Annotated in this window: 50 protein-coding genes (2 of these 50 running past the window's edge); 23 read left to right on the top strand and 27 right to left on the bottom strand. The window is 72.4% G+C overall.

Annotated features, from left to right (window positions below; translation table 11 throughout):
- A protein-coding gene (locus ACFWY5_RS09835) for a BTAD domain-containing putative transcriptional regulator (RefSeq protein WP_379611663.1) crosses the window boundary here: on the bottom strand, positions 1-1,952 show its 5' portion. It extends 1,117 nt beyond the left edge of the window; only the first 1,952 of its 3,069 coding nucleotides appear in the window; the start codon lies at positions 1,950-1,952; its stop codon lies beyond the left edge, outside the window.
- 146 nt (positions 1,953-2,098) lie between these two features.
- Complete coding sequence (locus ACFWY5_RS09830; protein ID WP_379631114.1) at positions 2,099-3,019, bottom strand: helix-turn-helix domain-containing protein; 921 nt, start codon at positions 3,017-3,019, stop codon at positions 2,099-2,101.
- Between the two features lie 71 nt (positions 3,020-3,090).
- On the opposite strand from ACFWY5_RS09830, the gene ACFWY5_RS09825 reads away from it, so the two are divergent.
- Positions 3,091-3,402: a hypothetical protein gene (locus ACFWY5_RS09825; protein ID WP_379611665.1), complete on the top strand. Its 312-nt coding sequence runs from the start codon at positions 3,091-3,093 to the stop codon at positions 3,400-3,402.
- Between the two features lie 141 nt (positions 3,403-3,543).
- On the opposite strand, the gene ACFWY5_RS09820 is transcribed toward ACFWY5_RS09825, so the two are convergent.
- The 6 genes from ACFWY5_RS09820 to ACFWY5_RS09795 form a co-directional block, all read right to left on the bottom strand.
- Positions 3,544-4,023, bottom strand: coding sequence for a GbsR/MarR family transcriptional regulator (locus ACFWY5_RS09820; RefSeq protein ID WP_379611666.1), 480 nt, complete (start codon positions 4,021-4,023; stop codon positions 3,544-3,546).
- Between the two features lie 44 nt (positions 4,024-4,067).
- Positions 4,068-4,760 carry an NAD(P)-dependent oxidoreductase gene (locus ACFWY5_RS09815; RefSeq protein WP_379611667.1) on the bottom strand — a complete coding sequence of 231 codons (693 nt, stop codon included), beginning with the start codon at positions 4,758-4,760 and terminating at the stop codon, positions 4,068-4,070.
- A 69-nt stretch (positions 4,761-4,829) separates the two neighbouring features.
- A complete protein-coding gene (locus ACFWY5_RS09810; RefSeq protein ID WP_379631112.1) occupies positions 4,830-5,756 on the bottom strand; it encodes a D-alanyl-D-alanine carboxypeptidase family protein in 927 nt (308 codons plus the stop codon).
- A 127-nt stretch (positions 5,757-5,883) separates the two neighbouring features.
- Positions 5,884-6,981 (bottom strand): hypothetical protein, encoded by a 1,098-nt coding sequence (locus tag ACFWY5_RS09805; RefSeq protein WP_379631110.1) that lies wholly within the window; start codon positions 6,979-6,981, stop codon positions 5,884-5,886.
- 16 nt (positions 6,982-6,997) lie between these two features.
- On the bottom strand, positions 6,998-9,187 hold the full coding sequence (locus ACFWY5_RS09800) for a hypothetical protein (RefSeq protein ID WP_379631108.1): 2,190 nt from the start codon (positions 9,185-9,187) through the stop codon (positions 6,998-7,000).
- Entirely contained in the window at positions 9,184-10,146 is a 963-nt protein-coding gene (locus tag ACFWY5_RS09795) for a BTAD domain-containing putative transcriptional regulator (protein WP_379631106.1), read from the bottom strand. The genes ACFWY5_RS09800 and ACFWY5_RS09795 overlap by 4 nt, the downstream gene beginning before the upstream one ends.
- A gap of 165 nt (positions 10,147-10,311) precedes the next feature.
- Between ACFWY5_RS09795 and ACFWY5_RS09790 the strand changes: the two genes are divergently transcribed.
- Complete coding sequence (locus ACFWY5_RS09790; protein WP_379631104.1) at positions 10,312-10,530, top strand: DUF397 domain-containing protein; 219 nt, start codon at positions 10,312-10,314, stop codon at positions 10,528-10,530.
- A gap of 450 nt (positions 10,531-10,980) precedes the next feature.
- Here the strand turns inward: ACFWY5_RS09790 and ACFWY5_RS09785 are convergent, their stop codons facing one another.
- Entirely contained in the window at positions 10,981-11,865 is an 885-nt protein-coding gene (locus ACFWY5_RS09785) for a helix-turn-helix domain-containing protein (protein ID WP_379631102.1), read from the bottom strand.
- Between the two features lie 804 nt (positions 11,866-12,669).
- Between ACFWY5_RS09785 and ACFWY5_RS09780 the strand changes: the two genes are divergently transcribed.
- Positions 12,670-14,220 (top strand): DUF4082 domain-containing protein, encoded by a 1,551-nt coding sequence (locus tag ACFWY5_RS09780; RefSeq protein WP_379631100.1) that lies wholly within the window; start codon positions 12,670-12,672, stop codon positions 14,218-14,220.
- 240 nt (positions 14,221-14,460) lie between these two features.
- Here ACFWY5_RS09780 and ACFWY5_RS09775 read toward each other — a convergent pair whose 3' ends face one another.
- The 4 genes from ACFWY5_RS09775 to ACFWY5_RS09760 form a co-directional block, all read right to left on the bottom strand.
- Complete coding sequence (locus ACFWY5_RS09775; RefSeq protein ID WP_379631098.1) at positions 14,461-15,057, bottom strand: TIGR03086 family metal-binding protein; 597 nt, start codon at positions 15,055-15,057, stop codon at positions 14,461-14,463.
- A gap of 64 nt (positions 15,058-15,121) precedes the next feature.
- The gene (locus tag ACFWY5_RS09770) at positions 15,122-16,468 is read right to left on the bottom strand and encodes an SLC13 family permease (protein ID WP_379611678.1); all 1,347 of its coding nucleotides are present in this window, start codon (positions 16,466-16,468) and stop codon (positions 15,122-15,124) included.
- A 24-nt stretch (positions 16,469-16,492) separates the two neighbouring features.
- Positions 16,493-19,243: an FAD-binding and (Fe-S)-binding domain-containing protein gene (locus ACFWY5_RS09765; protein ID WP_379631096.1), complete on the bottom strand. Its 2,751-nt coding sequence runs from the start codon at positions 19,241-19,243 to the stop codon at positions 16,493-16,495.
- Positions 19,240-20,373 (bottom strand): pyridoxal-phosphate-dependent aminotransferase family protein, encoded by a 1,134-nt coding sequence (locus tag ACFWY5_RS09760; protein WP_379631094.1) that lies wholly within the window; start codon positions 20,371-20,373, stop codon positions 19,240-19,242. Before ACFWY5_RS09760 ends, ACFWY5_RS09765 begins: the two co-directional genes overlap by 4 nt.
- An 83-nt stretch (positions 20,374-20,456) precedes the next feature.
- On the opposite strand from ACFWY5_RS09760, the gene ACFWY5_RS09755 reads away from it, so the two are divergent.
- Positions 20,457-21,164, top strand: coding sequence for an IclR family transcriptional regulator (locus ACFWY5_RS09755; protein WP_379631092.1), 708 nt, complete (start codon positions 20,457-20,459; stop codon positions 21,162-21,164).
- Positions 21,165-21,173: 9 nt separating this feature from the next.
- Here the strand turns inward: ACFWY5_RS09755 and ACFWY5_RS09750 are convergent, their stop codons facing one another.
- Positions 21,174-21,764 carry a TetR/AcrR family transcriptional regulator gene (locus tag ACFWY5_RS09750; protein ID WP_379611684.1) on the bottom strand — a complete coding sequence of 197 codons (591 nt, stop codon included), beginning with the start codon at positions 21,762-21,764 and terminating at the stop codon, positions 21,174-21,176.
- 94 nt (positions 21,765-21,858) lie between these two features.
- Between ACFWY5_RS09750 and ACFWY5_RS09745 the strand changes: the two genes are divergently transcribed.
- Positions 21,859-24,051: an MMPL family transporter gene (locus ACFWY5_RS09745; protein ID WP_379631090.1), complete on the top strand. Its 2,193-nt coding sequence runs from the start codon at positions 21,859-21,861 to the stop codon at positions 24,049-24,051.
- On the opposite strand, the gene ACFWY5_RS09740 is transcribed toward ACFWY5_RS09745, so the two are convergent.
- The gene (locus ACFWY5_RS09740; protein WP_379631088.1) at positions 24,048-24,968 is read right to left on the bottom strand and encodes a GNAT family N-acetyltransferase; all 921 of its coding nucleotides are present in this window, start codon (positions 24,966-24,968) and stop codon (positions 24,048-24,050) included. The genes ACFWY5_RS09745 and ACFWY5_RS09740 overlap by 4 nt on opposite strands.
- Positions 24,969-24,999: 31 nt before the next feature.
- On the opposite strand from ACFWY5_RS09740, the gene ACFWY5_RS09735 reads away from it, so the two are divergent.
- Complete coding sequence (locus ACFWY5_RS09735) at positions 25,000-25,911, top strand: lactonase family protein (RefSeq protein WP_379631086.1); 912 nt, start codon at positions 25,000-25,002, stop codon at positions 25,909-25,911.
- A 47-nt stretch (positions 25,912-25,958) separates the two neighbouring features.
- Positions 25,959-27,314: a N,N-dimethylformamidase beta subunit family domain-containing protein gene (locus ACFWY5_RS09730; RefSeq protein WP_379631084.1), complete on the top strand. Its 1,356-nt coding sequence runs from the start codon at positions 25,959-25,961 to the stop codon at positions 27,312-27,314.
- On the opposite strand, the gene ACFWY5_RS09725 is transcribed toward ACFWY5_RS09730, so the two are convergent.
- Positions 27,309-28,034, bottom strand: coding sequence for a Clp protease N-terminal domain-containing protein (locus ACFWY5_RS09725; protein ID WP_379631082.1), 726 nt, complete (start codon positions 28,032-28,034; stop codon positions 27,309-27,311). The genes ACFWY5_RS09730 and ACFWY5_RS09725 overlap by 6 nt on opposite strands.
- A 52-nt stretch (positions 28,035-28,086) precedes the next feature.
- Complete coding sequence (locus tag ACFWY5_RS09720; protein WP_379631080.1) at positions 28,087-29,538, bottom strand: FGGY family carbohydrate kinase; 1,452 nt, start codon at positions 29,536-29,538, stop codon at positions 28,087-28,089.
- Positions 29,539-29,650: 112 nt separating this feature from the next.
- Here ACFWY5_RS09720 and ACFWY5_RS09715 point away from each other — a divergent pair, with 112 nt between their 5' ends.
- The gene (locus ACFWY5_RS09715; RefSeq protein ID WP_379611692.1) at positions 29,651-30,676 is read left to right on the top strand and encodes a 6-phosphofructokinase; all 1,026 of its coding nucleotides are present in this window, start codon (positions 29,651-29,653) and stop codon (positions 30,674-30,676) included.
- A 164-nt stretch (positions 30,677-30,840) separates the two neighbouring features.
- On the opposite strand, the gene ACFWY5_RS09710 is transcribed toward ACFWY5_RS09715, so the two are convergent.
- Both ACFWY5_RS09710 and ACFWY5_RS09705 read right to left on the bottom strand, forming a co-directional pair.
- Positions 30,841-31,659 carry an MHYT domain-containing protein gene (locus ACFWY5_RS09710; protein WP_379631077.1) on the bottom strand — a complete coding sequence of 273 codons (819 nt, stop codon included), beginning with the start codon at positions 31,657-31,659 and terminating at the stop codon, positions 30,841-30,843.
- Positions 31,660-31,722: 63 nt separating this feature from the next.
- The gene (locus tag ACFWY5_RS09705) at positions 31,723-32,571 is read right to left on the bottom strand and encodes an MHYT domain-containing protein (RefSeq protein WP_379611694.1); all 849 of its coding nucleotides are present in this window, start codon (positions 32,569-32,571) and stop codon (positions 31,723-31,725) included.
- A 115-nt stretch (positions 32,572-32,686) separates the two neighbouring features.
- Here ACFWY5_RS09705 and macS point away from each other — a divergent pair, with 115 nt between their 5' ends.
- The 3 genes from macS to thiI all read left to right on the top strand — a co-directional run bounded on the left by macS (position 32,687) and on the right by thiI (position 36,274).
- A complete protein-coding gene (macS, locus tag ACFWY5_RS09700; protein ID WP_379611695.1) occupies positions 32,687-33,784 on the top strand; it encodes a MacS family sensor histidine kinase in 1,098 nt (365 codons plus the stop codon).
- 586 nt (positions 33,785-34,370) lie between these two features.
- The gene (locus ACFWY5_RS09695) at positions 34,371-35,015 is read left to right on the top strand and encodes a response regulator transcription factor (RefSeq protein ID WP_184975872.1); all 645 of its coding nucleotides are present in this window, start codon (positions 34,371-34,373) and stop codon (positions 35,013-35,015) included.
- 41 nt (positions 35,016-35,056) lie between these two features.
- On the top strand, positions 35,057-36,274 hold the full coding sequence (gene thiI, locus ACFWY5_RS09690) for a tRNA uracil 4-sulfurtransferase ThiI (RefSeq protein WP_379611696.1): 1,218 nt from the start codon (positions 35,057-35,059) through the stop codon (positions 36,272-36,274).
- Between the two features lie 390 nt (positions 36,275-36,664).
- Here thiI and aroF read toward each other — a convergent pair whose 3' ends face one another.
- Positions 36,665-37,693, bottom strand: a complete 1,029-nt coding sequence (aroF, locus tag ACFWY5_RS09685) for a 3-deoxy-7-phosphoheptulonate synthase (protein ID WP_379611697.1) — start codon at positions 37,691-37,693, stop codon at positions 36,665-36,667.
- Between the two features lie 211 nt (positions 37,694-37,904).
- Here aroF and ACFWY5_RS09680 point away from each other — a divergent pair, with 211 nt between their 5' ends.
- From ACFWY5_RS09680 to ACFWY5_RS09660, 5 genes are all read left to right on the top strand, one after another.
- Positions 37,905-38,507, top strand: coding sequence for a sulfite oxidase-like oxidoreductase (locus ACFWY5_RS09680; RefSeq protein WP_379631075.1), 603 nt, complete (start codon positions 37,905-37,907; stop codon positions 38,505-38,507).
- A 44-nt stretch (positions 38,508-38,551) separates the two neighbouring features.
- Positions 38,552-39,691 carry a sensor histidine kinase gene (locus ACFWY5_RS09675; protein WP_379631073.1) on the top strand — a complete coding sequence of 380 codons (1,140 nt, stop codon included), beginning with the start codon at positions 38,552-38,554 and terminating at the stop codon, positions 39,689-39,691.
- A 66-nt stretch (positions 39,692-39,757) separates the two neighbouring features.
- Positions 39,758-40,495, top strand: coding sequence for a LytR/AlgR family response regulator transcription factor (locus ACFWY5_RS09670; RefSeq protein ID WP_379611701.1), 738 nt, complete (start codon positions 39,758-39,760; stop codon positions 40,493-40,495).
- Positions 40,492-40,818: a hypothetical protein gene (locus tag ACFWY5_RS09665; RefSeq protein ID WP_379631071.1), complete on the top strand. Its 327-nt coding sequence runs from the start codon at positions 40,492-40,494 to the stop codon at positions 40,816-40,818. Before ACFWY5_RS09670 ends, ACFWY5_RS09665 begins: the two co-directional genes overlap by 4 nt.
- Positions 40,815-42,278, top strand: coding sequence for a cation acetate symporter (locus tag ACFWY5_RS09660; protein WP_379611703.1), 1,464 nt, complete (start codon positions 40,815-40,817; stop codon positions 42,276-42,278). The genes ACFWY5_RS09665 and ACFWY5_RS09660 overlap by 4 nt, the downstream gene beginning before the upstream one ends.
- A 316-nt stretch (positions 42,279-42,594) precedes the next feature.
- Here the strand turns inward: ACFWY5_RS09660 and ACFWY5_RS09655 are convergent, their stop codons facing one another.
- Positions 42,595-43,446: an NAD(P)-dependent oxidoreductase gene (locus ACFWY5_RS09655; RefSeq protein ID WP_379631069.1), complete on the bottom strand. Its 852-nt coding sequence runs from the start codon at positions 43,444-43,446 to the stop codon at positions 42,595-42,597.
- An 87-nt stretch (positions 43,447-43,533) separates the two neighbouring features.
- Between ACFWY5_RS09655 and ACFWY5_RS09650 the strand changes: the two genes are divergently transcribed.
- The 4 genes from ACFWY5_RS09650 (at position 43,534) to ACFWY5_RS09635 (ending at position 47,548) form a co-directional block, all read left to right on the top strand.
- Positions 43,534-44,097 carry a TetR/AcrR family transcriptional regulator gene (locus ACFWY5_RS09650; RefSeq protein WP_379611705.1) on the top strand — a complete coding sequence of 188 codons (564 nt, stop codon included), beginning with the start codon at positions 43,534-43,536 and terminating at the stop codon, positions 44,095-44,097.
- A 108-nt stretch (positions 44,098-44,205) separates the two neighbouring features.
- Positions 44,206-45,366: a sensor histidine kinase gene (locus ACFWY5_RS09645; protein ID WP_379631067.1), complete on the top strand. Its 1,161-nt coding sequence runs from the start codon at positions 44,206-44,208 to the stop codon at positions 45,364-45,366.
- Complete coding sequence (locus tag ACFWY5_RS09640; protein WP_379631065.1) at positions 45,363-46,055, top strand: response regulator; 693 nt, start codon at positions 45,363-45,365, stop codon at positions 46,053-46,055. The genes ACFWY5_RS09645 and ACFWY5_RS09640 overlap by 4 nt, the downstream gene beginning before the upstream one ends.
- A 35-nt stretch (positions 46,056-46,090) precedes the next feature.
- A complete protein-coding gene (locus ACFWY5_RS09635; protein ID WP_379611708.1) occupies positions 46,091-47,548 on the top strand; it encodes a serine hydrolase domain-containing protein in 1,458 nt (485 codons plus the stop codon).
- Positions 47,549-47,555: 7 nt separating this feature from the next.
- Here the strand turns inward: ACFWY5_RS09635 and ACFWY5_RS09630 are convergent, their stop codons facing one another.
- On the bottom strand, positions 47,556-48,446 hold the full coding sequence (locus tag ACFWY5_RS09630) for a phytanoyl-CoA dioxygenase family protein (RefSeq protein ID WP_379631063.1): 891 nt from the start codon (positions 48,444-48,446) through the stop codon (positions 47,556-47,558).
- Between the two features lie 84 nt (positions 48,447-48,530).
- Between ACFWY5_RS09630 and ACFWY5_RS09625 the strand changes: the two genes are divergently transcribed.
- Entirely contained in the window at positions 48,531-49,406 is an 876-nt protein-coding gene (locus ACFWY5_RS09625) for an AraC family transcriptional regulator (protein WP_379611710.1), read from the top strand.
- A 150-nt stretch (positions 49,407-49,556) separates the two neighbouring features.
- Here the strand turns inward: ACFWY5_RS09625 and ACFWY5_RS09620 are convergent, their stop codons facing one another.
- Entirely contained in the window at positions 49,557-50,222 is a 666-nt protein-coding gene (locus ACFWY5_RS09620) for a sensor domain-containing protein (RefSeq protein ID WP_379611711.1), read from the bottom strand.
- Between the two features lie 137 nt (positions 50,223-50,359).
- Between ACFWY5_RS09620 and ACFWY5_RS09615 the strand changes: the two genes are divergently transcribed.
- Positions 50,360-50,875: a hypothetical protein gene (locus ACFWY5_RS09615; RefSeq protein ID WP_379631061.1), complete on the top strand. Its 516-nt coding sequence runs from the start codon at positions 50,360-50,362 to the stop codon at positions 50,873-50,875.
- A gap of 39 nt (positions 50,876-50,914) precedes the next feature.
- Here ACFWY5_RS09615 and ACFWY5_RS09610 read toward each other — a convergent pair whose 3' ends face one another.
- Positions 50,915-51,541, bottom strand: a complete 627-nt coding sequence (locus ACFWY5_RS09610) for an FMN-binding negative transcriptional regulator (RefSeq protein WP_379611715.1) — start codon at positions 51,539-51,541, stop codon at positions 50,915-50,917.
- Positions 51,542-51,578: 37 nt separating this feature from the next.
- Between ACFWY5_RS09610 and ACFWY5_RS09605 the strand changes: the two genes are divergently transcribed.
- A complete protein-coding gene (locus ACFWY5_RS09605) occupies positions 51,579-52,910 on the top strand; it encodes an aminotransferase class I/II-fold pyridoxal phosphate-dependent enzyme (protein WP_379611716.1) in 1,332 nt (443 codons plus the stop codon).
- Between the two features lie 85 nt (positions 52,911-52,995).
- Here the strand turns inward: ACFWY5_RS09605 and ACFWY5_RS09600 are convergent, their stop codons facing one another.
- The 3 genes in view from ACFWY5_RS09600 to ACFWY5_RS09590 are tightly spaced (at most 11 nt apart) and all read right to left on the bottom strand, a layout consistent with a single transcriptional unit that may run on beyond the window.
- The gene (locus ACFWY5_RS09600) at positions 52,996-54,603 is read right to left on the bottom strand and encodes an amidohydrolase (protein WP_379631059.1); all 1,608 of its coding nucleotides are present in this window, start codon (positions 54,601-54,603) and stop codon (positions 52,996-52,998) included.
- Complete coding sequence (locus ACFWY5_RS09595; protein WP_379611718.1) at positions 54,603-55,880, bottom strand: MFS transporter; 1,278 nt, start codon at positions 55,878-55,880, stop codon at positions 54,603-54,605. Before ACFWY5_RS09595 ends, ACFWY5_RS09600 begins: the two co-directional genes overlap by 1 nt.
- A gap of 11 nt (positions 55,881-55,891) precedes the next feature.
- Positions 55,892-56,240: the 3' end of an urease subunit alpha gene (locus ACFWY5_RS09590; protein ID WP_379631057.1), read on the bottom strand. Its footprint extends 1,382 nt past the window's final position; only the last 349 of its 1,731 coding nucleotides appear in the window; its start codon lies off the right edge, out of view — the gene reads right to left on this strand; the stop codon is at positions 55,892-55,894.

The following is a 56,240-nucleotide window of genomic DNA, read 5'->3' as shown; positions in this document are numbered from 1 at the left end:
TAGCGGACGTTCCAGTACCAGAACAGCGAAACGGTCAGCCGGGCCGCGGCACTGGCGTCCCCGGCCGCGACCGCCGAGCGCAGCGCCACCACCACGTTGTCGTACTCGGCGTCGAAGACCGCGAACGCGTCGAGCTGGTCGCGCGTGTGCAGGAGCGGCTCCTTCGCCTCCGCCAGCCGGGTGAAGTGGCCGATCAGCCGGTCGCGGACCGCCTCCTGCTCGCCGCTGCGCGCCAGCTCGCCGGCGGCGAAGGCCCTGACCGTCTCCAGCATCCGGTACCGGCCGCCGGCCGCCTCCACGATCGACTTCTCGACCAGCGCGTCCAGGACGTAAGGGCCGTCCTGCTCGGCGCAGACCGCCGAGACCGCCCCCTCGTCCACGCCGCCCTGGAACACCGAGAAGCGCCTGGCCAGCGCCCGCTCCGGCTCGCTCAGCAGGTCCCAGCTCCACTGGACCACCGCGTGCAGCGTCCGCTGGTGCGGCAGCGCGACCCGGTCACCCGAGGTGAGCAGCCGGAACCGGTCGTCCAGCCGGCGCGCGACCTGCTCGACGCTCATCGAGCGCAGCCGGGCCGCCGCCAGCTCCAGCGCGAGCGGCAGCCCGTCCAGCCGCCGGCAGATGTCCGCGACCGCCTCCGGGTCGGGCGCGAGCCCCGGCCGCACGCTGAGCGCCCGGTCGGTGAACAGCCGCGCCGCCGCCTCCCGCCCCAGCGGGCCGAGCGGGCACAGCGCCTCGCCCGTGATCGCCAGCGGCTCCCTGCTCACGGCCAGCACGATGAGGTACGGCAGCCGCCCCAGCAACGCGTAGACCAGCTCGGCGACGCCGTCCACCAGCCGCTCGCAGTTGTCGAGCACCAGCACCGCCTCCCCGCCCGCGAGCAGCTCGGCCACCTGCCCGGCCGGATCGGCCGGCAGCGGACGCCCCTCAGGCGGCCGGAGGTCGGCCGACCTGAGCGCGCCGAGCACCGCGTCGGCCAGCCGGTCGGCCGTCTCCACCCCCGCCAGCGGCACGAACCACAGCCGGCCGTCGCGGTAGGCCCGGTGCCGGACCACCGCCTCCACCGCCAGCCGGGTCTTGCCCGCGCCGCCGGGGCCCACGACGGTGACCAGCCGGGAGCCCTCCATGAGCGTGAGCACCGTGCGCAGTTCCTCGTCGCGGCCGACGAAGCTGGTCAGGCGGGCCGGCAGCCGGGGTTCCGCGCGGGCGGCCGGCCGGTCGTAGGAGCCGCGCAGCACGGCCAGGTGGGCCTCGCGCAGCTCCTGGCCGGGATCGACGCCCAGCTGGTCGGCCAGCGCCGCCCTGACGTTCTCGTACACGGCCAGCGCCTCGGCCTGCCGTCCCGCCGAGGTCAGCGCCCGCATCCGCAGGACGGCCAGCCGCTCGCGCAGCGGATGGCGGGCGCCGGCCGCCTCCAGGTCGGCCAGGACCTCGGCGTGCCTGCCCAGCCGCAGCTCCGCCTCGAACCGCTCCTCGGCCGCCGCCGCCCGCAGCTCCTCCAGCCGGGCCGCGGACGCCCCGGCGAACGCGGCGCCGTCCAGATCCTCGAGCGCCGGTCCGCGCCACAACCCGAGCGCCTCGGTGAGCAGGGTGGACGCGGCCTGCGGCCGGTCGGCGGCCAGTTCCTTCCTGCCGCGGGCGAGCAGGTCCTCGAAGCGGTGCGCGTCCACGTCCTCGGCCCGCGCCGCGAGCCGGTAGCCGCCGGCGACCGACTCGACCGTCTCGGGGCCGCCCAGCGCCTTGCGCAGCCGGGACACCAGCGCCTGCAGGGCGTTGGCGGCGTCCGCCGGCAGGCCGGCGGCCCAGAGGTCGTCGACCAGCGCGTCCGCCGGGACGACCCGGCCCGGGTCGAGGGCGAGCCTGGCCAGCAGGACGCGCAGCCTGGCGCCGCGTATCTCCAGCGGCGACCCGTCGTCGCCGACCGCCCGCACCCGTCCCAGTAGCTCGATCCGCACCCCACCACCTTCTCAGAACGTGTGAGCGCGACGAGTCCGGTGCCCCGGCGGCGTCTCAGAACGTGTGAGCGCGACGAGTCCGGTGCCCCGGCGGCGTCTCGGAAGGTGTGAGCGCGACGAGTCCGGTGCCCCGACGGCCTGAGCGGTCAGAGGCCGCGGAACGTGCGGCGGTAGGCGGTCGGGGTCGTGGCGGCGTCACGGGACAGATGGAGACGGAGGTTGGCGGCGGTGCCGAGGCCGCAGCGCCGCGCGACCTCGTCCACGGGCAGGTCCGTGCGCTCCAGGAGCCGGCGGGCCAGCTGGACGCGCTGGGCGGCCAGCCAGCGGTGCGGGCTGACGCCGGTCTGGGCGGTGAAGTGGCGGGCGAAGGTACGCGGCGCGAGATTGGCCCGCGCGGCCAGGTCGGCGACGGTGAGCGGGTCGGCCAGCCGTTCCAGGGCCCACGCGCACACCTCCGCCATCCCGTCGCCGGCGGCGGGGATCGGCTGCTCCAGATACTGGGCCTGCCCGCCTTCGCGGTGCGGCGCCACCACCAGCCGCCGCGCCACCCGCACCGCCGCCTCCGCCCCGTGGTCGGTACGCACGAGGTGCAGGCACATGTCGATGCCGGCGGCGAACCCGGCGCTGGTCAGCACGTTGCCGGCGCCCGCGTACAGCTTGCCGGGGTCCACTTCGACGTCCGGGTGGCGTGCGGCGAGCGCGGGCGCGTCCATCCAGTGGGTGGTGGCGGGGAGGCCGTCGAGGAGCCCGGCGGCGGCGAGGGCGAACGCGCCGGTGCACACCGAGACCATGCGCGCGCCGCGGGAGGCCGCCGCGCGCAGCGCCTCCAGGACCGGTTCCGCGGGCTCGTCCAGCGGCGCGTAACCGGGGACCACGACCGTGTCGGCATCCCGCAGCGCGCCGAGGCCGTGCGCGACGGCGATCTCGAACCCCGTCGTGGCCGGCACCGGGCCGGGCGCCTGCGCGCAGACGGCGAAGGAGTACTCCTCGCCGCCGAAGACCTCCGCCGGGATGGCCAGGTCGAAGGCCACCACCGACGGCAGCGCCAGCGCCACTACACGATGCATGGCAGGATTCTTACGGATATCGGCATTCCTGTCACTCGTCAGCCGGCGCCGGACCGCGACAGGATCGGACCATGCGATTCATCGACGCCCCGTCGTTCACCGCGAACCGCCCCTGGGGCGCGCTGGACATCACCGAGATCGACCGGGCCACCGTGCGGCTGCACTGGACGGACACGCCGTACGTCTGGCACGTCAACGACGGTCCCGAGGTCTTCGTCGTCCTGGACGGCGCCGTGGACATGCGCTACCGGCGTGACGGCGAGGAGCGCGTCGAGCGGCTCACCCCGGGCCGCGTCTGCTACGCCGAGCCCGGCGACGAGCACGTGGCGCACCCGGTTCCCGAGGCCCGCATCCTGGTCGTCGAACGGAAGGGCAGCCGCTGAGGGTGGTCAGGGGTGCGGCGGGCTCGTGCGGGAGCCCGCCGCGCGGGGGTTGGTCAGCGCCTGTTCGCGCGCGGGGAGACGATCGTGCCGGGCGGAAGAGTGGCGACGGAGGTCTGGCCGGCGGCGACCCACGGGCCGGCGCTATCGCTTCCGGTCCGGGTCCCCGGCGGCGGTGGCCTGGCTGAGGACGGCGGTCAGCGCGGCGATGGAGGCGCGGGCCGAGCGGATGCGCGCGCTGCCCGCCTCGTCCTTCCAGTCGAGCTTCAGCCCCTCCTCGGCCAGGTCGCCGAAGGCGGCGAACGCGGCCAGCTTCTGCTGGAGGACCTTGGACCAGGCGTCGTCCTCGATCTGGTAGTAGACGGTCCGCTCGCCCGGCTTGCGGAAGCGGCGTACCAGCCGGATGGAGGTGAGCAGTTGCATGTTCGTGGTGAGCGAGGCCCGGCTGGCGCCGATGGCCTCGGCGATCTCGCCGGCGGTCTGCTCGGGCGGCTCGCAGGCCATGAGCCAGCCCAGGACGCGACCGGTGATCGGCGCCAGCCCCCATTCCTCCGAGACGAACGTGGCCACGCGCTCGACCCACTCGAGTACCCGCTCGCGGTCGGGGCCGTGCGGAGAGGTCATGAGGGCAGCCTAGCGTGTTTCAGTTGTTTCAGGCGCATCTAAAATTAGCCGATGCGCAGCGCCTCCTTGAGGAAGACGCGGTAGACGCTCGGGGTCCCCTCGGTGGTGATGACCTCCACGACGGAGCGGACGTTGCGATCCTCCACCGCCTCCCTGACCAGCGCGTCGGCCAGGTCCCGGCGTGCGGTGAACCGGCCGATCATCTGGGGCGCGCCGACGGTGTAGCGGGTGACCGCCGCGCCGTCGAACAGCCCGGACGGTCGCACGATGGTCCAGTCGAGGTCCGTGCCGGAGACGATCCGCTCCATCAGCGCGGCGTCCTCGTAGAGCGGGCGGCCCATCCGCAGCAGCATGGGCACGACCACCTTCCGGTACACGAAGGTCTCGCCGGGCGGGGGCTTCATCGGCACGCCGGTCGAGGTCGTGCAGACCAGGCGGCGTACGCCGTGCTCGGCCATGGCCGCGGTGATGTGCCGGGCCGACCGCGAGCCCGTGGTGACGGCCGGCGACTTGTACGGCACGCCGAGCGAGGAGATCACCGCGTCGTGCCCCTTCACCACGCGGCTCACGGCCGCGGGGTCGAGCGCGTCGGCCCGGACGACGTCGAGGCCCGGATGGGTGATCGGGAACTCCTCCGGATGGCGGGTCACCGCGGTGACGACGTGTCCGTCGCCGAGCGCCTGGGCCGTGGTGAGCCGGCCCGTGGGGCCGTTGGCGCCGAAGATCACGAGCTTCATGTGCTTGCCTCTCCAAGTGAGTGACCTGCACTATATTCATTATAGATAGTGTTAAGTCAAATGGAGAGATCATGGCGCGGGGCTGGACGCCGGAGCGCGTCGAGGCGTGGTGGCGGCGGGCTCCGGCACGAGAGCTGCTGGCCTGAGCAGCCACCGCTCGACCGCGCCGGTCATCTTCGCCCCCGCCTGGAGCGCCGCCGCCTTGGCCGCGGCCGGGGTGGTGCCGGGCTTCTGGGCGAGGATCACGCCGAGCACCAGGCGGCCCCGCACCCGGGAGGCCCACATCAGGTTGCCGCCCGCGGCCGTGCCCGAGCCGGTCTTGATGCCGATGACGCCGTGCTCGTTCAGCAGGGTGTTGGTGTTGGGCAGGCTCTGTCCGCCGCCGGGCACGGGCGTCCTGGTCAGCGCCACCACCTCGCGGAGGACCGGGTCGGCCATGGCCGCCCTGGCCAGCTTCAGCTGGTCGGCGGCGGTGCTGACCGTGCTGTCCTCGTTGCCGCTGGCCCCGGTGTACGTGGTGTCGCGCATGCCGAGGCGGCGGGCGGCGGCGTTCATCTTCGCGGTGAAACGCTCCTGCGAGCCGGCGTCCCAGCGGGCCAGGAGGCGGGCCACGTTGTTGCCTGAGGGGACCATCATCAGCTCCAGCAGGTGGCGCAGCCGTACCTGCTGGCCCGCTCTGACCGGGGCGGTCGACTCCTCGCGCGAGTGCGACTCGTCGGCGGCCGTCCGGTCCACCTCGATCAGCGGGCCCCGCTCGCCGGGGCGCAGGCGGTGGCCGCGCAGGATCACGTAGGCGGTCATCACCTTCGCCACGCTGGCGATCGGGACGGGCTCGCCGTCACCGCTGGTGCCCAGGCTGCCCATGCCCTCGACCTCGACCGCTGCCTGCCCCTCGTCCGGCCAGGGCAGCGGCACGCCGGACTTGGGGGTCGCCGATACGGCGGCGCAGCCGGACACCGCGCCTACCAGCAGGAGGAACAGCAGGAAAAGTCGCATACCGCCCACGATGGGTGGTGCACACATCCGGCCCGCCGTACGCGTGTGTTGGGCGGCGCTCAGCTTTGTATCGGCCCGGCATCAGCCAGGAAGGCCGCCGGTGATCACCCCCGGGTGGCCGGCGCGCTCAGGCGTCCTCATCGGCCTTGCGCGGCTGCGGAATCTGGGCGTTGGACTGCCCGTCGGGCTCGGCGGCGGGCTCCTCGGGCTCCTCGTCGTCCGGGTCGGGCACGGCCACCGGCTCCTCCTGGAGCCGCTCTCCGTGCCACGTCCGCCAGGCGGGCCCCGTGTCCTCGCCCGGGGAGGTGCCGAACATCTCGGGCTCGGGACCCTCCGCCTCCTGGCCCATGCCGAACACGTGGAGCATCGGGTCGTTCTCGTTGTAGGGCAGCAGCTCGTTCCGCAGCATCTCGCCCACCAGGTCGTACCTCGGCAGGTCGTAGGCCTTGACCATCTTGCGCAGCAGGTCCTCCACGCTCACCGCGAAGTCGTAGTGCCCCGCGCCGCGCAACTGCTTGATGACGTCCTGGTAGAAGCCCGCGGCGAACGTGACGTCGCGCCTGCGCCGCCAGTGCATGCTGGCCACCGTCTCGGTCACCTGCCGTCCGTGCTCTGCCAGCCGGATCGCGAACGGCAGCCGCCAATCGTGCGTGAGCTTGCCCGGATCGGCGCCCAGGAACACCAGCCACTCGTCGCGCAGCTTGGTCAGGGTGCCGATGGCCTGCGTGGAGTCGTGGGCGTGCGCCGCCCAGGACAGGCTCGCCCGCCACTCCTTCTCCTGGTAGGCGCGCACCGGCTCGGCCACGTCGATCTCGGCCCAGGCGGTGCAGGTCGCGCTCATGTCCCCGCGCGTGGTGGTGCCGAGCAGCACGAGCCCGTCGTCGGTGAGCGTCTTGTTGGCCGCGTCCTCGGCGTCCTTGGCCGCGTAGGGCGGGAACTCCCGCACCGCGGCGCGTACCATCCGGCGGATGGCCTGCTCGTCCAGGCGCCGCCGCTCGCCGACGAAGGACTCCATCTTGCCGCGGTCGGGTCCGCCGCGGGCGCGCCAGCAGCACCGCACGGTCACGGTGAAGGAGAAGGCGTCGTCGCGAGCGGGGGAGGTGAAGGTGAAGCTGTCGATCACGTTCACCGGCGGGACCTCGGGGGTGAGCCGCCGGAACCAGCTCAGCAGGCGCCGGCCCAGACCCGGCCGCCAGGGCCGGGGTGTTGTCGTGGTTGCCGTCATATGACGTCCTCAAGTGTCAGATATAGGGGAATGCCGAGAACGCGGCGCCCCCACGGCGCCGCTTCCACTGCTCGATCTGGTGGTAGAACCGCTTGCGCTCCAGGCGGCCGCGGGTGGCGAGCGGGACCACGAGCGCGCGTACCGGCTCGACCAGAGCCTCGTCGCCGTCGGCCGCCTCGACCCAGCGGCGCAGAACCTCCCACGCGCTCTCACCCATGTCCCGGTCGGCCAGGCTGAGCTGCCACAGCGGGCGCAGCCTGGCCGCGGAGACCTCGCCGCCGGCCAGCATGCGCAGCAGCGCCGGCGCACGGGGTACGGCCGTGCCGGGCGCGGGCAGCCTGGCCACGCGGACCATCGCGCGCACCGCCACCTTGCGCCGGACGAACGCCACCACCGGCTCCCCGACGTGCCGCGGCCCGCCCGACCATCCGCGCAACTGGTTCAGGACCTGGTGGGCCGCGCCGCCCGCGAAGATCTCCGTGACGACGCGGGCGATCCTGGACAGCCCGACCTCGGCCGCCACCCGGGCGCCGTCCTCGGGGCCGGCGTCTGCGGCGGCTTCGCGCAGGAAGTCGTCGATCGCCCGCAGCGCGTCGCCGGGGAACAGGGCGCCGATCCGCGTGCCGTACGCGTCGATGAGTGCGCCGCGGGCCGGTTGCGGACCGCCCGGCTGCAGCAGGCGGCGTACCCGCAAGGCGGTGCGCTCGTCGGCGCCGGCGGCGGCCTCCAGCGCCAGGCTGAAGGCGCGGTGGTGCAGCGGGCTGGGCGAGTCGCGCCAGGGGAGCAGCGTGGAGCCGGCGACGTGCTCGAAGTCGAGCACGGCGAACATCCCGACGGCCTGCGCGGCCTGGACGCGGATGGCCGGATCCTCCTGCTCGGCCTGTGCCCGCAGCCAGCCGAGGATCGTGGACCGCAGGCCCGGCAGGTCGCGCCAGGCCACGGTCAGCACGTCCCGGCCGAGCGACTCGGGCAGCAGGATCACCCGGGGGTCGCGGCCACGCCGGGCCGCCTCCTCGTCCATGCCCTTGAAGCCGCTGACGAAGGCGTCCAGGTTCGCCGGCAGACGGCGCAGGAACGGGTCCGGCGGGATCTTCTGGCCCGGCAGGCTCTCCCGCAGCCGGTCCGCCGCGCGCACGACCTTCCCGACCGGCTGTCCCTGGAACGCGGCGGCGGCCACCAGCGGCAGCGCCAGATGCCGGGGATCGACGTCGTGGAAGCACTCGCGCAGCCGTTCCCTGCGCCGCCCCGGCAACCGGGTCAGCACGTCCCCGGCCGAGGTGCCCGCCAGGAGCTGGATGGCCAGGTCGCCGGACAGGCGTACCGCCTCCGCGGGAAACCGCAGCGTGCCCACCTCCAGCAGGAGGGCGTCGGAGCTCAGCAGGCGGCGCGCGTTCTCCATGACCTCGGCGGCCGCGTCCTCCAGCCGTCCCCACAGGTGGTTCTCCAGCACGCTCAGCAGGTCGGGACGCTCGTGCCCGACCACCTCCGGCGCCCCGTGCAGATCTTCGGCCAGGGCGGGCCCGGCGGCCAGCACGATCACCCACGACCGGCTGCCCGCCGCCCGCTTCAGCGCGTCCAGATGGGCGCGGTTGACCCGCCCGCTCAGCCCGGACGCGTCGAGCACATAGGCCCGCTCGGGCTCCACCCGCCAGCCCGTCATCCTGCACGGCGCCGGATCGCCCGGCCGCTCGGGGAACAACGCCTCGATCGTGCCCACCTCGGCGATCTCCACCGGGAACTCGTGCGCCCGCGGCACCGGGACGATCGCCGACAACACCCGCAGCGCGCTGTCGCGCCGCCCCGTCGAGGCCTCCCCGCACAGCACGACCGCCCGATGCCGCGCCACGCCCGCGCGCAGCCGCTCGTCGGAGCCGGTGCCGACATGGAGCCGGTGGCGCAGGTCCAGGTCGTCCCGCGTCAGCCCGCCGAACCTGGGTGGCGTGACGAAGTCCTGGGCGACCTGGTAGACGGTGTGCGTGGTGACCGTGTCGGCGTGATAACTGTGCACGTCGCGGGCGGCCCACGACGTCGTGCGGTCGCGTGCCGCGCCCGCGTACCAGGCCGGGCCGAACAGGTACCGCAGCCCGTCGGCCCGCCGTCCGCGCTCGGTGTCGGCCTGGCGTTGTTCTTCCTCGGGGGTGGGCTCGGGTTCGGGTTGCGGCTCTTCCTTCCGGTACGGCCCGCCGTACGGCACGGGCTCGGTCATGGCCGGTTCCCGAGGTTGATGGTGTTGGCATGGTAGGAGTGGATGTCGCCGTCGCCGTAACTGGTGTTGGTGACGATGTCCCGGTGGCCGGGGGCTGCCGGTTTCTCCTCTTGCCGTGGTTCGCCGGGTTCTTGGGTTTCTGGCCGGGTCACGGTGACGGACGGCGCCGGCGTGCCGGGGAGGTCGATCGCCTCGGGCCGGTACAGGTCCGGGTCCGTCTTGAGCATCCTGCGTTCCAGGTCGCGCAGGAACTCCGGAGCGGTGGGCACGCCCTGGAGCACCCGATGGGCCAGTTCCCAGCGGTGGTCGCGGAAGTAGGCGTGCATGAGCAGCCAGGCCGCGGCCACGTTGTTCCGGTCCTGCTCCACCACCGCCTTGAGCGGGGCGATCTGCTCGGCGTGCGCCCCGCCCTTGATGCGGGCGGCGGCCAGGACCAGCCGCGCCTGCGTGACCTCCATGCTCAGCGCCTCGCGGTACCGGCCCATCAGGCGGCCGTCCAGGCCGGTGAGCGGCTCGCCCTTCGATCGGGCCAGCGCCTGGTCGAGCATCCGCACCGCGGGGGTGTCCTTGCCGGTGGCCAGGAGGTGGACGGCCTGCCGTACCTCCTCGCGGAACAGACGGACGTCCACGTGCTCATCGGCGATCCGCAGCCGGTAGGACAGGCCCTCCTTGCCGAGCGACGCCGTGATGCCCGTGTCCTTGAACGCCTTGCGTACGGCGCTGGCCAGACCGTGCAGGGCGTCGGCCGGGTAACCGTCGGCGGGCCGGCCCTGCCAGATCCACTCCTTCAATCTGTCGTGGGACAGGGGTTTGCCCCCGGCTTCCACGAGTGCCACGATCATGCGCTTGACCTGCGGGCCGCCCAGGGAGAAGCGCGAGTCTCCCCGCAGGACCTCCACCGGGCCGAGCAGGCTCAGCACCGGCGGCGGGCCCTCGCGGACCGCTGTTTCCGCATTCATTTCCCTCGTCTACCTCCTTCGAAAGGTCTCCGGAAAACCGGAGAAACGGCTTGGCGCCGTGCCGGAGAATTTCGGAGTGTTCCCAGGTCACGGCACAGATGGTTGCCAGTGAAGCCTTGGACTCTGGAGTCAGGAAGAAACACCCGACACCAGGAAGGGCTCGAGATGAGCAGGATCAGGATGGAGGCGCCGGTGGAGTTCCGGAGCGCGTGCGAAGGCGGCACCTGTGTGGAGGTGGCCATGGCGCAGGTCGTGGCCGTGCGCGACTCCAAGGACCCGCACGGGCCGATGCTGTTGTTCGACGGCAGGGAATGGGAGGAGTTCACCGGGGCCGTGAAGGCCGGCGAGTTCGACGTGCCGGGCGGGCGGCCCGCGATCGCCTGACCCGTTGAGCCTCCGTCCGGGCGAACCCCACCCGGACGGCCGCGACTCGGGCCACGCCTGGCCGGGCACCCACGTCTCACGCGGCCCTCGCGCGGACAATGGGCACCCGGCCGGCGGTGGCCCGAGCGTCTTGACGGGCTCGCGCCCGACGGGTTCCCGCCCGCCCCCCGACGGTCCGGCCCTCCACACCCCGACCACCCGAAGCCGCCCCGCACCCTCACGCCCCCAGCCCACCCCCGGCCGGGCGCCACCCGGTCTGACGGCCCCGGGTCTGACGGCCTGTGGTCTGACCCCCTCCTGTCCGACCACCTTCTTCCGTCCGACCGTCTTCCGTCCGACCGCCTCCTGCCTGACCACCGTTGGCCCGGCTGTTCGCCGGTTGGCCGTTTCGGGGCTGGCCGGCTCGGGGCTGGCTGGCTCGGGGGTGGGCGGCTCGGGGGTGGGCATGGTTCAGCCTCCGGCCCGGATGGTGGTGCTGATCTGGGACAGGAAGGTCCGGGCCTCGTCGTCGAAGACCGCCATCCGGCGCAGCGACGTCCACCGGTCGTGGTAGAGGCTCACGCTCTCGGCCCCCTTGACGACCAGGTTGGCGTGCACCGTCTCCACCGTCACCACGGCGCAGTCCTCCTCCTCGTCCTCGTGGTCGTCGCCGGACGCGCCACCGTCCGTCTCGAACATGACGAACGCGTGCGCCATGCTGGTGACCGCCTCCGTGTCGAGCGGGATGAGGCCGATGGAGACGTTCTCCAGGGTGCTGAGCGACGCGATCCGGTCGAGCTGGGCCAGCAGCAGGCGCGGTGGTCCCGGCCGCCACCGCAGGGCCGCCTCGGTGATGAGGAACTCGAACCGCTTGGCCTCGTCGTACAACGCGAGCTGCCGGTCCAGCCGGGCGGCGAGGACGGTGGCGAGCTTGTCCTCCGCATACCCGGGCTGGAACAACGTCAGCACCCGCTTCACGTACTCGGCCGTCTGCAGCAGCCCGGGCACGAGCGCCGGCTGGAACGTACGAATCACCTGCGCCCCCCGCTCCAGCTTCTGGATCTCCCCCTGCAGATGCGGCCGGTTACGCAGGGCCGCCCGCCACGTCTGCACCTCGGTGAAGGCCGCCTGGGTCAGCGAGGCGAGTACCTGCCGGGTGTCATCGGGCGCGTTCACCGCCTCGGCCCACGCCATCACCTGTGAGAACGACGGCATCGCCGCACCGGCTTCGATCCGCGAGACCTTGGACTGGCTGATCCCGATCTGCTCGGCGAGATCTCGTCCGGAGACGCCGGCCATGTCACGCAAACGCCTCAACTCTGCTCCAAGCCATTGCCGCTTGATCTGCGGATCCATACCGTCGTCCGTCACCACAGGCACGTGCCTCCCGCATCGCCCGAGATCCCCGCGCGCGTCCGATGCGCAGTGATTCGGCATGATTCAATCTGATGCGAGTTTGTGGGTGATTCGGTGAGTAGTCAATCACCGTACAGGTGGCAGCTCCCCAGTTAGCGGTATAAAGACCGAAATATATGTCTCATAGCGACTTAGCATGATTCACCGGCAACTCCACCCCAGGCCCCACGACCTCGCTATGCTCCCGCGCGCCTCACCACCCCCACCCCCTCCTCAGCCCACCCCGCCCCATCTCCACCCCATCCCGCGCACCTCCGGCCCGCGTATCTCCGGGCCCCTTGTCTTACGTGCGCCCGTCATGCCGCGAGTCGGGCTGTGTGGGCCGGGTCGCGCCGGTCTGTGGCGGCGCGTGAGGAGGCGGCCCGGGGGCGGCTGGGTGGTCGTGGCGGGTGTGGCGGCCGTACCGTGTCTGGTGGGGTGGGGGTGATCTGTGTGGGGCATGCGTAAATAGACGGGAATTTCGTATTTCCCTTGCGCGCACTTACCGCCTCGGTATGATCTGGCGCCGAGATTAGAACGAGGGCTCGAAAGCGGTTATCTCAAATCCATAAATTCGGATACCCTCAAACGACGGAGCGCCGAACAGTGGGATCTCATGCTGCCAGGTCGAAGCGTAAAAGATCGCGACTGGCGTTAGGGGTGCTCGTGGCCATCGCGCTTGTCGCCATACCGACGACGAGCGCCGTGGCGGGGGAGTCAGCCCGCCAGGCTCAGAAAACGCAGAAAGCGCAGAAAGCCGAAAAGATGCGGGCGCAGACCGCACCCGACACGCTTCAGGCGAGCCTGTGGAACAAAGGCCCGGTCACCGCCCCGCGCCGCGCCGAGCGGATACCCCTGGAACTCGGCGTACGCTTCACCGCCGACAGAAACGGCGAGATCGCCGGCATCCGCTTCTACAAGCCGCGCGGCGAGCGCGGCCGCCACGTCGGCACCCTCTGGGACGCCCGGGGCCGCGCGCTGGCCAGGGTGCAGTTCACCGGCGAGACCCGCGAAGGATGGCAGACGGCGCTCTTCGGCACCCCCGTCCCCGTCTGGGCGGGCGCCGTCTACACGGCCTCGTACCACACCCGCCACGGCACCTACGTCGCCCAGCGCGGCGGCTTCTCGCAGCCGGTCGTCTCCGGTCCGCTCTCCGCGCCGTCCGACCGTAACGGCGTCTTCGCGTACGGCAAGCGCTCCCGCTTCCCCTCCTACGCCAACCCGGCGAAGTTCAACTACTTCACGGACGTGATCTTCAACTACCGTCCGTCGCCCGGTCCCACGCCGACCGGCAAGCCGACCCCCACCCCCACCCGCACGGTGACCGCGACGCCGACACCTACCAAGCCCACGACCACCCCCACGACGACCCCGACCAGCACCCCCACCAAGCCGACGACCACCCCGACACATCCGACCAGCACCCCCACCAAGCCGACGACCACCCCGACACAACCGACCAGCACCCCCACGAAACCCACGAGCACCCCGACGAAGCCGACCAGCACCCCGACCAAGCCCACCAACCCGCCCCCCATGACCGGTTTCCCCAATGAGGACAACACCGGCCCCACCATCTCCACGTTCAGAAAGATCAAGGGCGGCGAGGTCAAGCAGGACGGTGCGGTGTTCGACGGCGTGGAGGTCAGTGAGGGCTTCGACATCTGGGCCGACAACGTGACGATCCGCAACTGCAAGATCATCGTCGGTGGCTACTGGGGCATCCAGCTACGCGAGGGCCACACCAACCTCACGGTCGAGAACTGCGAGATCGGCTCGAACAAGAAGACCAAGCTCGACATCGGCATCTGGAACGACGGCACCGGCAACATGACCGTTCGCCGCAACAACATCCACACCACGTCGAACGCCGCCATCATGGCCAAGTCCGGACTCATCGAGGACAACTACATCCACGACATGTGGCAGGCGAACCCGGGCGACCACACCGACGGCATCCAGACCAACGGCAACAAGGAAAAGAACAAGCTGGTGATCCGCCACAACACGATCATCAACCCGGAGAACCAGACGTCGGCCATCATCCTGAGCCCGGTCTTCGGCCCGATCCACGACGTGGAGGTCAGCGGCAACCTGCTGGCCGGCGGCGGCTACTGCATCTACGGCGGCGCCAAGCACATCGAGCACCCGTACTCGCCGTACAACGTGGTCATCAAGGACAACGTCTTCAGCCGCCAGGTCTTCAGCAAGTGCGGCTACTACGGCCCGATGGCCCACTTCGACGCCAAGGCCGAGGGCAACCTGTGGAGCAACAACCGCTGGGAGGACGGCGGCCAGGCCGTAGGGGCAGGCTGACCCCTCACCCGGGCGGCGGCACTCCACCACCGCCGCCCACCTTCCCCGGCAGCCCCCACCCGGCTCCCCGGGGATCCGGTGCGGCAGGAGCGGCAGGTGCGGCCGCACCTGCCGCACTGGGCGGGCGCGCTGTCGTAGTCCCCGGACACGCTGCGAGATGGAACCCCGGCGACCGAGGCACAACGGGACCGAACTTCCGGGCGAACCTGGACAAGGTCGCGGTGCCCGGCACACGAGCGGTCAGGGGCGCTGCCAGTTCGGGTCGCGGCCGATCAGCCCGAGCAGCCGGTCCTGCGGGGAGGCGTCGGGTCCGACCTTGAACTCGGGCCCGAACACCTCCACTCCCGGCCCGAACGCCCCCGGCGTCCGGTACTGCTCGATCAGCTCCGGCGGCAGCGCGGAGACCGACTCCCACGACAGCCGCACGTCCTCCGGGTCGATCGTGGCGTCCTGTCCCGTGGCCTTGGCCAGGTCCCAGCCGTGCAGGGGCAGGTCGGCGCTGATGACCTCGTTGACGTGCCGGGCGGCGGTGAACCGCCCGGCCGGGGTGTCGCACTCGGTCGCGGCCGCGACCGGGTCGGCGAGCAGGGCCTCGACGTCCGCGCGCGCGGCGCGGAAGGCGGCGAGCGGGTCCTCCTTCACCGAGGGGGCGGGGCTGAGCGCGCGGCCGATCGGGCTCAGCATGACGGCGTGCATGTCCACGATGTGCCCCACCACGTCGCGGGCGGTCCACTGCGCGCAGGGCGACGGGTCCGACCACTGCTCCGGCTTGACGGCGGCGACCTTCGCCTCGAAGGCGTCGGCCCGGCGGTGGTAGACGTCGGCTATCTCGTTCATAACCCCTCGTTTCCATAACCTATTGGTTTTCTACCGGCTGAACGAGGGGTTGGTCAAGGCGGCGTCAGCCGAGCCAGCCCGGCACCACCAGCAATGCCCACGCCGCCAGCGGGCCGACGACCACGATGGCGGCGCCGTAGCCGAGGAGCTTGCGGTAGAAGACGTCGCGGTCCATGCCCCGGACGTTGGCCACGAGCAGCGCGCCCGTGGTCGAGAACGGGCTGACGTCCACGATCGCCGACGACACCGACAGCGCCGCGATCATCGCGATCGGGCCGAGCGTCCCCTGCGACAGGAACGGCACCGCCAGCGGCACCAGCGCCCCCAGGATGCCGACGGTCGAGGCGAACGCCGACACCACGCCGCCCACGTAGCAGATGAGCAGCGCGACCACGAGCGGGACGCCGATCGCTGCCACGTGCGTGCCGACCCAGTCGATGGTCCCGATCTCCTGCAGTACGCCCACGTAGGTGACCACGCCGCAGATCAGCAGCACCGTCGGCCACGCCACCCGCTCGACGGCGCCCTTGTTGGCCTTGGGCGAGGTGAGGGAGAGGATGACCGCGACGGTGACCGCGGTCAGGCCGAGGTCCAGCTTGAACGCGAGCACCCCCGCGCACAGCCCCACGATCCCGGCCAGCGTCAGCGCCTGGTGCACGGTCAGCCGCAGCCCCGTCCCGGGCCTGGCGATCGTGGCAGTCCCCCCGCCGCCGGAAACCCCGCCGCCGGAGACCGCGCCGCCACGCTCCTCCTCGAGCGTCGACTCCGCGACCTCCTCCTCGGAAGGCCCGTCAGACGCGGTACGGCGGGCCAGCGCCGGCCCGCCGAACAGCAGGAACACGATGACCGCCGCCGCCGCGTTGAAGGCGAAGCTGGACAGGAACAGCACCAGGTTCGAGCTGGGCAGCCCCGCCTCCTTGGTGACCCCGTTCACGATGCCGCCCAGCACCGAGATCGGGGAGAACGCCCCGGCCTGCGTGCCGTGGGCGACCATGAGGCCGATGAGCAGGGCATGGATCTTGTACTGGGCGGCGAAGCCGTACGCGATGGGGGCGAGGATCGCGGCCACGGCGGGCGCGGGCGCGCCGACCGCGGTGAGCAGCGCGGCGATCGCGAAGATCACCAGCGGGATGGCCACGATGCGCCCGCGCACGAGATGGACGGCGGCGCGCACGAGCCAGTCGACGGTCCCGTTGTTGGTGGCGATCGCGAACAGCAGCGTCACCCCGACCAGGATCACGAACAGGCTGCCGGGGAAGGCGCCGAGGATGTCGTCGGTGCCCATCCCGGCGGCGAGGGTGCCGACGAGGAAGGCCCCGACGAGGGCCAGGGCTCCCAGGTTGACCGGGAAGGCCGTGGCCACCACGAACATCAGGATCAGGGCGAGTATGGACAGAAGTTCGGCGGACATGACATGACTCCGTTCTCCCCCGAGTCAGGTCAGCAGTCGGATGAGTTCGACGGGATGGCGGGCGGTGCGGCCGGTGCCGTGCGCGATCTGCTGGCGGCAGGACACCCCTGTGGCCGCGACCAGGGTGTCCTCGGCGGTGGCGGACACGGCTGGGAACAGCCGCAGGCCGCCGATCTTCATGGACAACTCGTAGTGCTCGGCCTCGAACCCGAACGATCCGGCCATGCCACAGCAGCCGGCGTCGAGTTCGCTCACACGCGCACCGGGGATGCGCGCGAGCAGTTCGCGCGTGGCCGCGGTGCCGGTGACGGCCTTCTCATGGCAGTGGCCGTGGAAGAGGATCGTGCGGCCGCTGAGAGCGTCGCCGAGCTGCAGCGCGCCGCCGTCGATGGCTTCGAGCAGCAGTTCCGGTACGAGGCGGGCGCGCCCGGCCACCGCCTGGACGCGGGGGTCGCCGGGCAGGAGCGCCGCGTACTCGTCCTTGAGCGTCAGCAGGCAGGACGGTTCCAGGCCGACGATCGGGGCGTCCGAGGCCGACAGGCGTCCGACCATGTCGTCCGCCATGCTCTTCGCCCGGTCGAGCAGGCCCTTGGACAGGCTCGACCGGCCGCAGCAGCCTTCGGCGGCCAGCCGTACCGTGTAGCCGGCCTTTTCCAGCAGTTCGACGGCGGCTCGGCCGATGGCGGGCTCGGTGAAGGAGGTGAAGGAGTCGGCCAGGAGGATGACCTCGCCCAGGCGGCCGGGGGCCGGGGTACGGCGGGCGTGCCAGCGTGGCAGCGTGTCGCGCTGGAAGCGGGGCAGCGGGCGCTGCCGGGCCAGGCCCAGGGCGCCGCGCAGGGGGGCGGCGAGCAGGTTGGACAGCGGCGCGGTGGCCGAGCCGAGCCGGTTGAGGGTGCGGATCGCGCCGAACAGCCGCGAGCGCAGCGGCACGCCGTGGGTCTGGTGGTACTGGTGCAGTGCCTCGCTCTTCAGCGAGGCCATGTCCACGCCGAGCGGGCACTCCGACGTGCACGCCTTGCACTCCAGGCAGAGGTCGAGGATGCCGTGCAGCCGCTCCTCGCCGAGCGCCGCCCGGGGGTCGGGTGAGGACAGGGCCTTGACCAGGGCGTTGGCCCGGCCCCGGGTGGAGTGCTCCTCCTCGCGGGTGGCCATGTAGGAGGGGCACATGACGCCCGTGTCCTCTTTGCGGCAGGCGCCGATGTTCATGCAGCGGTCGGCGGCGGCGTGCATGCCGTCCGCGAACGCCAGTGCCGTCCGCAGGGGCGGGGGCTCGGGGCGGGAGGGGTCGCGCAGGTGCTCGGTCATCGGGGCGGCGTCCACGATCTTGCCGGGGTTCAGCAGGTTGCCGGGGTCGAACAACCGCTTGACCTCCCGCATCGCCGCGTAGACGGCCGGGCCGAACAGCTTCTCGTTGAACTCCGAGCGGGCCAGGCCGTCGCCGTGCTCGCTGGAGTTCACGCCGCCGTGGCGGGCGGCCAGTTCGGCGATCTCCTCGGCGACCGCGCGCATGGCCGCGATCTCGCCGGGGGCGCGCAGGTCGACGAACGGGCGTACGTGCAGGCAGCCGACCGAGCAGTGGCCGTAGAAGCCGGCCTTCATGCCGTGCCGCTCCAGGATCCGCTCGAACTCCGCCACGTACGGCACCAGCGCCTCGGGCGGCACGGCGGTGTCCTCGACGAAGGCCAGCGGGCGCCGGCTGCCGACGCTGGAGGCCATCAGCAGTCCCAGCCCGGCCTTGCGCACCTTCAGCACGGCCTCGCGCTGCTCCTTGCCGACGGCCCGGAGCGTGTGGTAGCCGTGCCCACCCGCCTTCCAGGCCCTGGCCAGCTCGTCCACCTTGCCGGCCGCGTCGTCGCCGAAGAACTCCACGAACAGCAGCGCCTCCGGATCGCCCTCCAGGATGTCGCCGAGCCGGGCGTACTCCACCCGCTGCCGGGACAGGTCGAGGATGGCCTTGTCCATGAGCTCGACGGAGGCGGCGTCCAGGGCGAGGGCCTCGTGGGTGGCGGCGATGGCGGACAGGGTCCCGGTGAAGTGGCCGACGGCGATCGCCCGCGTCGTGGGGCGCGGCACGAGGCGCACGGTCGCCTCCGTGACGATGGCCAGCGTGCCCTCGGAGCCGACGACGAGCGGGGTGAGGTCGTCAGGCGTGACCCGGTCGAGCCGGTAGCCGCCGGATTGGCGCCAGAAGCGCGGGTAGCCCGCCAGGTCCAGGTTCTCCAGGATCTTGTCCACCCCGGCGCGCAGCCGCCCGTCCGTGGCCAGGTCGGGGGTGGAGGCGTCGGCCAGGACCACGCTCAGGGCCCGCACGTGGTCGATCGTCGAGCCGTAGCGGATCGAGTGGCTGCCGGCGGAGTTGTTGCCGATCATGCCGCCGATCGTGGCCCGGTTGCTGGTCGAGGTGTCGGGACCGAACATCATCCCGTGCTTGGCCGCGGCCCGGTTGAGCTGGTCCTGGACCACGCCGGGCTGCACCCGGGCCAGGTCGCCGTCCAGTTCCAGGATGCGGTTCATGTGCCGGGAGAAGTCCACGATCACCGCGGCGCCCACGGTCTGCCCGGCCAGGCTCGTGCCCGCGCCTCTGGGCAGCACCGGCACCCCGAGGCCGCCGCAGGCCGTGACCAGTGCGCGTACGTCGTCGGTGTGCTTGGGGTAGGCGACGGCCAGGGGCTCGATGGCGTACATGCTGGCGTCGGACGAGTACAGGTGGCGGGTGTAGTCGTCGTCCCTGACCTCGCCTGCCAGCAGCGGCCCGAGCGTCCGCGCGAGGCTCACGCCCCGCCCTCCAGGTAGGCCAGGGCCCGCTGGACGCCGCCGTCCTTGATCGGCACCCCGGCCGCCCGCAGCCCCATCTCGACGCCGCTCAGCGTGCCGGCGAGCATGAGGTCGGTGAAGTGGCCGAGGTGGCCGATGCGGAAGACCCGCCCGGCGAGCCTGTCGAGGCCGGTGCCGAGCGACATGTCGAAGCGCTCCAGCACGATCCGCCGCACCTCGTCGGCGTCGAAGCCGTTCGGCACCGTCACCGCGGTCAGCGCGCTCGAGTATTCCCGCTCGTCGGCGCACAACACCTCGAGCCCCCATCCCCGTACGGCCCGCCGCGTCGCCTCCGCGTGCCGGTCGTGCCGGGCGAAGACCTGGGCGAGCCCTTCTTCCTCCAGCATGGACAGCGCCTCGGCCAGGCCGTACAGCAGGTTGGTGGGTGGGGTGTAGGGGAAGTAGCCGAAGTGGTTGGCCTCGATGATCGGCCGCCAGTCCCAGTAGGCGCGCGGCAGGCGCCCCTGGTGGTCCAGCGCCTTCGGGCTGACCGCGTTGAAGGCCAGACCGGGCGGGAGCATCAGGCCCTTCTGGGAGCAGCCGACGGTGACGTCGACGCCCCACTCGTCGTGCCGGTAGTCGATGGAGCCCAGCGACGAGATCGTGTCGACCAGCAGCAGCGCCCGGTGCCCGGCGCGATCGAGCGCCGCCCTGATCTCGGGGACGCGGCTGCGCACGCCGGTCGAGGTCTCGTTGTGGACGACCATGACGGCGGCGGTCTCGTCGGTCAGGTGCTCGGCGACCAGGTCGGGGTCCACGCCGTGCCGCCAGTCGCCGGGGACGAGGTCGACCTCCAGCCCGAGCTTGGCCGCCATGCGGCACCAGAGCATGGCGAAGTGCCCGGTCTCGAAGGCCAGCACCCGGTCGCCCGGCGACAGCGTGTTGACCAGTGCCGCCTCCCACGCGCCGGTGCCCGAGGACGGGTAGACGACCACGTCGCCGCCGGTCTGGACGACCGCGGCGAGACGGGGGAGCAGGTCGAGCGTGAGCTCGGCGAACTCCGGTCCGCGATGGTCGATGGTCGGGCGGGCCATCGCCTGCAGGACGCGGTGCGGGACGTTGGTGGGGCCTGGGATCTGCAGGAAGTGCACGATTCCTCCGTGCCGTGTGGCGGCACAGCGTGCCGTGGTGCGGTTCACTAACCTTAGAAGCGGGTCGTCGAAGGAGTCAATGGATGCAGAACGTCGTCAACGCCCTGCGCGCTCTCGAAGAGGTCGCCGCCCGCCAGCCCATCGGCGTGGGTGAGCTGTCGCGCGCGCTCGGACTGCCGAAGAGCACGGTGCAGCGCTCGCTGCGCACCTTGCACGAGGCCGGCTGGATCCGGCCGGCCGGCGGCGAGGTGACCCGCTGGCTGGTCACCACCAAGGCGCTTCAGGTCGGCCGGCGCGCCGAGCTGGGCCTGCGCGACGTGGCGCTGCCGGTCATGGAGGAACTGCGGCAGCGCACCGGCGAGACCGTGCACCTGATGGTCCCGGAGGGCGACGCCGTCGTGCTCATCGAGCGCCTGGAGACCGACAAGCCCCTGCGCATCGTGCTCCCGCTCGGCATCCGGCTGCCGCTGCACGCCTCGGCGAACGGCAAGGCCGTCCTCGCCCACCTGTCCGGGGAACTGCCCGAGCTGGAGTCCTACACCCCGGCCACCATCACCGACCCCGCCGTGCTGCGGGAGGAACTGGCCGCGATCCGCGCCCAGGGCTGGGCCGGCAACCGGGGGGAGTGGCGCTCCGACATCGCCGCCGTGGCCGCCGCCGTCCTCGGCGCCGACGGGCCGGTGGCCACCCTCAGCGTCTCCTGCCCCGCCACCCGCATGACCGACGAGCTGCGCCCGGAGTACGGCAAGCTCGTCACCGAAGCCGCCGCCCGGATCGCCGCCGCCCTCTGACCTCCGCGCTCAGGGGGCGAGGTAGCGGGTCAGGGCGATCTTGAGCTCGGTGACCAGTTCGTCCGGGTCCGGGGACGAGGAGAGCAGCGGCATCACCGCCTTCACCATCGCCACCGCCATCGTCCCCAGCGTGAGCGCGCGCGCCTGCGGCAGATCGGGTGCGCGCCGGCGCAGCATGGCGGCCACGTTGGCGGCGATGGCCGCGTGCAGGCGGGCCGCGGCGGAGGCCAGGCGGTCGCCGGTGGCCGAGCCGTACAACAGGGCCCAGTAGGCGGGCGCGCGCGACTTGAACGCGACGCTCTCGTCGACCAGCTGCCCGACCAGCACCTCCAGCGGCACCTCCGGCGTGAGCGCGGCCAGCCGCCCGGCCCAGAACTCCTGCCGCTCGTCGGTGTAGCGGGCGACGAGCCCGTCGAGGATCTCCTCCTTGTTGCGGAAGAACTGGTACAGCGACCCCGGCGACAGCCCCGCCCGCGCCGCGACGTGGTTGGTCGTCATGTCCGGATAGCCGATCTCGGCGATCACCAGCTCGGCGGCGTCGAGGATCTCGGCCATGCGCTTGAGCCCGCGCGCCTGCCTGCGGACGGGTCGCTCGGTCATGGGCACACCTCGTTGACAAATACGAGCATTTACTTGTATTTCTGGCTGGGACAGCAAAACACGAGCAGTTTACCGAGTTTCGGGGAGAAGTCTCATGACCGCCGTGCCGGCCCGTCCGCGCGCCGCGAAAGCGCCGCCGCCACCACCACTGCCGAGGCTCCGCAAGCTGGGATATTTCCTGGTACGGCGCCGCCGCCTCGTCCTGTCCCTGGCCCTGCTCGCCTTCGTGGCCGCCGCCGCGCTGGCGGCAGGAGCGGTGCCGAGGTTGTCACTGGCCAGGTTCGAGGCGCCCGGCTCGGAGTCGGACCGGGCCCAGGCCGAACTGGTGAACCGGTTCCAGACCGGCAGCCCCGACCTGGTCTTCCTGGTCACCGCGGTCAAGGGCGGCGTGGACGACCCGGCCGTGGCCGCCGCCGGGCGCGAGCTCACCGCCCGCGCGAAGGCCACACCCGGCGTGGCCGAGGCCGCCTCCTACTGGACCCGCGGCAACCCCGCCACCCTGCGCAGCGGCGACGGCCGGCACGCGCTCATCGTCGTCCGCGTCCCCGGCGACGCCGACCACGTGCGCGGCACGATCCTGCCCGTCCTGGTGCCGAGGATGGGCGAGGGGGTCGCCGGAGTGGCCGCGGTACGGGCCGGGGGCGGCGAGGAGGTGTTCCGCCAGACCATCCCGCTGGCCCGGCAGGACTTCGTCAGGGCCGAGCTGGTGATCTTCCCGCTGGTGTTCGCGCTGCTGTGGTGGTACCTGCGGCGGGCGGTCGCGGCGCTGGTGCCGATCCTGGCCGGGGTGTTCGCGATGGCGGTCGGGCTGGCGCTGCTGCGCGGCGTCCTGGTCTTCACCGACGTGTCCACGTTCGCGCTGAACCTCACGCTCGCCATGGGGCTCGGGCTCGGCATCGACTACTGCCTGTTCGTCATCGCCCGCTTCCGCGAGGAGACCAGGGCCGGGCGCGAACGGGCCGACGCGGTGGCCGCGGCGGTGGAGCACGCGGGCCGGACGGTGATCTTCAGCGGGCTGACCGTGGCGGCCTCGCTGGCCGTGCTGTTCGCGCTGCCGTTCGGGTTCCTGCGCTCGTTCGCGTACGCGGGGATCGCGGTCGTGGCGGGTGGGGTGGCGGTGGCGGTGTTCGTGCTGCCGGCCGTACTGGCGAGTGCCGGGGGCGTCATGCTGCCCAAGCGGGAGCGGCCCGTACGGGGCGAGGGGTTCTGGCACGGGCTGGCCGTGCGCGTGATGCGGCGTCCGCTCCTGTACGGCGGCGCGGCCACGGCGGCGCTGCTCGTGCTGGCCTCGCCGTTCCTGGGCCTGAACTTCGGCACCGCCGACGACCGCATCCTGCCGCCGTCCGCGCCCGCGCGGCAGACCCAGGACGTCATCCGGCAGAACTTCCCCGCCGAGGAGACCGACGCCATCCAGATCGTCGCCACAAGCACCCCGTCAGGCGATATTTCGGGAGCGGGCGACATTTCGGCATATGCCGCCACACTCTCCCGCCTGCCCGGCGTCGCCCAGGTCGACTCCGCCGCCGGCTCCTACGCCCGGGGTGAGCGGACCGGCGACGGCGACCCCGCCAGGTTCGGCCCCGCCGCCCGGGGCACGTGGTTGTCGGTGGTCCCGTCCGCCCACGCCTTGGCCGGGGATCCGGTCGACCTCGTGGCGGCGGTCCGCGCCACCCCCGCGCCGTTCGAGCGGCTGGTCGGCGGCTACCCGGCCGAGCTGGCCGACTACCGCGCCTCCATCGTCGAGCGCCTGCCCCTCGTGCTGGCGCTGATGCTGGGCGTCACGTTCGTCCTGCTGTTCGCCATGACCCGCAGCCTGCTCATCCCGCTGAAGGCGACCCTCCTCAACCTCCTCAGCCTCGGCGTCATGTTCGGCGCGATCGTCTGGATCTTCCAGGAGGGCAACCTGTCCGGGCTGCTGGGCTTCACCGCGACCGGGACGCTGGACGCCAGCATCCCGATCCTCATGCTCTGCGTCGCCTACGGCCTGTCCATGGACTACGAGGTGTTCCTGCTGTCGCGGATCAAGGAGGAGTACGACCGCACCGGCGACACCACGCGCGCGGTCGCGGCGGGCCTGCGCAAGAGCGCCCCGCTCATCACCGCGGCGGGCGGCATCCTGGCGGCCTCGTTCGCCGCCTACGCGACGGCGAGCGTGTCGTTCGTGCAGATGCTGGGGGTCGGCATGGCGATCGCCGTCCTGGCCGACGCCACGGTGATCAGGGCGATCCTGGTCCCGGCGGCCATGCGCCTGGCCGGCCCGCTGAACTGGTGGCCCAGGAGGCGTTAGAGCGCCCGCGACCAGATCTGCTCGGTCACCGCGACGCCGTTCTCCTCGCCCTTCTCCTCCGACTCCAGCGCGAAGCCGGCCGCCTGGTAGATCCGGCGCGCGCTCACGAGGTCGTCGCGCGTCCACAGCATGATCCGCTTGAACCCCTGCTCCCGCGCGTGCCGCAGGCACTCCCCGACCAGCCTCTGCCCGATGCCGAGCCCCCTGGCCGACGGCTCGACCAGCAGCATCCGGAGTTGCGCCGTCTCCTCGTCCCTGCGCATGCAGAACACGCAGCCCACCCGCTGCCCGTCGACCTCGACGATCCACCCGGCGTCGCGCTCGGGGGAGTAGGCGGCGCAGATCCCGGCCACGGTCTGCTCGAAGGCCAGCCCCCAGCCGTACTCCTCCGCGTAGAGGGCGCCGTGCCGCTGCACGACCCAGCCCAGGTCCCCGGCGTGGGGGGATCTGATGAGGTACGGCTCCCGCCCGGCCACCGCCGCCGGGTCCCCGAGCAGGCGGCGGATCAGGGCCATGCCGCCCACCAGCCGCCCCTGGTCCTCCTCGGTCAGCCCGGCCAGCAGCGCCGCGACCTCGCCGGCCGCCTGCTCGTCGAGCCGGTCGAAGGTGGCGGCGCCGAGAGGGCTGAGCCGTACGAGCTGCTTGCGGGCGTCGTGGGGGGAGCGGCGGCGGGAGATGACGCCGTCGTTCTCGAAGCGGGTGAGCATGCGGCTCAGGTAGCCCGCGTCGAGGTCGAGCAGGGCCCGCAGCTCGCCGGTCTCCAGCTCGCCGGCGTGCGCGATCTCGAACAGCACCCGCACCTCGGTCAGCGAGTAAGGGGAGTCGAGCAGCCCTGCCTGCAGGACGCCGATCACCTTCGTATAGAACCGGTTGAAGGCCCTGACCTCAAAGACCCTTGCTTCCGTCAACGAACTCATTGCCCTAGTCAACCATGAAGAGGACTCTCCCGTGACGCAGCTCTACGTCGGTTCCTACGGCGACGGCATTCTCACCGCCGGTGAAGGCATCACCCCGGCCCCGTCTCCCTCCTTCCTGGCCGCGCACCCGGCGCTGCCCGTCCTGTACGCCGCGGGCGAGCTCGGCGAGGGCGTGCTGCTGTCGTACGCGACCGGCGGCGGCCTGAGCGAGACCGGCCGGCGGACGAGCGGCGGCGACAGCCCGTGCCACCTGGCCGTGCACCCGTCTGGCACGCTGCTGGCCGCGGCCAACTACGGCGACGGCGTCGCGAGCCTGCACCACCTCGACGCCGACGGCCGCTTCACCGGCGAGCCGATCCTGCTGCCCCACCAGGGCTCCGGCCCCCACCCCGACCGTCAGCGCGGCCCGCACGCCCACCAGTGCGTCTTCCACGGTGACGTGCTCCACGTCTCCGACCTCGGCACCGACGAGATCCGCCGCTACACGCTGACCGGCGACGCGCTCGAACCGGTGCGCCTGGCGCCCGGCATGGGCCCCCGCCACCTGGTCTTCACCCCGGACGGGCGCGTCTACGTGGCCGGCGAGCTCGACGGCACCCTGCGCGCCTACGACGCCGACGGGTGGCGCGAACTGTGGCAGGCGCCGGCCAGCGCCGCCGCGGGCGTCAACTTCCCCGCCCACGTCGACGCCGCCGACGGCCGCCTCTACATACTCAACCGCGGCCCCAACACCCTCTCCGTCTTCACCGCCGACGGGGACAAGCTCGCCGAACTCCCCTCCGGCGGCGACTGGCCGCGCCACTTCGCCATCGCCGGCGACACCCTCTGGATCGCCAACCAGAACTCCGGCACCGTCGACGCCTTCACCCTGGCCGGCGGCCTGCCCGCCCCCACCGGGGAGACGATCGCGGTCAAGAGTCCCGCCTGCGTGCTGCCGGTGTAGGCAAAGCCGCCAGCGCCCCCGGGCGGCGACGGTGATCATGAGCGCTCGTGCGCACGCTCTTCCCGGCCGCCGCCCGTGCCGTGGCCGCGGCCTTGGCCCTGACCATGGCCGCCGCCTGCACCACCGCCGCTCCGGCCCCCGTCGCTCCGCCCGCGGCGCCGCCGGACGCCGCGGCGCCCTCGCGCGCGGTCCCGTGGCGGATCACCGGGCAGGGCGCAGAACACGAGATCGAGGGCTACGCCGACCGCGTCAGCGTCCTGCCGGGCGAGCGGTTCTGGCTGCGCGTGTCCACGACGGCGCCGCGCTTCACCGTGCGGGCCTTCCGCATGGGCGCGCCCGTCACGCAGGTGTGGGCCTCCGGCCAGGTCTCCGGCGTACGGCAGGCCGCGCCCAGGACCGGAGCGGCCCGCATGGTCACCGCCGCCCACTGGAAGCCGTCGCTGCGCGTGCACACGGCCGGCTGGCCGGAAGGCGCCTACCTGCTGCGCCTGGACGCCTCCACCGGCGGTCAGCGGTACGTGCCGATCACCGTCAGGTCGGCCGCCACCGCCGGCCGCGTGGTGATCGTCAACGCGGTCACCACCTGGCAGGCCTACAACCGCTGGGGCGGCCGCGACCTCTACGAGGGGCCCGGCGGCTTCGCCGCCCGCTCCCGGGCCGTCACCTTCGACCGCCCCTACGACACCAACGGCGCCCGCCTCTTCCTCGACCTGGAGAAGGACGCCATCGAGGTGGCCGAGCGCAGCGGCGTCCGCCTCGCCTACCTGACCTCGCTCGACCTGCGCCCCGGCGTGCTGGACGGGGCGCGGGCCGTGGTCTCGCTCGGCCACGACGAGTACTGGACGGCCGGCATGCGCGAGACCGTCACCCGCGCCCGCGACCGCGGTGTCAACCTGGCCTTTCTCGGCGCGAACGCCGTCTACTGGAAGATCGGGCTGACCGGGCGGGTGGTCGAGTGCGACAAGGAGACGCGCTGCCCGCTCTGGCGCAGCGTCGCGCCGGAAAGCTCGCTGGTGGGGCAGATGTACGACTGCTTCCCCGCGGAGGCGGCGTACGTGGTGCGCAAACCGGGCCACTGGATCTTCGAGGGCACCCGCGGGCGCCGCTTCCCCGGCATGGCAGGCGTGGAGACGGACCGGATCTCGCGTGGCTCGCCGCGCGAGGTGGAGGTGCTGGCCGAGTCTCCGGTCGACTGCGGTGGCCGCGAGACCGTGTCCCACAGCACCTACTACGTCGCGCCCAGCGGCGCCGGGGTGTTCGCCAGCGGGACCATGCGCTGGGTGTGCGGGATGCGGGGGCGGCGCTGCGGCCACGGCGTCACCAAGGACGCCGCCGCCTTCACCCGCCGCGCCACCGCGAACATCCTGGCCAGGTTCGCCAAGGGCCCCGCCGGCCGGCTATGACCCGCCGGTGATCTCGCCGAGCATGCGCAGGATCTCCCGCTCGGCCGCCTCCTTGGTGACGCCGAGGCCCTCCAGCACGATCAGCGCCGGGACCTCGGCCGCCTCGGGCAGGGACAGCGTGCCGAGCAGGATGTGCTCGGTGCCCACGTAGTTGTGGCCGAGCCGCAGGGCCTCGCGCAGGGTCAGCTCCATGATCTTCCTGCCCTGGGCGGAGAACGGGACCTGCGGGCCGGGAGCGCCGGTGCCGGGCGGCAGCGAGTTGCGCATCGCCTCCTTGACCGTGGCCAGGGAGGCGCCGAGCGCGATCATGGACCGGCCGGCCAGCGCCTCGGGCTCGTGCAGCAGCCCCAGGACGATGTGGGCCGGCTCGATGTGGTCGTGGCCGGTGGCCTTGGCCTCTTCCATCGCGCCGACGACGCAGCGCCGGGCGCGCTCGGTGTAGCGGGTGTAGGCGGAGAGGTCGTCGCTCAGCGAGCCCTCCTTGGTGACGAACCGTTTCTGGGCGGCCTGCTTGGTCACGCCCATGCTGCGGCCGATCTCGGTCCAGGAGGCGCCGGAGTGGCGGGCCCGGTCGACGAAGTGGCCGATGAGGTGGTCGGCCACCTCGCCCAGGTGCTCACCCATGAACACGGCGTCCGACAGCTCGCCGAGAGGATCGCCGTCGGGGTGGCGCTTCTTGATCGCGTTGATGATGTCGTCGAGACGAACGGTTCCATCCATGCGTCAACGATAGGTTGACGATCGCGAATGCGTCAACCTCTGGTTGACGATTTCACTGCTTGGTCAGGGCGACGGCGGCGCGCCAGCGGTCGTAGGCGGCGTCGTCGCGGGCGCCGGGCTCGAAGCGCCGGTCCAGGCGCCAGGTCGCGCGCAGTTCCTCGGCCGAGTCCCAGACGCCGGAGCCGAGACCGGCCAGGAACGCGGCGCCCAGCGCGGTGGTCTCCTGGACGACCGGCCGCTCCACCGGCACACCCAGCTGGTCGGCCTGCACCTGCATCAGCAGGTCGTTGCCGCTGGCGCCGCCGTCGGCCTTCAGCCCGGCGACCGAGCCGCCCATCACCTCCACCACGTCGCGCACCTCGAACGCGATCGCCTCCAGCGTCGCGCGCACCAGATGGGCGCGCGTGGTGCCGCGGGTGATGCCGGTGATGAGGCCGCGCGCCTCCGGGTTCCAGTGCGGGGCGCCGAGGCCGGTCAGCGCGGGCACGAAGACCACGCCGCCGCTGTCGGGGACCGTGCGGGCGACGGCCTCCGACTCGGGTGCCGTCCCGATCACGCCCAGGCCGTCGCGCAGCCACTGTACGGCCGCGCCGGTCACGAAGATCGAGCCCTCCAGCGCGTACGTCAGCTCGCCCGACGGCCTCTGCCACGCCACCGTCGTCAGCAGCCCGGCATCCGAGCGGACGATCTCCGAGCCGGTGTTGGTCAGGATGAACGAGCCGGTGCCGTAGGTGCACTTGACCTCGCCGGGCGCGAAGCACGTCTGGCCGAACAGGGCCGCCTGCTGGTCGCCTGCCATGCCGCTGATCGGCAGGGCGAGGCCCAGGAAGGCGTCCGGGTCCGTGCGGCCGATCGGGCCGTAGTTCGGGACGATCTCCGGCAGCGCGGACTCCGGGACGCCGAACAGCTCGCACAGCTCCGGCTCCCAGGTTCCGGAGGCCAGGCCGTACAGGAGAGTGCGTGAGGCGTTGGACGGGTCGGTGACGTGGCGCGCGCCCGCGGTCAGGCGGGCGACGAGGTAGCTGTCGACGGTGCCGAGCGCGGTGCGGCCCGAGGTGACGCCCGCCCACGCGGCGGGGTCGCGCTCGGCCAGCCAGGTGAGCTTGGTGGCGGTGAAGTACGGGTCGAGGCGCAGGCCGGTCAGCTCCGACACGCGCGGTTCGTGCCCGGCGGCGCGCAGGCGCTCGCAGATCCCGGCCGTGCGGCGGTCCTGCCAGACCACGGCCCTGCGCGGCGCGGCCAGCGTCCGCCGGTCCCACAGGACGGCGGTCTCGCGCTGGTTGGTGATCCCGGCGCACGACGGCGGCGACTGCGCGCCGCGCAGGGCCGTCGCGCACGCGGCGAGCGTGGCCTGCCAGATGTCCTCCGGGTTGTGCTCGACCCAGCCCGGTTCGGGGAAGTGCTGCGGAAACTCCTCATATCCCCGGGACTCGATCCGGCCGTCCTCGGTCACGATCAGGGCGGTGACTCCAGTCGTTCCCGCGTCAATGGCCAAAACAGTCACGGAACCGCCTTCCTGTTACTAATCTGGGCCGTGAATTTTGGTCTAGACCACTGCCCGAGGCCACGGGCACAATGCGATTCTGGGTCGTGAACCCCATTGGGAGGAACCCGCCATGCGTATTGGAGTGCTCACCGGCGGCGGCGACTGCCCCGGTCTCAACGCTGTGATCAGGGCCGTCGTCCGCAAGGGCGTGAGTGTTTACGGTCATGAGTTCGTCGGATTCCGTGACGGCTGGCGTGGCCCCCTGGAGGGGGACACGATGCCGCTGGACATCCAGGCCGTACGCGGCATCCTGCCGCGCGGCGGCACCATACTTGGCTCGTCCAGGACCAACCCCATCAAGATCGAGGGCGGCGTCGACCGCATCAAGGAGAACCTCGCGGCGGGCGGCGTCGACGCGCTGATCGCCATCGGCGGCGAGGACACGCTCGGCGTGGCCAAGCAGCTGTGGGATCGCGAGGTCAAGGTCGTCGGCGTGCCCAAGACGATCGACAACGACCTGTCGGGCACCGACTACACCTTCGGATTCGACACCGCGGTCAACATCGCCACTGAAGCCATCGACCGCCTCCACACCACGGCCGAATCGCACCACCGCGCGCTGATCTGCGAGGTCATGGGCCGGCACGCCGGCTGGATCGCGCTGCACGCCGGCATGGCGGGCGGCGCCAACGTCATCCTCATCCCGGAGAAGCCCTTCGACATCGACCGGGTCTGCGAGTACGTGGAGTCGCGCTTCCGCACCCGCTACTCGCCGATCATCGTCGTCGCCGAGGGCGCCCACCCGATCGAGGGCCAGATGACCCTGCAGACCGGCGAGCTCGACTCCTTCGGCCACGTACGCCTCGGCGGCATCGGCGAGATGCTGGCCAAGGAGATCGAGAAGCGCACCGGCAAGGAGGCCCGCACCACCGTGCTCGGCCACATCCAGCGCGGCGGCACCCCGACCGCGTTCGACCGGGTCCTGGCCACCAGGTTCGGCCTGCAGGCGATCGACGCCGTGCACGACGGCGCCTACGGCTCCATGGTCGCGCTGCGCGGCACCGACATCGTCAGGGTCGGTCTCGACGAGGCGACGGCCGAGCTCAAGACCGTCCCGGACGAGCGCTACGCGGAGGCCGAGGTCTTCTTCGGCTGAGCGTGCAAGCGGATCGTGATCATCCGTAAGCGGCTTGCAAGCGGCAGGCCGTACCTTTCAACGCAGCGGGGTTAGACGAACCGCTGCAACCCCTCTCAGGGTACGGCTCGCGCCGCGGAAGCATCGGCGGCCCACCGGGGCGCGAGCCGTACCCAGGACATAGCTCAACCGCGAGGCGTGCCGAAGAGATTCACCTCCGGCGCGCCTTCGTCGTCTCTGGCGGCCTTTCTGGCCTGGAAGGCGATCTCGCCGCGCAGTTCCTTCTCCGAGGGGGAGAGGATCACCAGCAGCAGCAGCCCGACGGTGACCACGCACAGGCCCACGATGAGCGGCAGCAGGAAGTCCAGGGCGCGCGAGCCCGGGATGGGCCCGGCGGACGGCACCAGCTCCACGGACATCGCGAACATGCCGGTGTAGTGCATCCCGGACACCGCCGCGCCCATCATGAGCGCGGCCCCGCCGATGCGCCAGGCGCCCCGCACCCGCAGCGTGAACCAGAGCGCCACCGTGGCCGCGACGACCGCGATGAGGATCGACAGGGCGACGACGAGCGGGTCGTAGTGCACGTGCCCGGACATGTTCATGGCGGCCATGCCGAGGTAGTGCATGCCGGCGACGCCGAGCCCGGTCAGGGCGCCGCCGCCCAGCAGACACGGCGGGCGGGACCCGCCCCGGCCGACCAGGAGGAGCCCGGCGCCCACGACCGCCACCGCGAGGACCGCCGAGGCCACCGTGAGCGTGACGTCGTAGCGGATGGGCGTGCCGGTGACAGCGAAGCCCATCATGGCGATGAAGTGCATCGTCCAGATGCCCGTGCCGCCGATCGCGAGCGCCGCGCCGACCAGCCAGAACCGGCCCTCACGACCGCCGACGAGGCGGGCGCGGGAGGTCAGCAGGAGGCCGAGCATGGAGCCCGCGCTTGACATCACGTAGGCGAGAGCGGGTGTCAGGAACCCGAAGGAGAAGTGATCGACAGCTGACATGGGCATGCGTCCCTTGATGAGTAAAGCAAGGGGAGTATGGGGCCCAGGTCGCTGCCTGTGCAACTACCGGCGGCGCGACCTCCCCGCGGGCTGCGGCCTGGGGGCCGGCGCGGGGTAGGTGAGCTGCTGCGACGTCCGCCTGCGCAGCTCCAGCCTGGCGAGGAGTTCGGCGTCCTCGTGGAGCTCCTCCTCCGAGGGCGACAGGATGACCATGAGCAGCATGGTCAGCGTGATCAGGCTGATCACGGTCATGAGCGGCACGAGGAAGTCGAGCGCGTCGGCGCCGGGCACCGGCGCGGGCGCGTGGTGCGGGGTGACGGTCATCGCGAACATCCCCGTGTAGTGCATGCCGGCCACCGCGACGCCCATGACCAGGGCGGCGGCGGCGATCCAGATGGGCCGCCTGACCCGCAGCGTGAACCAGAGCGCCACCGTCGCGGCCACGACCGCGATCGCCACCGACAGGGCCACCGTCAGGCGATCGTAGGAGACGTGGGCGGACATGTTCATGGCGTACATGCCGAGGTAGTGCATGCTCGCCACGCCGAGGCCGGTGAGCAGTCCGCCGCCGAGCAGCGCCAGCACCCGGCCGCCGCCGTAGGAGACGAGGAACAGGCCGGTGCCCACGACCACGATCGCGACGAGCGCGGAGGCCACGGTCAGCGGGACGTCGTAACGGATCGGGGTGCCCTCGATGTCGAAGCCCATCATGGCGATGAAGTGCATGACCCAGATGCCGGTGCCGCCGATCGATACGGCCGCGCCGAGCAACCAGCGCACCCGCGAACCACCGCGCGAGGCGTGGGCCTGAGCGGTCAGCCGCAGTCCGAGCATTGACCCGATGCACGACATCACGTAGGCGAGGGCCGGGGTGAGCGGGCCGTGGGTGAAATGATTAACAGCGGTAGACATGTATCGATATTTCCTTGCATTAGGGATCACCGGATTCTGGCAGTGGTGTGGCCCGATTCGCATGGATACTTCGACTATCTGTCAACCGCCCCTGTCGGAAACGTGAGAATGATTCATGGGTATCGAGGGACCGTTCTGGCGCGCGATCGCCGTCTTCAGGATCGCGTCGCTGGTCTACGCCGGTGTGCTCCTGGTCCAGCACGACGGGTACGCCCGGCCCGTCATGGGGTGGTTCGTCCTCAGCCTCATGGCGCTGTGGACCGCGGCGTCGATCTTCGCCTACTCCGTGGAGGCGCTGCGCGGCTGGCCGCTGCTGGTCATCGACATGCTGGTGACACTGGCCTGCCTGCTGGCCTCGCCGTACGTGGAAGGGCCCTACCAATACGCCGAAGGCGTCATGCCGCTGCCCGCCACCTGGATCGCCGGGCCCGTGCTCGCCTGGGCCGTCTACGGCGGACGCCGCCTCGGCGCGCTGGGCGCGGCCATCGTCGCCGCGGCCGACGTCTGGCTGCGCGTACGCACCCCCGATGCGCCCGTCCTCATCAACGGCGCCGTCCTGCTGTTCCTGTCCGGCGTCGTGGTCGGCCACGTCGCGCGCCTGGCCAAGCAGGCCGAGGAACGTATGCAGCGGGCCGCCGAGATGGAGGCCGCCCAGCGCGAGCGCGACCGCCTCTCGCGCGGCATCCACGACTCCGTGCTCCAGGTGCTCGCGCTGGTGCAGCGGCGCGGCCAGGAGATCGGCGGCGAGGCAGCCGAACTCGGGCGTCTGGCCGGAGAGCAGGAAGCCGCCCTGCGCGACCTGATCTCCCTGCGCCCCGCCCCCTCCGGCGACCTGCGCTCCCTCCTCACCAGGTACGGCTCCGCCACCGTCACGGTCTCCACCCCCGCCACCCCCATCGTCCTGCCCCCGGCCACGGCGGCCGAGATCGCGGCAGCGGTCGGCGCGGCCCTGGACAACGTCCGCACCCACGTGGGGCCGGACGCCCGCGCCTGGGTCTTCGCCGAGCAGGAGGAGGACTGCGTCATCGTCAGCGTCAGGGACGAGGGCGACGGCATCCCCCCTGGCCGCCTGGAGGAGGCCGAGCGGGACGGCCGGATGGGCGTGGCCCAGTCGATCAAGGGCCGCATCGCCGACGCGGGCGGCACCGTCACCATCATCACCGCCCCCGGCGAGGGCACCGAGATCGAAATCAGGATCCCCGTCCGGCCCTAGAGCGTCGTCGCGCTTTGGGGGTTCGCCTTTCCACGCTCGCACCCGCCTTGGGCACGATCGTGCGCCCCTCCACAAGCCCCGCCATCGCCCGTCCCGGCATCGCCCCCCTGCGCCGCCCGCCCCTGCGCCGCCCGCCCCGGCGCTGCCCGTCTCGGCATCGCCCGGCCCCTGGCGGCGGTGTCGCCCCTCCCAGGCGCGGCCGTCTCTCGGGAGGTGTCGCTCCTTCGCCCGCCCGTGCTCCAGGCGGTATCGCCCGCCCGGCGCTGCCCGTCCCGGCATCGCCCGGCCCCTGGCGGTGGTGTCGCCCTCCTGGGCGCGGTCGCTTCCCGGGCGGTGTCGCACCTTCGCTCGTGCTTCAGGCGGCATCGCCCGCTTGGCGCTCGTTCCCCATGTGCCCATGCCTCGGGGTGTCGGCCCGAGCTGCCGGGGTGTCGCCCTTCTCGTTCGGGGCGCTGTGTCGCTTTCGCGGCCAGGCGTTCGGGTGGTTTCCGGGTGCGTCTGTGGAGGGGTGCCGGGATTGCTGCCCCCTTGGGGCCTGGGCGGTGACCGCTTCTGGGGCCCTAGCCCGCTGCCGTACGCTGCGGGCATGGTGCGGGTCATGGTGGTGGACGACCACCCGATGTGGCGTGACGGGGTGGCCAGGGATCTGGCGGAGGCCGGGTACGAGGTCGTGGCGGCCGTGGGGGAGGGGCGGCAGGCGATCCGGGTGGCCGGGGCGGTGCGGCCCGAGGTCGTGGTTCTCGATCTGCAACTGCCGGATCTGTCGGGCGCCGAGGTGGCGCAGGGGCTCAGCGGGCTGGAGAGCCCGCCCCGGGTGCTCGTGTTGTCGGCCAGCGCCGAACAGGACGACGTGCTGGCGGCGGTCAAGGCCGGGGCCTCGGGGTATCTGGTGAAGTCGGCCTCCCGGGAGGAGTTTCTCGACGCGGTACGGCGGACCGCCGAGGGTGACGCGGTGTTCACGCCGGGGCTGGCGGGGCTGGTGCTGGGGGAGTACCGCAGGCTGGCGGCCCAACCGGCGCAGGAAGAGGACGGCCCGCGGCTGACCGAGCGGGAGACCGAGGTGCTCAGGCTCGTGGCCAAGGGGCTGTCGTACCGGCAGATCGCCGACCGGCTGGTGCTCTCCCACCGGACCGTGCAGAACCATGTCCAGAACACTCTCAACAAGCTCCAGCTGCACAACCGGGTGGAGCTGGTCCGATATGCGATCGAGCGTGGTCTGGACGAGGACTAAACTCGGTAGGTCGAAAGCACTGGAAATATCGGAGGACCCCCATGACGATCACCGCCCTGGGTGAGCCGTGCGTACTGCTCAAGCTGGGCGAGATCGTCCTCAAGGGCAAGAACCGCGAGCTGTTCGAACGCCGCCTGATCGGCAACATCCGCAACGCGCTGCGCGAGCTCGACATCAAGGTCGACGTGCGCAAGCGGCACGGCGTGATCGCCATCTTCCTGCCCACCGGCACCACCGTCGAGCAGGCCGACGCGGTGGCCGCCCGGGTCGCCGACGTGCCGGGGCTGGTGTGGATCCACCGCGCCTGGCGGGTCGCCAAGGACCCGGACACGGTCGTCAAGGCCGGTCTCGAACTGGTCCGCGACACCGAGCAGGCGGCCCGCAAGGCCACCTTCGCCGTCCGCTCGCGCCGCCGCGACAAGCGTTTCCCGCTGCGCTCCAACGAGCTCGACCGCATGGTCGGCGGCGCCATCAACGACGAGTACGGCCTGCCCGTCGACCTCAAGAACCCCGCGCTCACCCTCCACATCGAGGTCGACCGCGACGAGGTGTTCGTGTTCACCGACGGCCTGCCCGGCCAGGGCGGCCTGCCCGTCGGCTCCAGCGGCAGGGCGCTCGTGCTCATGTCCGGCGGCATCGACTCGCCCGTCGCCGCCTACCGCATGATGCGCCGCGGCCTGCACGTGGACTTCCTGCACTTCTCCGGCATTCCGTTCACGACGAGCGAGTCGATCTACAAGGCGTACGCGCTGGTGCGCAAGCTCGACCGCTTCCAGGGCGGGTCGAGGCTGTGGGTGGTGCCGTTCGGCAAGGCGCAGCAGTCCATCCGCAACTCCGGCCAGGACCGGCTGGCGGTCATCGCGCAGCGACGGCTCATGCTGAAGACCGCCGAGGAGGTCGCCCACCGCATCCGCGCCGCCGCCCTGATCACCGGCGACGCGCTCGGCCAGGTCTCCTCCCAGACCCTCGCCAACATCACCGCCCAGGACCACGCGGTCGAGCTGCCGATCCTGCGGCCGCTGGTCGGCTGGGACAAGACGGAGATCATGGCGGAGGCGCGCCGGATCGACACGCTGGCCATCTCCGAGCTGCCGGACGAGGACTGCTGCTCGCTGCTGGCTCCGAAGCGGGCCGAGACCCGGGCCAAGATCGAGGACCTGAAGCAGATCGAGAAGCGCCTCGACGCCGAAGAACTGGCGGTCCAGCTGGCCGACTCCATCCAGGAATACACCCTGGAAGGCGTCAGCCCCACCGCCTGAACCCCAGCCAACGAAGAACCCCGGCCCACCCACAAGACCTTCGCAGCCGGAACCACGGGACCACCACAAAACCTCTGCGACCCGGTCCAAAGGCTCCCCGCCCGGCCGGCCCATGGGATCTCTACGGGCCGGTTTCCGGGGTGTGTTGCCTGGCGGGGTCCACGAGGTCGTCGCGGGTTCTTGCTTGCCCCGTCGGGTGGTTCACGAAGGCCCGTGACGGTGGTGCGTTCGTCCGGCGTGAGAAGCGATCCCGCCGACCCGCCGGCGCGCGTCGGCGGGTGGTGGTGGGGGCGGCTGGGCCGTAAAGGATCAGCGCCCTTAGGACAGCGGCTGGGCCGTAAAGGATCAGCGCCCTTAGGACAGCGGCTGGGCCGTAAAGGATCAGCGCCTTTAAGACAGCGCGACAGACGCCGTGCGGCCCAGGAGCGGGGGGAGGGTGGCGAGCACGTCTGCGAGCACGTCGAGGTCGGAGTCGACCAGGGCCTGGGGGCCGTCGCAGAGGGCTGTCTCCGGCGCCGGGTGGACGTCGATGATCACGCCGTCGGCGCCCACCGCGATGGCCGCGCGGGTCAGCGGGAGCACCAGGTCGCGGCGGCCGCCCGAGTGGGACGGGTCGACGATGACCGGCAGGTGCGACAGGCGCTGCGCCACCGGCACCGCCGACACGTCCAGCGTGTTGCGCGTGGCCGTCTCGAACGTGCGGATGCCGCGCTCGCACAGCACGATGTCCAGGTTGCCGCGCTGGGCGATGTACTCGGCCGCCATCAGCCACTCCTCGATCGTGGCGTTCATGCCGCGCTTCAGCATCACCGGCCGGCCCGCCGCGCCGACCGCCTGCAGCAGCGCGAAGTTCTGCGCGTTGCGGGTGCCGACCTGCAGCATGTCTGCGTAGGACGCGACCAGCTCGACGTCGTGGGCGTCCACGACCTCCGTGACGACCGGCAGCCCGGTCTCCTCGCGCACGTCGGCCAGGATGCGCAGGCCCGCCTCGCCGAGGCCCTGGAAGGCGTACGGGGAGGTGCGCGGCTTGTACGCCCCGCCGCGCAGCAACGTCGCCCCGGCCTTCTTGGCCATCAGCGCCGCGTCCAGCGTCTGCTGCGGCGTCTCCACCGCGCACGGCCCGGCGATCAGCGTCACCGTGTCCGGGCCGATCGGCACCCCGCCCACGTGCACGGTGGAGCGTTCGGGATGGTTCTCCCGGCTGACGAGCTTGTACGGCGTGGACACGCGCATCACGTCCCGCACCCCGGCCATGCCGCGCAGGTTGCCCTGGTCGAGCTGGGCCACGTCGCCGACCAGTCCGACGATCGTGCGCCGTACGCCCCGGCTCACGAACGCCTCCACCCCGGCCGCCTGCACGACCGCGACGATCGCGGCGACGTCGTCCTGGGTGGCCTCGGGGCCCATCACGATGACCATGGTTTTCTCCTCTGAACATGCGAAAGGCCCCGGATCCTTACGGACCCGGGGCCTTTCGATCGTCTGTGTCTGCTAGCGCAGCGCCACATGGCGATCGGTCCTCACGGGTCCGTCGCCATACCAAAAGATGAATGCGGTGCGCATAGGCCGCAATAGTAGCGCACTCCTACCCGGCGACGAGCCGTACGCCGGGCGATGACAGGATGGCCGAATGAACGAGGAGGAGTCGCGCCTGCCCCCAGGCCAGTACGTCCCGCGCGGCCGGCCCGTCATCCACTACGGCCGGGTGCCGCAGTTCAAGCCCGACAGCTGGGACTTCCGCGTCTTCGGCGCCACCGCGTCAGGGGAGATGCACCGCTTCAGCTGGCCGGAGTTCGAGAAGCTGCCGCGCACCGGCGTGCTCGCCGACTTCCACTGCGTCACCAAGTTCTCGATCATGGGGAACGAGTGGCGCGGCGTCAGCCCGCAGGAGATTCTCGCCGTCGCGCCGCCCGCCGAGGGAGTGACGCACGTGATGATCTGGGCGGAGTACGGCTACAGCGCCAACGTCCGCCTCTCCGACTTCACCGCCCCGGAGACGCTGTTCGCCACCGAGCTCGACGACAAGCCCATCAGCCCCGACCGGGGCTTCCCGCTGCGCGTCGTGGTCCCCCATCTCTACGCCTGGAAGAGCGTGAAATGGGTGCGCAGCATCGAGTATCTGCTGGAGGACCGGCGCGGCTTCTGGGAGGAACGCGGCTACCACAACGTTGCCGATCCGTGGCGAGAGCAGCGCTACTCATATCAAGAGGAGCCGGGGGAGGGGCCACCGTAGCGTTTCCGCCCGAACACCCCGCGTGACGGGCTACGGTTTGCCGCATGTCGATCGCCGCCTCCGTGGCGCTCGCCTCCCTCCTGGCATTCGCGCTCGGCTACCTCGTCGCGCGCCGCCGCCCCGAGCTGCCCGAAGGCGGCTGGAAGGACGAGGCGACGTTCATGACGCTGCACATCGCCGCGCTGGCCGCGCCGTCCCTGCGGGGCGGGCTCACGAAGGAGTCCGCACGCAAGGCCGTAAGGCATCTGCGCGTACTGCTCGGCACCCACGCGCTCGCGATCACCTCCACCGACGCGGCACTCGCGTGGGACGGGCCCTGCACGGACGAGGTGCTCGACCACGCCCGCGCGGCGCTGACCTCGGGCCGGGCGGAGGTCTTCGCCGGTCAGCCGCACGGCGCGGTCGTCGTGCCGCTCACCGTCGACGACCGGGTGGTCGGCGCGCTGGCCGCCTACGACGAGGAGCTGAGCGCGGCGCTCGTGCGCACCGTCACCGAGGTCGCCCGCTGGGTCTCGGGCCAGCTCGAGCTCGCCGAGCTCGACACCTCCCGCCGCCGCGCGCTCGAAGCCGAGATGCGCGCCCTGCGCGCGCAGATCTCGCCGCACTTCGTCTACAACGCCCTCACCACCATCGCCTCCTTCGTGCGCACCGATCCCGGCCGCGCGCGAGAGCTGCTGCTCGACTTCGCCGACTTCTCCCGGTACGCGCTGCGCCGCGCCCAGGACTTCACGACCCTGGCCGACGAGCTGACCTGCGTCGACCGCTACCTGCTGCTGGAGCGCGCCCGGTTCGGCGACCGGCTGCGCTTCACCGTCCAGGTGTCGCCGGAGGTGCTGCCGGTGCCGGTGCCGTTCCTGTGCCTGCAGCCCCTCGTCGAGAACGCGATCAAGCACGGCATGCGCGCCGCCGGCGGCGCGGGCGAGGTACGCGTGGTGGTCCGCGACGCCGGCCCCGAGGCGCACATCACCGTCGAGGACGACGGCGCCGGCATGGACCCCGAGCACGCCAGGCAGGTGCTCGACGACGGCCCGTGCCGCGAGGGCGGCGGCATCGGCCTGGCCAACGTCGACGTGCGGCTGCGCCAGATCTACGGCGAGGACTACGGGCTCGCGGTCGAGACCGCGCCGGGCGCCGGCACCCGCGTACGGCTGCGCGTCCCCAAGACCCGGCCTAGCTCTTTGTAGTCAAATCTTTACTCAACGTAGGCGTGTCGCTTGTGAGCAGGGCGTTCTTGCGGCAGCGTGGACGGCATGCTACGCGTTCTGGCCGTTGACGACGAGGTGCCGGCTCTGGAAGAGCTGGCCTACCTGCTGCGCCGGGACAGCAGGGTGGAGCAGGTCCTCACCGCAGCCGACGGGGTCTCGGCGCTGCAGGACATGGTGCAGATGATCGGTGCGGGGGAGCGGCTGGACGGGGTCTTCCTCGACATCCGCATGCCCGGCCTCGACGGGCTCGACCTGGCCCGGCTCATCGGCGGGTTCCCCAGCCCGCCGCGCCTGGTGTTCGTCACCGCGCACGACGACTGCGCCGTGCAGGCCTTCGAGCTGCAGGCCGTCGACTACCTGCTCAAACCGGTGCGCGCCGACCGGCTGGCCGAGGCCGTGCGCAGGCTGGAGGCGGTCTCCGCGCCGCCCGACGACTGCGGGCCCGACGACGTCATCCCGGTGGAGCTGGGCGGGCGTACCCGGTTCGTGCCGCAGCAGGCCGTCTGGTTCGCCGAGGCCAAGGGCGACTACGTGCGGCTGCACACCGTCGACGGCAGCTACCTCGTGCGCATGCCCCTGGCCGCGCTCGAACGCCGCTGGGCCGGGGCCGGCTTCATCCGCGTGCACCGCAGCACGCTCGTCTCCGCCCGCCACGTCAGCGAGCTGCGCTTCGAGGGCGGCAAGGTGATGCTCACCGTCGGCACCGAGACGCTGCCCGTCAGCCGCCGCCACACCAGGCAGGTGCGCGAGCAGCTCGTCAACCAGCATCGGAGCGCGCAGTGACCGTGCGCCGCGTGCTGGTCGAGCGGCGTCCAGCGGCGGTCGGGCGCCTGGATCCGGCGCCGCCCGCCGACGTCTCCCGCGGCCTCTCCCGCGACGCCTCCCGTGACACCGAGACGCGGGCGGCCATGCGCCGCCAGCTCTCGGCGGGCGCCGTCACCGCGGGGGCCGGGCTGGCCGTGCTGGTCGGGGCGCCGGTGCTGGCCGCCGGGTTCGCCGACGTGCGCTGGTGGGTGGCGCTGTCGGTGGGGGTCCAGCCGGTGTGGGTGCTGCTGGCCGTACGCCATCTGCGGCATGCCGAACAGGCCGAACGAGCGGGACCGTGACCGTCGCGGCGCTGGCCGGGATCGCCGTCGTGCTCGTCCTCGCCGTGACGGTGGGCACCGTGCGGCCGCGCCGCTACCTCAGCGTGACGGAGTTCTACGTGGCGGCGCGGGCGGTGCGGCCGTGGCGCAACGGCGCGGCCATCGGCGCCGAGTTCACCGGGGCCGCCGTCTGCCTGGGGCTGGCCGGGCTCATCGCCACGCACGGGGCGCCGATGCTGTGGTACCCGGTGGGGGCGGCGGCGGGGTTCGTGGTGGTGCTGGCGCTGGTGGTCGCGCCGCTGCGCAGGTCCGGGACGTTCACGCTGCCCGACTTCGCCGAATGGCGGCTGGGCTCGGCGCGGCTGCGGCGCTTCACCACGTGCTGGGTGCTGGGGATCGGGCTGTTGTTCCTCGTGGCGCAGTTCCAGGCGGCCGGGGTCGTCACGCGGCTGCTGACCGGGCTGCCCCCGTGGGCCGGCTGGGCGGCGGTCGCCGGCACCGCCGCCTGCGTGGCGCTGGCCGGTGGCATGGGCAGCGTCACGAGCGTGCAGGCCTCGCAGTTCTGGGTGAAGCTGGTCGCCTTCCTCGGCGTGGGGCTGGCGTTGTGGTGCACGTGGCATTGCGGCCAGGTGCCCGTGGAAGGCCTTTCCGGCGGGTACGGCTCTGGCGACCAGTCGTTGCCCGGCGTGCTGACGGTGTTGCTGGCCTGCGCGCTCGGGACCATGGGGCTGCCGCACGTCGTGGTCCGGGTCTACGCCGCCCCGGACGGGCGCGGGGCGCGCCGGGCGATCGTGGCGGCGCAGGTGTTACTCGGGGTGTTCGCCGTGGTGCCTCCCTTATATGGAATTCTCGCGCATGTGCATTTTCCCGGGGCGGGGGGCGAGGAGGTCGTGCTGCTGCTGCCGTCCCGGATGCTGCCCGGGGTCGTCGGGAACATGCTGACCGGGGTGCTGTCGGCGGGCGCCTTCGCGGCGTTCCTCGCGACGTCGTGCGGGGTGCTCGGGGCGGTGTCGGGGGCGGTGTCGGCCTGTGTGGCACGACCCGGGGTGCGCTCGTTCCGTACCTCGCTGGCCGGGGTGACGGTGGCCGCCCTGGTGCTGACCGCGACGACCGTCCCCGTCGGGTCGGTGGAGCTGGTGCTCGCCGCCTTCAGCCTGTCGGCGGCCACGTTCTGCCCGCTGCTGGTGCTGGGCATCTGGTGGCGGCGCCTGACCGCGCCGGGCGCCGTCGCGGGGTTCGCGACGGGCGGGGGCTTGACGGCGGTGCTTGTGGGGCTGGAATGGGTGGGCGTGAAGCCCTTCGTCCCGCCGGCCGCCGGCGTGCCGCTGGCTTTCGCCGTGATGGTCATGATTTCCCTGCTCACGCCCGGTCGGATCCCGGCCGGGGTGGCGGCGATGATGGCGCGGATGCACCTTCCCGAGCCGGCTGCGGGCCCCTTGATCGACCGTTCGTCGCGCGAGGGTGACCGTTCAGCCTCTTGACACGCTCCGTATATCGATGACTACAGACCGTTCAACGAGCTGTCCGTAAACGGGGTTTCGCCCACAAGATCGCAACCGTAGTGTTGCCCGCATCGAAGCCGCACCGCCGCATCGGGGGGGACGAGCCGGAAGGCTCACACAGGCCTGATGTGGCGGATTCACCGGTGACCACGAGGTCACCACGGCGGTCGGGCCCTCGACCGGGGGGTGGGGCCCGCGGCCGGAATGTGGAGGGGCGCCCGCTGAGCCGCGGAAAACGGACCGCGATCCGGCCTAACGGGGGCGGCCGGATCGCGCGAGCGGGCGCCCCCTCACATCACCCCCGCAGGACGTCGGCGAGGCGGGTGAGACTGTCCCGGCCGTGACCGGCCGCGATGCCGCGGCGGAAGGTGTCCAGCATGGCCCGCGGGATCGCGACGTCCACCCCCGCGGCCTCGGCCGTGCGCACCACGTGTTCCAGGCTCGCCGCCGCCATCCCCAGGTTCTCCATGTCCCCGGAGTGGTCGCCCGCGTCGATCCGGGGCGCGTAGAGCTCCACGAAGTACCGGAAGTCCATCGACTTGACCGCATGCTCCCGGAACTGCCGCGCCGAAACCCCGTACGCCCGCGCCACCGTCTGCCCGTGCAGGTAGCCCACGAGCCCGGTCCAGAACATGTCGATGCCGATCTGGTAGTACAGGGCGGCCAGGCCGGGGTCCTCGCCCAGGTAGTCGATCCCGGTGAGCGCTTCGAGGGCGGCCCGGTGGGTTTCCACGGCGCCGGCGGGGCCGCTGTAGTACGTCGAGGTGCCGGGCGCGCCGATGCCGGGTGGCGGCGTCTGCACGCCCCCGGTGATCTGCGTCCCGCCGTGCCCGGCCACCCACTCGGCCGCCGTCCGCGCCTGGTCGGGCGTGTCGGAGGTCAGATTGACCACGGTACGGCCGGCCAGCGCCTCCGGCGCCTGCTCCAGTACGGCGTAGACGGCGTCGTAGCCGGTCAGGCTCAGCACCACGAGCTCGTTGGCCCGGAGCGCCGCCTCCACGCTCGGGGCCAGGCGCGCCCCGCGGGCGACCAGGTCGCCGGCCTTGCGGGCGGTGCGGTTCCAGACGGTGACGTCGTAGCCCTTGTCCAGGTAGGCGGCGGCCATCGCGTGGCCCATAGGGCCGAGGCCGATGACGGTGACGGACATGCGTACTCCCTAGAATGAACGTTCTATCTAGCGACGGACTGTAGCACGGCACTAGAATGAACGCTCTATCCAATAGAATGCGGAGTCATGAAGACCAAGGAGCGCATCGTCCGCTCGACCGCCCGCCTGATGCAGCGGCAGGGGTACGCGGCCACGGGCCTCAAGCAGATCTCCCAGGAGGCCGAGGCCACGCTCGGCTCGGTCTACCACTTCTTCCCCGGAGGCAAGAGCGAACTGGCGATCGCGGCCCTGCGGCACGGCGGCCAGGAGTTCGCCGGCATGCTGCGGGAAGCGCTGGAGCGCGAGGACGACCCGGCCGTGGCGATCGCCGCCTGCGCCGACGAACTGGCGGAGGGGCTGCGCGCCTCCCAATGGCTGGACGGCTGCCCCATCGTCATCACCGCGCTGGAGAGCACCGGCAGGGCACCCGAGATCCAGCGGGCCGCGGAGGAGGAGTTCGCCGCCTGGCGGGAGCTGGTCGGCGGCAAGCTGCGCCGTAGCGGCTTCCCCGAGGACGTCGCCCACGAGCTCGCGCACACGGTGATCAGCACGCTGGAGGGGGCCGAGATGGCCGCGCAGGTCGCCGAGAGCGAGGAGCCGCTGCGCATCGCGGGCCGCCACCTGGCCCGGCTCATCGCGTCCTACCGCTGAGAGCTCATCGGCGGGTTCGTGGCGGTGGGACCGCCCGCCGCTGGCTATCCTGTGGCACGTCGAGCCAGGTACGGCTCCCCACCACGAGCCCACCGGGAGGCGGCGACCGTGACAGCCGCCCAGCGCCGGAGCACATGGCCGGCGACGACGGTGGCGGCGCACGTGGTCCTGGCTCTCCTGACAGTGATCGTCCTGGCGGCCGCCCGGTACTTCGGCGCGGACCTGTGGCAGATCCTCGCCGCGGCGGGCGCCGCCGTCCTGCTCCATGGGGGAGCGGTGGAGGCCCGCCGGCGGCCGTGGGCGGGGTATGCGATCGGCGCGCTGGGCATGCTCGTCCTGGTGCTGCTGCCCTTCCCGGGCTGGTCACCGGTCATGCTGCCCTCGGCCGTGTTCTTCCCCCTGACGTTGTGGCGGCTGACCGGCCAGGTTCCGGTCAGGTCCTCGGTGCTCGCGTTGGCCGTCGCCGCGCTCGGGATCGTTCTCAACGAGCTGGTGGCGTGGTCCCGGCTGCCCTCTGGCGTTCCCGGGTGGACGCGCCTGTCCGAGGGCGGGCTGCTGATGCTCGTGGTCGGCGGTGTGTGGCTCGCGGCCCTTCTGGTACGCCGCAGGCACGAGTCACGCCGCCGAGCCGAGAGCGAACGGCTGGCCGCGGCGGTCGCGGACGAACGGGCCAGCATCCGCCGCGACCTGCACGACGTCATCGCCCACACGGTCACCGTCATGGTCGCCCGGATCGAGGCAGCGGCGGTGACGACGGCGGATCCGGCGACCCGCAGCGAGCTCGGCGACATCGCCGAGGCCGGCCGGGACGCCCACCAGGGCCTGCGGGCGATGCTGGCCACCTTGGGCCCGGCCACCGCGGCGCCGCGCGGGCAGGCCCCGATCTCGCTCGACGCCCTCCCCGACCTCGTGGCCTCTGCGGCGAGCCCGCTCCACGCGGTGACGTTCGCCGAGGCGGGCGAGCGACGGCCGCTGAGCCTGAGCGCCGAGGTCGCGGCGGTCCGTACCGTGCAGGAGGGCATCACCAACGCGCTGCGCCACCTTGAACCACCGGTCAAGGTGACCGTTCACCTGCGCTGGAGCCCGGCCGAGGTGACGGTGGAGGTGCGCGACGACGGCGGCAGGGCGCGTCGCGACACCGGCGGCCAGGGGACCGGCCTGCTGGGGATCGAGGAACGTGTGCGTACCGCCGGCGGCACCCTGTCGATCGGCGCCGGGGACGACGGATGGGTGCTGCGGGCGCGGCTCCCCACGAAGGAGGGGGTATGACGGGGATCCGCGTCATGCTCGTCGACGACCAGGAGTTGCTGCGGGCCTCGCTCCGCACGGTGCTGTCGGCCGACGAGCGCATCGAGGTCACCAACGACGTCGGGAACGGCGCCGAAGCGATCGAGGTCGTCCGGCGCCACCGCCTCGACGTGGTGCTGATGGACATCCGCATGCCCCGCATGGACGGGGTCGCCGCCACCGCGGAGATCGTCAGGATCGCACCGGAGACCCGGGTGCTCATGCTGACGACGTTCGACGACGACGAACTGGTCGTGGCCGCCATCCGGGTCGGCGCGAGCGGCTACCTGACCAAGGACGTCCGCCCCGCCGCCCTGGCCCAGGCCGTGTGCGACGTCGCCTCCGGGACGTCGGCGCTGGCCCCGGGGGTGGCCGCGACGATCCTCGATCTCGTACGGCAGGTGCCGATGCGAAGGGCGAAGGCTCTGGCCGGCCTCACCCCGCGCGAGGTCGAGATCTTCGGCCTGCTGGCCCGCGGCAGGTCCAACAGCGAGATCTGCGCGGAACTGGTGCTGAGCGAGAACACCGTGAAGTCCCACGTCCGCGCCGTCCTGCAGAAACTGGACCTGCGCGACCGCGTGCACGCGGTGATCCACGCCTACGAGAACGGGCTCGTCGCCCGCCACGAATTCCATCCTGAAGGGCGGCACGGGATTCACCCCTCGGGGTGAGGCCCGCCGGAGGCGCCCGATCTAGGTTCGACGTCGTGCGTTTTCCTCGGGTGTCCTCCATGCTCGCCTTCTGCGGTGTGCTCGTCGCCGTGCTGCTCGGCTGGACGGCACCGGCCCACGCCACCGCCGAACGGCTGGTCGACGACTACCGCTCGGTCTACGGCACGCCGGGCGTCGCCGCGGCCGTGATCGACGGGTCGTCGGTCGAGACGATCGTCCGCGGCAGGGACGGGGACGGCAACGCGGTGTCGGCGCGGACCCGGTTCCGGATCGCGTCGATGAGCAAGTCGATGACGGCCGCCGCGATCATGCTGCTGGCCGACGACGACCGCCTCTCCCTGAACGACCCGGTCGTCAAGCTCCTGCCCGGCTTCACGATGGCCGACCCGCGCTTCACCGGGATCACCGTGCGTCAGCTCCTCAGCCACACCTCGGGGCTGTCGAACAGCACGAACAACGAGTACGTGTTCCCTCCGCCGCGTAGCCCGCGGGAGATCGTGTCCAGGCTGGCCGGCAAGCGGCTGGCCGCCGATCCGGGCACCCGCCCGGAGTACCACAACACCAACTACTCGATCGCGGCGAGGATCGTCGAGGTGGTGTCGGGCAGGTCCTTCGGCTCCTTCCTGCACGCCGAGCTGTTCACGCCGCTGGGCATGACCGCCACCAGCTCGACGCTGGGGTGTTCCGATGCCGCCGAGGGGCTGCCGTCCGCGTACCAGGTCGTGCTGGGGGTCGCCGTCGCGGCGCCGGAGATGCCGGGGACGTGCGCCGGCAACGGCGGGGTGATCTCGACCCTGGACGACATGGTGCGCTGGGTCCGGTTCAACCAGGGAACCTTCGGGGCCGGCCTGCTGAGCGCCGCCTCCCTGGCCGAGCTGCACACCGTCCAGCCGAAGGCCGGCCACTACGCCCTCGGCTGGCAGTCGCGCCCCGTCGCGGCAGGCGCCCCGCCGTCGGTGATCGGCCACGGCGGAACGCTGGCCACGTGGACCGGGGACATGGTCTTCTCGCCCAAGACCGGCAAGGCCGCCCTCGTCCTCACCAACAGCGCCGGCGATCCCGGCGTGCTCTCGGCCAACCTTCTCGCCGAACGGATCGGGGCCCCGGCGACGCCGATGAGCAACCCGCTGACCGTCGTGAACGCCGTCTTGCTCGGGCTCACGGTGGTGATGGCCGCGCTGCTGATCACCGCGATCGTCCGGGCGCGCCGCTGGGCCTCGCGCCGCCGCCTGGCGCGCCGGCCGTTGCTGGTCCTGCGGCTCGTGCCCCTCGCCCTGGTGATCGTGGCGGGCGCGCTGCTGCCGATGCTGGTCTGGGGGGCGGTCAACCTCCAGTACTGGATCGTCACCGTCTGGCTGCTGCCGTTGCTGGCGATCTTCGGCCTGGTCTGCTGCGTGCTCGGGGCGGTCGCGCTCGGCCGCCGCCTCCTGCGCTACCGCCGCGCCGTTCGGGCGGCCTCCTCAGCGGTACGGCCGGCGATGGCGAACACCTGACCGGAGCCTAGAGCCCGTCGTCGGCGTCCCAGTGGTTCTGCCAGCGCGGGTCGACGACCTCGGTGGCCGACTGGTAGCGGATGTCGGTGGACAGGCGGACCATTCCCGCCGGGTCGACGTTGTCCAGGGAGGCGTGGATGAGGTGCGCGCCGTGCACCATCATGTCGCCGGCCCGGAAGCCGGTGACGAGCCAGCGGGCGTCGTACTCCTCGGCCAGCGCGGGCAGGTCCGCGGTGATCGAGGCGGCGGGACGCCGGAGCGTGCCCGCGGCCTCCTCGGCGAGGACGCGGTGGTGACTGCCCTCCAGATAGATGAGCGGCCCGCGCTCGACGGGGCAGTCACCGAGCGGAATCCACGACGACAGCACCTTGTCGGTGCCCTCGCGCAGGTAGACCAGGTCGTAGTGGGCCTGGGTGGCGGTGCCGACACCCGTCTCGCCCGGTCCGATGTGCCGGATCAGCTTCCTGCGGTGCAGGTGCACCTCCTCGGTGTCCAGCAGCCACCGGTAGAAGCCGGCGATCCGGGGGTGGCGGCACAACGCCTCGTACTCGGCGCCGGGGACGATGTCGCGAAACAGCACGCGGCGCATCGCCGCGCGGTCGAGCTCGCCGCGGCCGGCCCTGCCGAGCCGGGGGTCGCTGCCCGGCTCGGTGACGCCCGTCCCCTCCAGGGCCGCGAAGTAGTAGCGGCGGAACTCCAGGATCTCCGCACGGTCGAGGAAACCCGGCAGGAACAGGTAGCCGTCGCGGGCCAGCCGGTGCCGCAACGCGGCCCGGTCGTGGCGTTCGGCGGGGCGGACGGGCTCGAGCCGGCCGAGCCGCCGCGGGCTCGGATCGAGCCGGTGGCCGTTGGAGGTCAGGACATCTGTCGATACCGGTGCGGTCGCGGTGCGGAACATGACCCCATGTTCAGGGCACGGGCGGCCGCCATGGTATGCAGTGTTTCCGGATCCGTTTGCACTTTTGTCGGGAGGTGGGTGGGAGTGCCGGAGCAGATCGCCCACTACCGGACCCCGCCCGAGGGCGTCAGAGCCCTCGGCCTGGCCGTCACCGGAGCCGGCACCATCCTGGGCCAGGGCCGGCCCCGGCCCCGGCAGGCGCTGACGGGGTACGCCGGGGTCCTGGTCACGGCGGGCACCGGGCATCTCGTCCTGCACGACCGCCCCGGACGGCACCGGGTCGGGCCCGGCACCTTCTTCTGGCTCCCACCCGGAGTCCGGCACACGTACGGGCCCTCGGGCGGGACCTGGGACGAGCACTGGGTGCTGTTCGAAGGACCGGGCGCCGGCGGCTACGAGAACCTCGGCTACCTCGGCGGGGGAGTGGCGGCCGTGGAGGTGGCCGATCCCGCCGCGGTGGAGGCGGCGATGGCCCGGCTGGTCGAGCTGGCCGGACGGGCCACCACCCTGCCCGACCACGTCGAACTCGGCGCGGCGCTCCACACGGTGATCCACGCCGTCGGCCCGGGACGCGGGCTCCCGGCGGACCGGGCGCCCGCCTCGCCGCTGGGCCACCGGGCGATCGCGCTGCTCACCGCCGATCTGGAGCGCCCGGTGCGGATCGGCGAGGTGGCCCGGGAACTGGCCGTTTCGCGTGACACGCTGATCGCGGCGGTCCGCGCCGTCACCGGGGACACCCCGATCGGCTACCTCACCCGGCACCGCCTGGACCGTGCGAAGGTGATGCTCGCCGACACCGACCTGCCCGTGGGCGCCATCGCCCGCAGGGTCGGGTACGCCGGCCACGCCTACTTCACCCGCGTGTTCACCCAGCGGGCGGGAATGTCACCGACGGCCTTCCGCGAGCAGGCCTTCCGTGAGCAGTCCCCGCCGGAGGACGCCCGCCCCCGGCCGGCCTGACGGTACGCCGATGCCGCATGGACCCACGCCTCGGCTCGCACCTCCCACGGGCCGCCCCCTCTGACACCCCGGCGATGCCGAGCGTTGAGGAACCGGCGGCAAGGACAAGGGCCGCCGCCGCGTGATGCGGCGACGGCCCGGGAAGAGCGCTCACGCGGCGAGCACGCTCTCCTCGTAGGAGCGGCGGACCGCCTGCGGCTGCGGGGCCGGACGGGTGAGCAGGGCCTCGGCCAGGTTCGCCTTGATCATCGCCGCGATCCGCACGGCCGCCGGGAGCGTCAGCGCGAACAGCAGGCCGGCCGCGGTGTTGAAGGCGACGAAGACGCCGTCGCCGTCACCCAGCCCGAGCAGCGCCGGCAGGCCGCCGTCGAGCCCGGGGATCTTGGCCAGCGCCCAGCCGTAGATCGGGAAGGTCAGCCCGGCGATCGCGCCGGTCCACCACACGGCCGTCAGGACGAAAGAGACGATCGCGAACGGCAGCGCCACGATCGCGTGCAGCAGGTCGAGGAAGGCCTGGCCGTTCGCGATCGGGGTCATCGTGCGGCGGAACCAGCCCGCGCCCGCCGGGGCGGCCGGGTACTCGGGCCGAGCCAACGGCCGGCCGACGACGCCGGGCAGGGCGGCCCGCTCGGCGTCGGCGAACTTCCTGGCCAGGAACGCGGTCGCGGCGAGCACCGGGAGGCCGACGAAGGCCACGGCGCCGCCCAGACCTGCCGCCACACCCACGACGACCAGGACGAAGGCGATGACGGTGACCGGGAAGCCGGTCAGGACATAGCGGGTGTCGGTGGTGATGCGGTGCTGGAGGGTTCTCATGGCAAAGACGCTACGGAGCGGGCGGGGGCGCGACGACCCTGCGTACCGGCGTCGTGGGGGTAGGGCTGTCCCTACCCTTGGCAAAGTTCATTAGATAGCTGTACTATCTAATGAAACGCTATCCACGTGGAGGGGTCATGTTTCTCACCGTCATCGTGCTCGTGGTCGCCGTGCTGGGATTCCGCCTGCTGGGGGCGCTCGGAGTGGGCAGGTTCGCGTCGTGGCCGGTCTGCGCGGCGCACGGGATGGCCGTGCTGCTCGTGGTCACCGCGAGCGCGCACTTCGTGCCCGCGGGTTCGCCGCTGCCGATGCCCGGACACGCCGACATGGTGGCGATGGTGCCGCCGTTCGTCCCGTTCCCGAGCGCCGTCGTCTACCTGACCGGGGTGCTGGAACTGCTCGGGGCCGCCGGGCTCGTGCTCGCCCGTACCCGCTGGGCGGCCGGGTTCGCGCTCGCGGCGCTGTTCGTGGCGATGTTCCCGGCCAACGTCCACGCAGCGCTGGCGGGGGTCTCGTTCGCCGGTGACGAGGCCACGCCGCTGTGGTTCCGCACGCCCGAGCAGGTGCTGTTCATCGCGGTCGCCCTCTGGGCGACCAGGGGTGCCGACCGCACGCTCCTGCCCGTCGCGCGCCGCCGTCCCGTCGCCGGATGAGGTACGGCTCAGCCGCCGGCCCCACCAACTGAGGACGGCTCAGCCGCCCGCCCCGGCGGCGAGGCGGCGTAGCACCTGGGCCCGTGCCCCGGCGTCGCGAACCTGGTCACGGGCGGCGAGGTGGCCGGCCACCCGCTCCCGGAGCTCGGCCGGCTTGTGGCTGTCGTACTTGAACTTCGCCCGCGCCTCGACGACCTCCAGCCGCAGGCCGCGGATGGCCGAGAGCATCTTGTGGTACGGCCCCTCGGTCGCCGACATCGTGCCGTGGCCGCCGCCGGGCTGGTGGTGGGCGAGCTGGCGGCGCAGGATCTCGGCCTTGTCCTCCCGCCCGTCCAGGATCTCGGCCCGGCAGATGAGCTGGACGGCGGCGTAGTAGCTGGTCGGCACGCCGTCCACGGGGGCGCGCCAGGTGGAGGGGATGTAGGCGTAGTCGTCGGCGACGGTCAGCGTCACCTGCGGGTCGGCCTCCAGCGCCGCCCAGATCGGGTTCGGCCTGGCCAGGTGCAGGCGTACCTCCCGCCCGCCGTCGAACAGGAAGTGCGAGGGGACGACCACCGGCGGCCCGCCGTCCACCCCGTTGGCCGCCAGCAGGCCGAAGTCGCGCCCGCGCAGCCACTCGTGCCACTCGTCCTCGCCGCGGGCGGCGTCCCAAGGATGGATCAGCATCTTGAAAATCCCTTTGTACTAATACAAAATAGACTTTGTGCTAGTAAGCTACACGTTTGCCGGCGGGACGGCCAGCGAGATCGCCGCCGGCATCGAGGCGGCCGTGGCCGAGGGCGCGCTCGCGCCCGGCGCGGCCCTCCCGACGGTGCGTGAGCTCGCCGCCAGGACCGGCGTCAACGCCAACACCGCCGCCGCCGCCTACCGCCTCCTGCGCGAGCGCGGCATCGTGGAGACCGCCGGCCGCCGCGGCTCGCGCGTCCGGCCCCGCCCGGCCAGCACCGCCCGCGAGGACATCCGCATCCACGTCCCGCCCGGCGTCCGCGACCTGTCGCGCGGCAACCCCGACCCCGCGCTGCTGCCCGACCTCACCGAGGCCCTGGCCGCCGCCGCCCGCGCCCACGCCGCCGGCCCCGCCCTGTACGGCACCGCCGACCTCCCCGACCTCGTGGCCCACGCCGCCGCGGCCTTCGAAGCCGACGGCATCCGCGACGCCGCCCGCCCGGCCGTCACCTCGGGCACGCTGGACGCGGTGGAGCGCGTGCTGACCATGCGCCTGCGGCCGGGCGACGCCGTGGCCGTGGAGGACCCCGGCTGGTCGCCCGCCCTCGACCTCGTCACCGCCCTGGGCCTGCGCCCGGTCCCGGTGCCGGTCGACGACGACGGCCCCGGCGCCGCCGGGCTGGAGCGCGCCCTGGCCGCGGGCGTACGGGCGGTCATCGTCACCGCCCGCGCCCAGAACCCCACCGGAGCCGCCATATCGGCCGGGCGCGCCGCCGCCCTGCGCCCCCTCCTGGCGGCGTACCCGCAGGTCCTGCTCATCGAGGACGACCACGCCGCGGGACTGGCGAACCTGCCCATCCACACGCTGACCGGGACCACCGCCCACTGGATCCTGACCCGCTCCACCGCCAAGTCCCACGGCCCCGACCTGCGCCTGGCCGTCGTCACCGGCGACGCCCAGACGGTCGACCGCCTGCGCGGCCGCCAGCGGCTGGCCGCGGGCTGGGTCAGCCACCTCCTGCAGCGCACCGTCGCCCACCTCTGGCAGACCGGCGCCGTCTCCACCCCGAGGGTCGCGGCCGCCTACACCGCGCGCCGCCAGGCCCTCATCACCGCCCTGGCCGGGTACGGCATCCCCGCACACGGCCGCAGCGGCCTCAACGTCTGGATCCCCGTCGCCGACGAGACCACCGCCATCACCGGCCTGCTCGCCCGCGGCTGGGCCGCCGCCCCCGGGGCCCGCAACCGCCTCGCCACCCCGCCCGCGATCCGCGTCACGGTGGCCTCGCTGGCGCCGGAGGAGATCCCCACCGTGGCGTCCGCCCTCGCCGCCGCCGTCCAACCCACCATACAGGGCCGTTACGGCTGAGCTGCCCTCCCCCGGCCACGCAGGGGGGCCTTATGGCTGAGCCGTCCTACCCGCCACGCAGGGCCGTTACGCCTGACGCCCCGGCTCAGCCGAGCAGGTCGTGGACCGGTTCGCCGCCGATCACGGTGGCCAGTACCGCGATGTCCCTGATGGTCTGCGGCGCCACCGCCAGCAGGTCGTCGGACAGGACCGCGAAGTCGGCCAGCTTGCCCCGCGTCAGGGTCCCCTTGAGGTGCTCGTCGAAGACCGCGTACGCCGAGCCCGAGGTGTAGGCGCGCAGGGCCTGCTCCGCGGTCAGCGCCTCGCCCGGGTTGAACGGCCGCCCGCCCGAGGTCCGCTGGTTGACCAGGTCGTGGATGCCCAGCAGCGGCGCCCCCTCGACCACGGGGCAGTCGGAGCTGCCCGGCAGCACGATCCCGGCCTCCAGGAACGAACGCTGCCGGTAGCACCCGGCCGACCGCTCAGGTCCCAGGGCGGCGAGCATTCCGTCGCCGATCTCCGAGATGAACCGCCCCTGCGGCACCGGGATGACGCCGAGCGCGGCGATCCTGGCCACCTGCGCGGGGCTGGTGACTGCGCAGTGCTCGATGCGGTGGCGGGCGTCGGCCCTGGGCCAGCGCGACTGGGCCTCGGCGTAGGCGTCCAGGACCACGTCGACGGCGCGGTCGCCGATGGCGTGCGCGGCCACCTGCCACCCGGCCCGGTGGGCGCGCAGGATGAACGTGTGCAGCGCCTCGGCCTCCTCCTGCAGGAAGCCGCGGTTGCCCGGCTCGCCGGCGTAGTCGCAGCACATGGCGGCGGTACGCCCGATCAGCGAGCCGTCGGAGAAGACCTTCACCGGCCCCAGGCGCAGCCGCTCGTCGCCCAGACCGGGACCGATGCCGAGATCGAGGCCGAAACCGTCGCCGACCTCGTGCAGGTTGGGCGAGCCCGGCATCAGGACGGCGCGCTGGAGCAGCAGCCCGCGGCGCCGCGCCTCCTGGAACGCGGCCACGTCGAGCGGGCCGTTCCCGGCCAGCCCCCTGCCGACGCCGGGCTCGGCGAAGCTGGTCAGCCCCTCCGCCGCCGCGACCCGCGAGGCCAGGCCGATGCCCTCCACGAACTCCTCCTGCGCCACCGGCCGCAGCACCCGGTGCGCCAGGTCCTGCGCCTGCTCGGTCAGCAGCCCGTCGGGCCGGCCGTCCGGGCCGCGGCCGACCGAACCGCCGGGCACGTCCGGTACGTCCAGGCCGGGAAAGCCCATCAGCGCGAACGCGGCGGTGCTGGCCACGCCCATGTGGCCGGAGTTGTGCTGCAGCCAGACGGGCCGCCCGCCGGCCGCGCGGTCGAGCGCCTCGCGCTCCGGGTGCGCGCCGAGCTTGTTCTGGTCGTAGCCCGCGCCGCGTACCCACGCCTCCCGCGGCAGCTCGGCCGCGCGCGCGGCCACGAGCGCGTAGAGCTCGTCGAGCGTGCCGACCCGCAGGTCCAGCTCGCGCAGCCGCTGGCCGCGCATGCTGAGGTGGTGGTGGGCGTCGTTGAACCCGGGTACGGCGGGCCGCCCGCCCAGATCCACCACCCGCTCGGCGGTGAGCCCGTCGAGTTCCTCGTCCAGCCCGGCGATCCGGCCGCCGAACACGCCGAGCCGGGAGGCCGACGGCCGGTCGGGATCCAGCGTGGTGAACCGGCCGTTGACGTAGAGCGCGTCGAGGCGCATCACACCTCCACAGGAGAAGGAGCCGGGCGGCCGGCCGAGCGGCGGCTCAGGGCAAGCACGCAGGCCATGGTGAGCAGGATGACGACCAGGTACTGGCCGACGACCGCCCAGATCGTCCCGGTCGAGCTGAGCAGCGCCTGGGCGATCATGGGCGTGGTGCCGCCGATCAGCGCCCCGCACAGCTGGTAGGCCAGCGAGATGCCGGTGTAGCGGACCCGGGCGGGGAAGGCGTCGGCCAGGAAGCCGGCCAGCGCGGCGTAGGAGGAACCGCTGAAGACGACGCTGAGCGCGAGGCCGATCGTGGCCCACGCCGGCGAGCCGGTGCCGACCATCAGGAACGTGACCGGCGTGCACACGATCAGCGCGGTGAACGCGATCAGCATGTACTTGGCCGCGCCCATCCGCTGGCCGAGTACCGCGCCGATCGGCTGGGTGACGAACTGGGTGACCGAGACGATCAGCAGCACGTTGAGCATGGTGCTCTTGGTGATGCCCAGGTCGGTGGTGGCCCAGGACAGGATGAAGGTGTTGGTGAAGTAGGCGGAGGCGATGCCGACGCCGCTGGCGCCGATGCCGAGCAGGACGAGCGGCCACGACGTGCGGAAGACCTCGGCGACGGGGAGCTTCACGACCTCGCGCTTCTCGCGCATCCGCACGAACTCCGGCGACTCCTCCACCCGCAGCCGGATGACCAGGCCGACGATGACCAGGACGGCCGACATCAGGAACGGGATACGCCAGCCGTAGGACAGGAAGGCGTCCTCCGGCATGAGGCTGACCAGGGCGAACACGCCGGTGGCCAGGATGGATCCGGCGGGGGAGCCCTGCTGGGCGAAGGCGGCGTAGAAGATGCGCTTCGGACCGGCGTGCTCGGCGGCGATGAGGACGGCGCCGCCCCACTCACCGCCGACGGCGATGCCCTGCACGAAGCGGAGCGTGGCCAGCAGGATCGGGGCCAGGATGCCGATGGAGGCGTAGGTGGGCAGCACGCCGACCAGCGTGGTGGCACCGCCCATGAGCAGCAGCGTCGCGACGAGCGTGCCCTTGCGGCCGATCCGGTCGCCGAGGTGGCCGAAGATCACGCCGCCCAGCGGCCTGGCCAGGAAACCCACCCAGAACGTGGCGAAGGACGCCATCACTCCCGCGGTCGGGCTGGCCTCGGGGAAGAACAGCCTGCCGAAGACCAGCGCGGCGGCGGTGCCGTAGATGTAGAAGTCGTACCACTCGATGGAGGTTCCGACGAAGGACGCGATTCCGGCGCCACGGGGATTGCTCATGAGGGGGGTTCCTAGGCGAAGTGGTGGAGTTGGGCCAGCGGCACCTGGGTGGCGGGGTCCATGCTCACCTCGGCGCCGTCCACGAGGACGGGTCCGGGCTCGCGGGGCACCACCACCGACGGCGTCGCGATATTTCGGTACATGTCGGCGCGGGTGAGGCCGCGCGCGTTCTTGACCGCCGCGTACCGGAGCCCGCGGGGGAGCGCGTCCCTGGTGTCGGCGGCGTCGAGGGCGTCGTGGGCGACGAAGATCCGCGACAGCCGCGCGGGCGCGTCGCCGAGGCCGCCGAAGTAGTCGCGGTACACGCGGGGCTGGGTCAGCCGCGTGGAGCCGGACCCGCTGCCGGACACCCCATGGGCG

Origin of the sequence: Nonomuraea sp. NPDC059007 (genome assembly GCF_042740555.1) — a bacterium.
Lineage (GTDB): Bacteria > Actinomycetota > Actinomycetes > Streptosporangiales > Streptosporangiaceae > Nonomuraea.
This window is presented reverse-complemented; position numbering and strand designations above follow the sequence as displayed.

Coding starts and splice junctions, on each gene's coding strand:
- ACFWY5_RS09805 (WP_379631110.1), bottom strand. CDS start 6,981: ATGACGGCAACCACGACAACACCCCGGCCCTGGCGGCCGGGTCTGGGC.
- ACFWY5_RS09755 (WP_379631092.1), top strand. CDS start 20,457: ATGCAGAACGTCGTCAACGCCCTGCGCGCTCTCGAAGAGGTCGCCGCC.
- ACFWY5_RS09785 (WP_379631102.1), bottom strand. CDS start 11,865: ATGGATCCGCAGATCAAGCGGCAATGGCTTGGAGCAGAGTTGAGGCGT.
- ACFWY5_RS09750 (WP_379611684.1), bottom strand. CDS start 21,764: ATGACCGAGCGACCCGTCCGCAGGCAGGCGCGCGGGCTCAAGCGCATG.
- ACFWY5_RS09695 (WP_184975872.1), top strand. CDS start 34,371: ATGGTGCGGGTCATGGTGGTGGACGACCACCCGATGTGGCGTGACGGG.
- ACFWY5_RS09795 (WP_379631106.1), bottom strand. CDS start 10,146: ATGAATGCGGAAACAGCGGTCCGCGAGGGCCCGCCGCCGGTGCTGAGC.
- ACFWY5_RS09715 (WP_379611692.1), top strand. CDS start 29,651: ATGCGTATTGGAGTGCTCACCGGCGGCGGCGACTGCCCCGGTCTCAAC.
- ACFWY5_RS09740 (WP_379631088.1), bottom strand. CDS start 24,968: ATGAGTTCGTTGACGGAAGCAAGGGTCTTTGAGGTCAGGGCCTTCAAC.
- ACFWY5_RS09820 (WP_379611666.1), bottom strand. CDS start 4,023: ATGACCTCTCCGCACGGCCCCGACCGCGAGCGGGTACTCGAGTGGGTC.
- ACFWY5_RS09780 (WP_379631100.1), top strand. CDS start 12,670: ATGCGGGCGCAGACCGCACCCGACACGCTTCAGGCGAGCCTGTGGAAC.
- ACFWY5_RS09770 (WP_379611678.1), bottom strand. CDS start 16,468: ATGTCCGCCGAACTTCTGTCCATACTCGCCCTGATCCTGATGTTCGTG.
- ACFWY5_RS09655 (WP_379631069.1), bottom strand. CDS start 43,446: ATGTCCGTCACCGTCATCGGCCTCGGCCCTATGGGCCACGCGATGGCC.
- ACFWY5_RS09825 (WP_379611665.1), top strand. CDS start 3,091: ATGCGATTCATCGACGCCCCGTCGTTCACCGCGAACCGCCCCTGGGGC.
- ACFWY5_RS09725 (WP_379631082.1), bottom strand. CDS start 28,034: ATGGATGGAACCGTTCGTCTCGACGACATCATCAACGCGATCAAGAAG.
- ACFWY5_RS09600 (WP_379631059.1), bottom strand. CDS start 54,603: ATGCGCCTCGACGCGCTCTACGTCAACGGCCGGTTCACCACGCTGGAT.
- ACFWY5_RS09620 (WP_379611711.1), bottom strand. CDS start 50,222: ATGAGAACCCTCCAGCACCGCATCACCACCGACACCCGCTATGTCCTG.
- ACFWY5_RS09595 (WP_379611718.1), bottom strand. CDS start 55,880: ATGAGCAATCCCCGTGGCGCCGGAATCGCGTCCTTCGTCGGAACCTCC.
- ACFWY5_RS09630 (WP_379631063.1), bottom strand. CDS start 48,446: ATGTTCCGCACCGCGACCGCACCGGTATCGACAGATGTCCTGACCTCC.
- ACFWY5_RS09830 (WP_379631114.1), bottom strand. CDS start 3,019: ATGCATCGTGTAGTGGCGCTGGCGCTGCCGTCGGTGGTGGCCTTCGAC.
- ACFWY5_RS09815 (WP_379611667.1), bottom strand. CDS start 4,760: ATGAAGCTCGTGATCTTCGGCGCCAACGGCCCCACGGGCCGGCTCACC.
- ACFWY5_RS09810 (WP_379631112.1), bottom strand. CDS start 5,756: ATGCGACTTTTCCTGCTGTTCCTCCTGCTGGTAGGCGCGGTGTCCGGC.
- aroF (WP_379611697.1), bottom strand. CDS start 37,693: ATGGTCATCGTGATGGGCCCCGAGGCCACCCAGGACGACGTCGCCGCG.
- thiI (WP_379611696.1), top strand. CDS start 35,057: ATGACGATCACCGCCCTGGGTGAGCCGTGCGTACTGCTCAAGCTGGGC.
- ACFWY5_RS09650 (WP_379611705.1), top strand. CDS start 43,534: ATGAAGACCAAGGAGCGCATCGTCCGCTCGACCGCCCGCCTGATGCAG.
- ACFWY5_RS09675 (WP_379631073.1), top strand. CDS start 38,552: ATGTCGATCGCCGCCTCCGTGGCGCTCGCCTCCCTCCTGGCATTCGCG.
- ACFWY5_RS09800 (WP_379631108.1), bottom strand. CDS start 9,187: ATGACCGAGCCCGTGCCGTACGGCGGGCCGTACCGGAAGGAAGAGCCG.
- ACFWY5_RS09775 (WP_379631098.1), bottom strand. CDS start 15,057: ATGAACGAGATAGCCGACGTCTACCACCGCCGGGCCGACGCCTTCGAG.
- ACFWY5_RS09790 (WP_379631104.1), top strand. CDS start 10,312: ATGAGCAGGATCAGGATGGAGGCGCCGGTGGAGTTCCGGAGCGCGTGC.
- ACFWY5_RS09670 (WP_379611701.1), top strand. CDS start 39,758: ATGCTACGCGTTCTGGCCGTTGACGACGAGGTGCCGGCTCTGGAAGAG.
- macS (WP_379611695.1), top strand. CDS start 32,687: ATGGGTATCGAGGGACCGTTCTGGCGCGCGATCGCCGTCTTCAGGATC.
- ACFWY5_RS09710 (WP_379631077.1), bottom strand. CDS start 31,659: ATGTCAGCTGTCGATCACTTCTCCTTCGGGTTCCTGACACCCGCTCTC.
- ACFWY5_RS09610 (WP_379611715.1), bottom strand. CDS start 51,541: ATGCTGATCCATCCTTGGGACGCCGCCCGCGGCGAGGACGAGTGGCAC.
- ACFWY5_RS09705 (WP_379611694.1), bottom strand. CDS start 32,571: ATGTCTACCGCTGTTAATCATTTCACCCACGGCCCGCTCACCCCGGCC.
- ACFWY5_RS09680 (WP_379631075.1), top strand. CDS start 37,905: ATGAACGAGGAGGAGTCGCGCCTGCCCCCAGGCCAGTACGTCCCGCGC.
- ACFWY5_RS09615 (WP_379631061.1), top strand. CDS start 50,360: ATGTTTCTCACCGTCATCGTGCTCGTGGTCGCCGTGCTGGGATTCCGC.
- ACFWY5_RS09640 (WP_379631065.1), top strand. CDS start 45,363: ATGACGGGGATCCGCGTCATGCTCGTCGACGACCAGGAGTTGCTGCGG.
- ACFWY5_RS09745 (WP_379631090.1), top strand. CDS start 21,859: ATGACCGCCGTGCCGGCCCGTCCGCGCGCCGCGAAAGCGCCGCCGCCA.